24 protein-coding genes and 1 pseudogene (1 of these 25 running past the window's edge) are annotated in these 57,671 nt (G+C 72.3%); 12 read left to right on the top strand and 13 right to left on the bottom strand.

The genetic code is table 11. From position 1 onward, the window contains the following. On the top strand, window positions 1-522 hold the final stretch of the coding sequence (thrS, locus tag G4D86_RS31920; RefSeq protein WP_163997867.1) for a threonine--tRNA ligase. The gene continues 681 nt to the left of window position 1, outside the view; only the last 522 of its 1,203 coding nucleotides appear in the window; the start codon falls outside the window, past its left edge; its stop codon occupies window positions 520-522. 65 nt (window positions 523-587) lie between these two features. Here the strand turns inward: thrS and G4D86_RS31915 are convergent, their stop codons facing one another. Both G4D86_RS31915 and G4D86_RS31910 read right to left on the bottom strand, forming a co-directional pair. After that, window positions 588-2,159 (bottom strand): DUF7151 family protein, encoded by a 1,572-nt coding sequence (locus G4D86_RS31915; protein ID WP_163997866.1) that lies wholly within the window; start codon window positions 2,157-2,159, stop codon window positions 588-590. Between the two features lie 312 nt (window positions 2,160-2,471). Continuing rightward, window positions 2,472-2,888, bottom strand: coding sequence for a CBS domain-containing protein (locus tag G4D86_RS31910; protein ID WP_163997865.1), 417 nt, complete (start codon window positions 2,886-2,888; stop codon window positions 2,472-2,474). Between the two features lie 209 nt (window positions 2,889-3,097). On the opposite strand from G4D86_RS31910, the gene msrB reads away from it, so the two are divergent. Then, on the top strand, window positions 3,098-3,520 hold the full coding sequence (msrB, locus tag G4D86_RS31905; RefSeq protein WP_163997864.1) for a peptide-methionine (R)-S-oxide reductase MsrB: 423 nt from the start codon (window positions 3,098-3,100) through the stop codon (window positions 3,518-3,520). A gap of 84 nt (window positions 3,521-3,604) precedes the next feature. Here the strand turns inward: msrB and purL are convergent, their stop codons facing one another. Further along, window positions 3,605-7,510, bottom strand: coding sequence for a phosphoribosylformylglycinamidine synthase (gene purL, locus G4D86_RS31900; protein ID WP_205519901.1), 3,906 nt, complete (start codon window positions 7,508-7,510; stop codon window positions 3,605-3,607). A gap of 395 nt (window positions 7,511-7,905) precedes the next feature. Continuing rightward, complete coding sequence (locus G4D86_RS53930) at window positions 7,906-8,034, bottom strand: hypothetical protein (protein ID WP_275899167.1); 129 nt, start codon at window positions 8,032-8,034, stop codon at window positions 7,906-7,908. Here G4D86_RS53930 and G4D86_RS31895 point away from each other — a divergent pair. Next, a complete protein-coding gene (locus G4D86_RS31895; RefSeq protein WP_163997863.1) occupies window positions 8,033-8,236 on the top strand; it encodes a hypothetical protein in 204 nt (67 codons plus the stop codon). The two genes, G4D86_RS53930 and G4D86_RS31895, sit on opposite strands and share 2 nt — an antisense overlap. A 30-nt stretch (window positions 8,237-8,266) precedes the next feature. Here the strand turns inward: G4D86_RS31895 and G4D86_RS31890 are convergent, their stop codons facing one another. Continuing rightward, window positions 8,267-10,057, bottom strand: a complete 1,791-nt coding sequence (locus G4D86_RS31890; RefSeq protein ID WP_163997862.1) for a fibronectin type III domain-containing protein — start codon at window positions 10,055-10,057, stop codon at window positions 8,267-8,269. Between the two features lie 441 nt (window positions 10,058-10,498). On the opposite strand from G4D86_RS31890, the gene G4D86_RS31885 reads away from it, so the two are divergent. Both G4D86_RS31885 and G4D86_RS53925 read left to right on the top strand, forming a co-directional pair. Then, window positions 10,499-11,974, top strand: coding sequence for an aminotransferase-like domain-containing protein (locus G4D86_RS31885; RefSeq protein ID WP_240360582.1), 1,476 nt, complete (start codon window positions 10,499-10,501; stop codon window positions 11,972-11,974). After that, window positions 11,971-14,985 (top strand): serine/threonine-protein kinase, encoded by a 3,015-nt coding sequence (locus G4D86_RS53925; protein ID WP_163997861.1) that lies wholly within the window; start codon window positions 11,971-11,973, stop codon window positions 14,983-14,985. The genes G4D86_RS31885 and G4D86_RS53925 overlap by 4 nt, the downstream gene beginning before the upstream one ends. Before the next feature lie 90 nt (window positions 14,986-15,075). Here G4D86_RS53925 and G4D86_RS31875 read toward each other — a convergent pair whose 3' ends face one another. The 6 genes from G4D86_RS31875 to G4D86_RS31850 all read right to left on the bottom strand — a co-directional run bounded on the left by G4D86_RS31875 (window position 15,076) and on the right by G4D86_RS31850 (window position 22,362). Continuing rightward, window positions 15,076-16,296 carry an NAD-dependent epimerase/dehydratase family protein gene (locus tag G4D86_RS31875; RefSeq protein ID WP_163997860.1) on the bottom strand — a complete coding sequence of 407 codons (1,221 nt, stop codon included), beginning with the start codon at window positions 16,294-16,296 and terminating at the stop codon, window positions 15,076-15,078. A gap of 94 nt (window positions 16,297-16,390) precedes the next feature. Beyond that, window positions 16,391-17,689, bottom strand: a complete 1,299-nt coding sequence (locus G4D86_RS31870) for a phospholipase C/P1 nuclease family protein (RefSeq protein WP_240360581.1) — start codon at window positions 17,687-17,689, stop codon at window positions 16,391-16,393. An 86-nt stretch (window positions 17,690-17,775) separates the two neighbouring features. Continuing rightward, on the bottom strand, window positions 17,776-18,615 hold the full coding sequence (locus tag G4D86_RS31865) for a metal-dependent hydrolase (RefSeq protein ID WP_163997859.1): 840 nt from the start codon (window positions 18,613-18,615) through the stop codon (window positions 17,776-17,778). A 35-nt stretch (window positions 18,616-18,650) separates the two neighbouring features. Next, window positions 18,651-20,090: a hypothetical protein gene (locus G4D86_RS31860; RefSeq protein WP_240360580.1), complete on the bottom strand. Its 1,440-nt coding sequence runs from the start codon at window positions 20,088-20,090 to the stop codon at window positions 18,651-18,653. A 177-nt stretch (window positions 20,091-20,267) separates the two neighbouring features. Next, complete coding sequence (locus G4D86_RS31855) at window positions 20,268-21,710, bottom strand: DUF2079 domain-containing protein (protein WP_163997857.1); 1,443 nt, start codon at window positions 21,708-21,710, stop codon at window positions 20,268-20,270. Between the two features lie 79 nt (window positions 21,711-21,789). Then, a complete protein-coding gene (locus G4D86_RS31850) occupies window positions 21,790-22,362 on the bottom strand; it encodes a hypothetical protein (RefSeq protein WP_163997856.1) in 573 nt (190 codons plus the stop codon). A gap of 189 nt (window positions 22,363-22,551) precedes the next feature. Between G4D86_RS31850 and G4D86_RS31845 the strand changes: the two genes are divergently transcribed. Together G4D86_RS31845 and G4D86_RS31840 are read left to right on the top strand one after the other, a co-directional pair. Further along, window positions 22,552-23,112: a DUF2378 family protein gene (locus tag G4D86_RS31845; protein ID WP_163997855.1), complete on the top strand. Its 561-nt coding sequence runs from the start codon at window positions 22,552-22,554 to the stop codon at window positions 23,110-23,112. Window positions 23,113-23,139: 27 nt separating this feature from the next. Beyond that, complete coding sequence (locus G4D86_RS31840) at window positions 23,140-24,234, top strand: hypothetical protein (RefSeq protein ID WP_163997854.1); 1,095 nt, start codon at window positions 23,140-23,142, stop codon at window positions 24,232-24,234. A gap of 15 nt (window positions 24,235-24,249) precedes the next feature. Here the strand turns inward: G4D86_RS31840 and G4D86_RS31835 are convergent, their stop codons facing one another. Together G4D86_RS31835 and G4D86_RS31830 are read right to left on the bottom strand one after the other, a co-directional pair. Further along, a complete protein-coding gene (locus tag G4D86_RS31835) occupies window positions 24,250-25,083 on the bottom strand; it encodes a hypothetical protein (RefSeq protein ID WP_163997853.1) in 834 nt (277 codons plus the stop codon). Window positions 25,084-25,340: 257 nt separating this feature from the next. Then, a complete protein-coding gene (locus G4D86_RS31830) occupies window positions 25,341-25,778 on the bottom strand; it encodes a DUF2383 domain-containing protein (protein WP_163997852.1) in 438 nt (145 codons plus the stop codon). 490 nt (window positions 25,779-26,268) lie between these two features. Between G4D86_RS31830 and G4D86_RS31825 the strand changes: the two genes are divergently transcribed. From G4D86_RS31825 to G4D86_RS31805, 5 genes and pseudogenes are all read left to right on the top strand, one after another. Then, on the top strand, window positions 26,269-31,734 hold the full coding sequence (locus G4D86_RS31825) for a non-ribosomal peptide synthetase (protein ID WP_163997851.1): 5,466 nt from the start codon (window positions 26,269-26,271) through the stop codon (window positions 31,732-31,734). A 56-nt stretch (window positions 31,735-31,790) separates the two neighbouring features. Continuing rightward, window positions 31,791-36,491: a type I polyketide synthase gene (locus G4D86_RS31820; protein WP_163997850.1), complete on the top strand. Its 4,701-nt coding sequence runs from the start codon at window positions 31,791-31,793 to the stop codon at window positions 36,489-36,491. A 43-nt stretch (window positions 36,492-36,534) separates the two neighbouring features. Further along, entirely contained in the window at window positions 36,535-41,187 is a 4,653-nt protein-coding gene (locus tag G4D86_RS31815; protein WP_163997849.1) for a type I polyketide synthase, read from the top strand. Window positions 41,188-41,232: 45 nt separating this feature from the next. Then, a pseudogene (locus G4D86_RS31810) lies at window positions 41,233-46,800 on the top strand (SDR family oxidoreductase); the annotation flags it as partial. Between the two features lie 377 nt (window positions 46,801-47,177). After that, a partial coding sequence (locus G4D86_RS31805) for a non-ribosomal peptide synthetase (RefSeq protein WP_163997847.1) occupies window positions 47,178-57,671 on the top strand: 10,494 nt, incomplete at its 3' end.

The following is a 57,671-nucleotide window of genomic DNA, read 5'->3' as shown; positions in this document are numbered from 1 at the left end:
AAGCTGGAGTTCGTCCTCAAGGACAGGCTCGGCCGCGCGTGGCAGTGCGGGACGATTCAGCTGGACCTGGTGCTGCCCGAGCGCTTCGACCTGCGCTACGTGGACGCCTCGGGTGCGCGAGTCAGGCCGGTGATGCTTCACCGCGCGCTGCTCGGCAGCCTGGAGCGATTCATCGGCGTGCTGCTGGAGCACCACGGCGGCGCGCTGCCGGCGTGGCTCGCCCCGGAGCAGGTGGTGGTGGCCTCCGTGGGTGAGGCGGCCGCGGACTACTCGGAGCGCTTCGCCGCCCGGCTGCGCGAGTCGGGCTGTCGCGCCCGCGCGGACGTCCGGGGTGAGTCGCTGTCGAGGAAGATTGTCGACGCGCGCGGAGCTGGCGCGCCGTGGCTGGTGGTGGTGGGCGCTCGTGAGGTGGAGGCCGGCGGCGTACGCCTGCGCCAGCGCGACGGCTCACAGAAGGACCTGCGCTGGGACGACGCGGTCGCGGAATTGGTGGCCGCGTGCCGTCCGGCGGCGGACGCCTGAGTCGGGAGACGGCCCGCCCCTTCCGCATGGGAGGGGCGGGCTGTCCACGATGGACACCACTCCGCTCAGTAGAATAGCAGCTCCGGCTGGGCCGCCTTGACCGTGACGATGTCTCCCACGTTGCCCGCCTTGGAGGCGTCACCAGCCGCCGTGGACTTCGTGCCTTCTCCGCCATCCCCCGCGCAGGCGCCGCCACCACCGCCGGCCTGCGACAGCGTGGTGGCCGTGCCCGAGACGGCCGACGCGCCCGCGGTGCCACCGCTCACCTGGACGTTGGCGGAATTCATGATGACGGGCGTGTTCGCGCTGAGGAACTGGATGATGCCTCCGCCGCCTCCGCCGCCTCCGCCGTACATCTGCCCCGCCACCGGGCTGGAGCCATTCCAGCCAACAGCCCCGTTGCCGCCATTCGCGTAGAGCTTGCCGGTGGTGTCCACGGTGATGGTGCCGCGGGAGATGAGGCTGAGGACCCCGCCACCACCGCCGCCGCCGCCCGCCACGGGTGTCGGCGAGCCGGCGGGCCGGTTGATGGTGGGAATGCTGTTGTTGATGCCCTGGCGGCCGTTCACGTCGATATAGCCGCGGATGATGATGTTGCCCTTGGCGGCGAGGATGAGCCGCCCGCCACCGTCGCCGCCGAGGATGTCGGAGTTCGTCGTCGAGCGGTAGCCGTTGCCGCCCCCCAGCAGGTCGGCGCGGGAGACCAGGGCCGAGCGCCCCAGGTCCAGCCCCTTTCCCCCCAGGTAGTTGAAGGAGGCGGACATGGCGATGCCCTTCTGCGACGGGTTGAGGGTCTGAATCTGGAAGTCGGGGCTGACGATGATGGCGCCGCTCTGACCGATGATGATGTCGCCCGTGGCGCGAATCATCGTCCCGCTCGACACGATGAGTGTGCCGTCGATGGTCACGTTGTGGAACATCAGGTTGGCGCCAGCGGGCTGGGGGTAGTTCCCGGCCTGGAAGAACCGTGGATTTGCGAAGGAGGAGAGGCTGAAGTCCCCCGCGGAGCCGTCGCCGTAGGCGAACGCGAGCGCCCCGGACTCACCCACGGGCCCCTGCGTGCCCGTGTCGCCCGTGGTGCCCTGCGGGCCCACCGGACCGGTGTCGCCGGTGTCGCCCTTGGGGCCCTGGGGCCCCACCGCCCCCACCGCGCCGGTGTCGCCCTTGGGACCCAGCGGCCCCTGCGGGCCCACCTCGCCCGTGTCACCCCTGGGCCCCTGTGGGCCCACCGGGCCCGTCTCGCCCCTGAGTCCCTGCGCGCCGTTGCAGAGGTACTTCGTGGCCGACGCGTTCACCTCGCCTTCTTCATCCAGATCGCCGTCGCCGTTCCGGTCGATTCCGGTCTCCATCCGGACGCCGCCGAAACCACAGTTGGCGCCCACGGGCTCGGGCGTGGTGACCAGCAGGGCGCTCAGTCCCTGTGGACCTTGCGGTCCTCCCGCGGGGCCCGCGGGCCCCTGGGGACCCTGCGGACCTTGAGGGCCCTGGGCACCTTGCGAGCCCTGCGGGCCTTGAGGACCCACGGAGCCGTCGGAGCCCGTCGAGCCCTTGCAGGCGGCCACGCCCAGAAGCCCTGTCACGAGTGCCACACGCAGCACCTGCGTACGGCCAATCACCACCGAAAGAGGGACGCGCATTTGAACCCCCAACCAGGAAGACGCACGGGTCCGGGAGCAGCCCCGGACCGCGAATGCAGGGGTGCGGGGCCGCGCACACCGGAGAACGGCAGGGGGGCATTCTGGCCCCACTCGCGCGCCGCGCGCCAGCGTTCTCCGGTCCGTCAGGTGGACATGTCGCCCCAGGTGCGCGGTCGGCCCGGGTCCGGAGCCGTCCTGACGCAAGGCACTACACCGGCCGTCCCCATCCCCCTGGCAAGCCCCGTGCGCGCCCGCCGCCCGGTCGGAGCTGCCGCGCCCGCCCGCGTGAAGGCGGGCGGGCGGCGAGGAGCATCAGGCCTGGTGGAGGCGCTCCAGCACCACGCCCGCGTGCAGCACCTCCTCGGGGACGGTGGCCAGGTCATCCAGGCTCAGGATGCCCACCGGCCTCCGCTCCTCGTCCACCACGACGAGGCGGCGCACCATCTTCTCCTCCATCAACTGCTCCGCCACGTCGAGCGTCGCGTCCGCGTCGCAGGTGATGACGATGGACGTCATCACCTCGCGCACGAGCGTGGTGTTCGGGTCCTGGCCGAGCGCGGCGCTGCGCACGGTGATGTCCCGGTCCGTCAGCATGCCCACGAGCTGCCCGCCTTCCACGACAGGGAGGGAGCCGATGTTGCAGGTGCGCATCCTCAGGGCCGCGGCGCGCACGGGCTCGCCCGCCTCGATGGTCTCCAGGTTCTTGGTCATCAACTCGCCAATCCGCATCGGTGGTGCCTCCTCCGCGAGATGTCCGTCGTCCCTACGCTGGGTGCCCCCCGGAGTCCCCGCTGGCCGGCACCCGAGGCATGGACGCGGAGCGGGCCAGTGGACAACACGCCGCTCACCTGGCTGCCCTCCAGGCGCGACGGCGAGGCAGGATGCGCATCTGAGTATTTCCCAGGCCCTTCCCCGGGCCCCGAAAGGAGCATGAAGGCATGGCGGACAAGCTCATCCTCAGCGACGACGAGTGGCGCAAGCGCCTCACCCCGGAGGAGTACGACGTCCTGCGCAGGCACGGGACGGAGCGTCCGGGCTCGGGGTGCTTCCTGGGGACGAAGACGCCTGGCACGTACGTGTGCGCCGGCTGCGGCAACCCGCTGTTCAAGGCGGGCACCAAGTTCGAGTCCGGCACCGGGTGGCCGTCCTTCACCCAGCCGCTGACCGCGGACTCGGTGACGGAGGTGCATGACCGCTCGTACGGCATGGTGCGCACCGAGGTCCGCTGCGCGCGGTGCGACGGCCACCTGGGCCACGTCTTCCCGGACGGCCCGCCGCCCACGGGCCTGCGCTACTGCATGAACTCCGTGGCCATGAAGCACGTGCCGGAAGGCCAGCCACTGGAGCTCGTGAAGGCCTGAGCCGCACGAAACGCGAGCCCGCCTCTTTTGACTTTGACAGGCGGTGCCCTGCTACGACCAGGCAGGGCACCCTGTCGGCGAGGCTCAGCCCAGCCAGGCGCGGGCGTTGCGGAACATGCGCATCCACGGCCCGTCGTCGCCCCACTCGCGCGGACGCCACGAGTGCTGCACGGAGCGGTGCACGCGCTCGGGGTGCGGCATGGTGATGGAGAAGCGTCCGTCGCGCGTGGTCAGCCCGGCGATGCCGTGGGGCGAGCCGTTGGGGTTCGCGGGGTACGTCGCCGTCACCTTGCCGTGGTTGTCCACGTAGCGCGTGGTGACGAAGCCCAGCGCGTTGACGCGCGTGGCCTCCGCGTCGTCGGGGAACTCCGCGCGGCCCTCGCCGTGCGAGGAGACGATGAGCATCCGGCTGCCGACCATGCCCCGGTAGAAGAGGGACGGCGTGTCCGCCACCTCCACCGTCACCAGGCGCGCCTCGAACTGCTCCGAGGCGTTGCGCACGAAGCGGGGGAAGTGCTCGGCGCCCGGAATCATGTCCTTGAGCTGCGCCATCATCTGGCAGCCGTTGCACGCGCCCAGGCCGAAGCTGTCCGGCCGCGCGAAGAACTCGGCGAACGCGTCACGCGCGCGCGGGTTGAACAGGATGGACTTGGCCCACCCGCCGCCCGCGCCCATGACGTCTCCGTAGGAGAAGCCGCCGCAGGCCATGATGCCCTGGAAGTCCTTCAGCGACACCCGCCCGGCGAGGATGTCGCTCATGTGGACGTCCACCGCCGAGAAGCCGGCGCGGGTGAAGGCCGCCGCCATCTCCTGCTGGCTGTTGACGCCCTGCTCGCGCAGCACCGCCACGCGAGGCTTCGCGCCCTTCGCGATGAACGGCGCCGCCACGTCCTGCGCCGGCTCGAAGCTGAGCTTCGGCGAGAGGCCCGGGTCCGCCGGGTCGCACTTCGCGGCGTACTCCTGCTCGGCGCAGACGGGGTTGTCGCGCAGCAGCTGCATCTCGTAGCTGACGCGAGACCACGTCCGGCGCAGGGCCATGGTGCCCTCCGCCATCCGCGCGTCGCCGTGGCGCACCCGCACCTCCAGCGCCGCCGTGGGCCGGCCCACCTCATGGCAGTGCGCCGACAGGCCGTGCTGTCCCAGCACGTCGCGCACGCGCGCCACGTCGCCCGCGCGCACCTGCACCACCGCGCCCAGCTCCTCGTTGAAGAGGGCCGCCACCGCGTCGCCGCCCAGCGCGGACACGTCCACGTCCAGGCCGCAGTGGCCCGCGAAGGCCATCTCGCAAAGCGTGGCCCACAGGCCGCCGTCGGAGCGGTCGTGGTAGGCCAGCAGCCTGCCCTCCGCGTTCAAGGTCTGCACCGCCGCGAAGAAGCCCTTCAGCAGCGCCGCGTCCTCCACGTCCGGGCAGTCGGGGCCCACCTGCCCGTAGACGTGCGCCGCCACCGAGCCGCCCAGCCGCTGCTTGCCGCGCGCCAGGTCCAGGAACAACAGCCGCGTGTCCTCGCCCACGTCCACCAGCTGCGGCGTGAGCGACTGGCGCACGTCCAGCACCGGGGCGAAGGCGGAGATGATGAGCGACACCGGCGCCGTCACCGCCTTGCGCGCGCCGTCCTCCTCCCAGACGGTGCGCATGGACATGGAGTCCTTGCCCACGGGGATGGTGAGCCCCAGGGCCGGGCACAGCTCCATGCCCACAGCCTGCACCGCGGCGAAGAGGTTGGCGTCCTCGCCGGGGCTGCCCGCCGCCGCCATCCAGTTGGCGGAGAGCTTCACGTCGGACAGCTTGCCGATGCGCGCGGCGGCGATGTTGGTAATCGCCTCACCCACGGCCATGCGCGCGGAGGCCGCCGCGTTGATGATGGCGAGCGGCGTGCGCTCGCCCATGGACATGGCCTCGCCCGTGGTGCTCGTCACGGTGGACAGCGTCACGGCGCAGTCCGCGACCGGCACCTGCCACGGGCCCACCATCTGGTCCCGGTTGACGTGGCCGGACACCGTGCGGTCGCCAATGGTGATGAGGAAGGTCTTGTCCGCCACCGTCGGGTGGCCCAGCACGCGCTCGGCCAAATCCCTCAGCGACACGTCCAGCTTCAGCGGCGGCAGGGCCAGCGGGCGGGACGTGACGTCGCGGTGCATGCGCGGCGGCTTGCCGAACAACACGTCCATGGGCAGGTCGATGGGCGTGACGCCGAGCTGCGAGTCCCCGAGCTTCAGCACCTGCTCACCGGTGGCGTCGCCCAGCACGGCGAAGGGAGCGCGCTCGCGCTCGCACAGGGCGGCGAAGCGCGACAGGTCCTCCGGGGCCACGCCGAGCACGTAGCGCTCCTGCGCCTCGTTGCACCAGATTTCGACCGGAGCCATGCCGGGCTCGGCATTGGGCACGTTGCGCAGCTCGAGACGGCCACCGAGGTCGTTGTCGTGGGCCAGCTCCGGCACCGCGTTGGACAGGCCGCCCGCGCCCACGTCGTGGATGGAGCGGATGGGGTTGGTGTCGCCCATCGCCCAGCAGCGGTCGATGACCTCCTGGCAGCGCCGCTCCATCTCCGCGTTGTCACGCTGCACGGAGGCGAAGTCGAGGTCCGCCGCGCTCGCGCCCTGTGCCATGGAGGACGCGGCGCCACCGCCCAGGCCGATGAGCATGGCCGGCCCGCCGAGGACGATGAGCTTGTCCCCGGGCTGGAGGCGGCCCTTCTGCACGTGCGGCGCGCGGATGTTGCCCAGGCCGCCGGCAATCATGATGGGCTTGTGGTAGCCGCGCACCTCCACGCCCTGCGGCGTGGGCACCTGCGCCTCGAAGCTGCGGAAGTAGCCAGCGAGGTTGGGACGGCCGAACTCGTTGTTGAAGGCGGCGCCGCCGAGCGGGCCGTCAATCATGATGTCCAGCGCGGAGACGATGCGGTCCGGCTTGCCGTAGGGCTGCTCCCACGGACGCTCGAAGCCGGGGATGCGCAGGTGGCTGACGGTGAAGCCGGTGAGGCCCGCCTTCGGCTTGGCGCCGCGACCGGTGGCGCCCTCGTCGCGAATCTCTCCGCCCGCGCCGGTGGCGGCGCCCGGGTACGGAGAAATCGCCGTCGGGTGGTTGTGCGTCTCCACCTTGATCATGATGTGGGCCGGCTCGCGCACGGCGCCCCACTCCCCCGTCTCCGGGTGGGGGAAGAAGCGGTCCACCTCGAAGCCCTCGATGACGGCGGCGTTGTCCTTGTACGCGGAGAGCACGCCCGCCTTGTTCTGGGCGTAGGTGTTCTTGATGGCCTGGAAGAGCGAGCGCTCCTGCGGCTTGCCGTCGATGGTCCACGACGCGTTGAAGATCTTGTGCCGGCAGTGCTCGCTGTTGGCCTGCGCGAACATCATCAGCTCGACGTCGGTGGGGTTGCGCTTCAGCTCGGTGAAGCGCTCCACCAAGTAGTCGATTTCGTCGTCAGCCAGCGCGAGGCCCAGCTCCCGGTTGGCATTGGCCAGCGCCGCGCGGCCACCGCCGAGCACGTCCACGGTGGTGAGGGGACGCGGCGTGTGCGCCTCGAAGAGGACGGCGGCGTCTTCCAGGCGGCCCATCACCGCCTGCGTCATCCGGTCATGCAGCACCGGCGACAGGCGCTCCAGCTCCTCGGGCTGCAGTGCGCGCGCGTCGGGCCCGGCGACGTAGAACGCGATACCGCGCTCCATGCGGTGGACCTTGTCGCCCAGGCCGCAGTTGTGCGCGATATCGGTGGCCTTGGAGGACCAGGGAGAGATGGTGCCCGGGCGGGGCACCACCAGCAGCAGGCTGCCCTTGCGCTCTCCGGCGGCCACGCGGGGGCCGTACTCGAGGAGGCGGCCGAGGGTGGCCTGCCCTGCCTCGGAGAAGGCGGCCGAGGCGTCGATGAAGTGCACGAACTCCGCGTAGACGGACGACACGGAGGGCACCTGCTCGCGGCACCGGGCAAGGAGCTTGGCGAGCCGGAATTCAGAGAGGGCCGGAGCCCCACGCAGGATGTGCATGCTGGACATGGGAATGGGAGTGGCTCTGGGTAACAGCCGGGGCGTCCTTATCACCGCGCGTCGGGGCGGTGAGGGAAGAGTTGCCCCCGGGTTGCCCGCTGCACGGACGGACAGGCGTCACGGTGGGAGCCGCCCGCACGTCAGAGCCTGCGAAGCGCTCGCGATAGCCGGGGAAACACCGCGCGCTCAGTACCCGCCCGGGCCAGGCCCGGCTGCCCGGGCTGGGGCCGCGTGGCGAGGACGCGCACCCGGCCAGTGGGCCGCGGTCCCCGACGGCGGCGGTGGTAAAGAACACTGGTGTCGACACCACCGCGGAGCTAATCCCGTCGCATGACTCGTCACGCTTGGCTGGGATTGACGCTCTTGACCGCCTGCGCTCCGAACGACATCGCGCGGACGTCCTGTCAAAGCGTGATGATGGCCACGCACGACCCGTGGGAGTGCACGCTCAGCGGTGAGCGAATCGGACGCGCGTCGTCAATCGCGTTCGACACGGAGTCGAGGAACCACGTCGCCCAGGTGAAGTTCACCATGAAAGTCACCAAGGGGACGCTGCGGGTCAGTTACCGCGATCTCGACGGCAACAAGCAGCTCACCGTGACTCCGGCGTCGCCGGCATCGATCGAGATGCAGACGCGCCTCCACCGCGAGAGCCGCTCGTTCACGCTGTATTTCGAGCCCCTCGGCGGGCACGTCGAGGGACTGACGGGGACGGTCGACTACTCCACGCCGTGAGGAAGAGCCGGCGCCGGGGGGGCCATCCCCCTACCGGTAGTCCACGTGCAGGGCCGGGGCGTAGTCGATGGAGCCGCCCGTCTGCTCGAGGCTGCAGTAGCTCGTGACCTGGTTCTGGTTGTCCCAGGTCTGCCCGCCCCAGGTCGGCACGCGATCCGTGATCGGGGACTGCCCCACGTAGAGGCCGTTCGAGGCCCAGGTCCCGCTCGCCCAGTTCTTCACGAGGGTCGTCACGTCCCAGGCCTGCGCGCCGCCGGCCGTCGGCGCCGGCAGCCACCACGAGCCTGCCGTGTAGACCTGAGGCAGCGTGTTGAAGGTCACCGTGGACGGGTTCCAGGGCCCGGCGAGCGCCCGGACCAGGTAGCGCGCGTCGGACACAGGGTGTGGGGCGAGGGCGCAGGGGTACATCACGAGCGCCGCCACGAGCACGTTCCTCCCCGAGAGCGCCGCCGTGTCGAACCGGAGCGCCGAGCCACCACAGTTGTGGAAGAGGGCCTGCCCGCCCGGGCCGATGGTCCAGGTGAAGAAGCAGCCCACCTCATTCGGTCCGGAGGGGAGGGTCACGTTCTGGTTGGCGTACAGCGCGGTGCTCTCCATCACGGTGGCGTCACCGGTCGTGCGCAGCACTGCGCGGGTCGCGGTGATGAACGAGACCACGTTGGAGGGCGCGGAGCTCGTCGTCCCCTTCACCGCGCGCACGCGCATCCAATAGGCCGTCGCGGGCGTGAGGCCGCTCACGCTCGTCATGGTCACGTTGGCGCCGAGGCGGAAGGCCTCGGTGAAGGGCCCCGCCGCCGCGGTGGCGTACTCCACGGAGTACCCCGTCTCGTCCTGGGCCACGTCGATCCAGGCGAGGCTCACGCTCGTCGCGGAGGTGACCGTCGCGGCAAGCCCGGTGGGCGCGGCGATGACGACAGGCGACGCCGTCGTCGCCGAGACTGGCGCCGTGTAGCCCGAGGGCGACCACGGCGGCCCGGAGGGCGAGGGGGCGTTGAGGGGGAGCGTGCGGAACCGGTAGTGGTAGGGGGTGCCCGGCGCGAGGCCCGTGTCATCCCACGTGCCGTTGGGCGGCCCGCCGAAGACGAAGTTGCCGAAGCGGGCCACCTCGGCCCAGGGGCCGGTGGCGGACGGCGCGCGCTCGATTGCGACGCCGCCGCAGATGTTCCAGGTCCAGCCGAGCCGGAGCGAGGTCTGCGACAGCGCGGAAGCCGACGTGCCCTCCATGGCCGGGCACAACGTGGCGACGACGATGGGGCCGATGTAGACTGCGACCTGCACCCAGGCGGAGGCGCCCGCGGCACTCACGGCCCGCACGCGGTAGTTGTTGCTGCCGAAGACCGGGCTCTCGTGCACCCAGCCGGTCGAGCCCGCGGGGAGCGTGACTGTCGAGCCCCAGGAGACGAACTCGGTGGAGTGCTGCACCTCGTAGGCGGTCTCGTCGGTCGCGGCGTCGGTCCAGGAGAGCCGCGCCACGCTGGCGGAGGCAACCACCTCCTGCACGCCGGTGAGGCCGGTCGGCGCGTTGGGCGGCGCCGCCGCGGCCGTGCTCACACTCACGACGGAGGTGAACGCCGACGCGCCGGCGCCATTCACCGCGCGCACCCGGTAGAAGTAGGTGCTCCCGGTGGCGAGGCCCATATCGCCGTAGCCCAGGGCCGAGGCAGGTGGGCTCGCGATGAGCGCGAAGGGCCCGCCGCTTGCGACGGAACGCTCGACCTCGAAGCCGGTGAAGGTTCCGGACGGCGGCACCCAGGTGAGCTCCACCCCCTGGGAGCTCGTGGCCCGCGCGACGAGGTTCGTGGGCGCGGATGGCGCTGCCACACCGCCGTCGTCTCCTCCCCCGCCGTCTGCTCCGCCGCCGTCTGCTCCGCCGCCGTCTCCTCCGCCGCCATCTCCTCCACCCCCATCGCCGCCGCCTGCTCCACCACCGTCTCCTCCGTCCCTGGCGGCTCCTTGGCCGCCGTCTGCTTCTTCATCGCCGGCCCCGTCGGTGGGCCCGCCGCCGCACGCGGCAAGCGCCACGAGCGCGACCAGGAGGAGTGCAGGGTAGGTGCGGGGCGAGGCGCGAGGCATGGAGACTCCGGTTGAGAGGAACATCGAGGCCGACTATTCCCCTGGCCCGCGGCACGGGGGGAGGTGCACTGGCGACAAGTCGGCTGGGCCACCCCTGAGTGGGGGTAGGAGGCTGGCTCACCCTCACTTCGAGCGAAGCGGCCGCCCGCGACGTATCCTGTGGCCACGCCGCCAGCGACCGGAGCAGCCGTGCCCCCCGGCATCCCCACCATCACCCTCGACCCGCGCTCCAACCGCCCGGTCTACCTGCAGATTGCGCATGCGCTCATGTCCGAGATTCACCGCGGCCGGTTCCGGCCCGGCGACGCGCTCCCGGGCTACCGCACGCTCGCGCAGGGGCTGGGCGTGTCCCGCAACACGGTGATGGCCGCCTACCGCGAGCTCGCCGACGAGGGATGGCTGGTGGCGGCGCCGGGCGAGGGGAGCACCGTCGCACCCACGCCGCCGCGGCGCCTTCCGGGCGCCTCCGAGCCCCCGCCCGGGCCCGCGGCGGAGCTCACGGGCGCCGGCATGGGCTTCGACCTCCGCCGGCCCCCCGACCCCGCGGTGCCCGACGCCGCCCGCAATCTGCTCCGCGTCGCCACCGGCAACCCCGACCCGCGCCTCCTGCCTGGCGCCGCGCTCGCGCGGGCCTACCGCCGCGCGCTCACCGTGAACCCGCGCGGCACGCTCGCGGTGGACGACCCGCAGGGCCACCCCACCCTGCGCGAGGCGCTCGCGCGCACGCTGCGCACGGCCCGCGGCGTCGCCGCCGCGCCCGAGCGCCTGGTGGTCACCCGCGGCGGGCAGCTGCCGCTGGCCCTCGTTGCCCACGCCCTGCTCGGGCCAGGCGACGCGGTGGCGGTCGAGGCGCTCGGCGCCCGGGACGCGTGGGAGGCGTGCGCCCGCGCCGGCGCGCGCTGCCTGCCGGTGCCGGTGGATGCTCAGGGGCTCGACGTGGACACCCTCGAGCGGCTCCTCACGACGGAGCGGCTGCGCGCGGTGCTCATCACCCCGGTGCGCCAGTACCCCTCGGTGGTCGCGCTCTCGCCGGAGCGCCGGGCGCGGCTGCTCGCCCTCGCGGCGCGCCACCGGTTCGCCGTGCTGGAGTCCGAGCACGACGCCGAGTTCCAGTTCGAAGGAGCGCTGCCCCTGCCGCTCGCCGCGGAGGACCGCGCGGGCGTGGTGGTGCTGGTGGGCTCCCTCTCGAAAATCTTCAGCCCCGGGCTCCGCCTCGGCTTCGTCCACGCGCCCGCGCCGCTCGTGGCACAGCTGCGCTCCGCCCGCGACGCCCTCGACCGCCACGGTGACCCCGCGCTCGAGCGGGCGATGGCGGAGCTGCTCGAGGACGGCGAGATTGAGCGCCACCTCAACCGCATGCACCCCATCTACCGCCACCGCCGCGACGTGCTCGCGAACGCGCTCTTGGAGCACCTCGGTGCCGCGCTCACCTTCGACCCGCCCACGGGCGGCCTCGCCCTGTGGGCCCGCACGCGAGAGGGGCTGGACGTGGACGCCTGGGCGCGGCGCGGCCTCGAGCGCGGGGTCTCCTTCCAGGCCGGCCGGCAGTTCGCCTTCGACGGCGGCGCCGTCCCGGGGCTGCGCATCGGGTTCTCCAACTACGGCGACGCAGAGCTGGTCGAAGTCGCACGGCGGATGGGCGAGGCCCTCCCGGAGGGGCGATGACGGTGGAGCTGCAGCCGCTGGACGGGCGCGTCGTGCTCAAGGGGCTGCTCGGGGAGGGCGGGATGGGCCACGTCCACCGCGCCTTCGACTCCACGCTCGAGCGCGCGGTGGCGGTGAAGTTCCTGCGCGGCGACGACCCGCGCGAGACCGAGCGGCTCGTCCTCGAGGCGCGGCTGCAGGCGCGAGTGGAGCATGAGAACGTGGTCCGCGTGCACGCGGTCGGCTCGCTGGAGGGCCGCGCGTGCCTCGTGCTCCAGCTCGTCGAGGGGAAGACGCTCGCGGACCTCGCCGCGGGCCTCCCGCTCGCCACCCGGGTCGAGCTGGTGCGCCAGGCGGCCCTCGGGCTCGACGCCGCCCACCGACAGGGGCTCGTGCACCGCGACGTGAAGCCCGACAACGTGATGGTGGAGGAGGGGCCGGGCGTGCCGCTGGCGAGGCTCGGTGACTTCGGCCTCGCCCGCGGCGAGGAGGGCGGGCTCTCCCACTCCGGCTTCCCGGCGGGCACGCTCGAGTACATGGCCCCCGAGCAGCTCGCCAGCGCGGGCCCGGTGGACTTCCGCGCCGACGTCTATGCGCTCGGCGCCACCCTCTACGCGGTGCTCGCCGGGCACCCGCCGTTCCACGGGCTCGCCGAGGCGACGGGGCGCTCCGAGCCAGCGAGCCTGCTGCGCCGCATCCTCGCCGATGAGCCGCCGGCCCTCGGCGCAGCGGTCCCCCGCGAGCTGGCGCTCGTGGCCGCGTGCGCGATGGAGAGGGAACCGGCCGCGCGCTACCCCTCGGCGCTCGCGTTCGCCGAGGACCTCGGCCGCTTCCAGCGCAACGAGCCGGTGCTGGCTCGGCCGCCGACGCTCGCCTACCGCGCCACGAAGTGGGCGCGGCGCAACCCGGTGGCGGCGCGCGCCGCCGCCGTGGCGGCGGCGGCGGTGGTGCTCGGCGTGGCCTGGGCCGCGTTCGCCGAGCGGCGGGCGGGCCTGGACGCGCTCGAGGCCGCGCGGCTGGGCGCCGAGGCGCAGCGAATGGAGAGCGCGATGCGCATCGCGCACCTGTCGCCCGCGCACGACCTCTCGCCGGTGTACGCGGCCATCCGCTCCACCGTGGACGAGCTGCGGCGCGCGGACGGCAGCGCCGGAGCGGCCGCGCGGGCCTTCGCCATCGGGCGCGGCCTCCAGCTCCTCCATGACGCCGACCCGGCCCGCGAGGCGCTCGAGCGGGCGTGGACGCTCGGGTTCCATCACCCCGAGGCGGCGCTCGCGCTCGGCCTGCTGGACGGCGAGCGCTACGCGCGCGAGCGCGCGCAGCTCCCGCGCATCGACGACCCGAAGCGGAAGGAAGGCCGGATCGCCGCGCTCCGGGCGCGCTTCCGCGAGCCCGCCGTGGCGCGCCTGCGGCTCGTCCCCACCGCGACCGACGCCGACCGAAACCTCCTCGAGGCCCGCATCGCGTTCGTGGAGGAGCGTCATGCCGACGCCGCCGCGCTCGCCCGGAGGGCGCGCGAGGCCGGGGCCGACCCGCTCGAGGCGAGCACACTCGAGGGCGAGGCCTGGCTGCGCCGCTCCCTCGAGGTCTACGAGACGCGCGACCTTGACGGGACGCTCACGCCCCTCGCCGAGGCCCTCCCGGCGCTCCGGCGCGCGGCCGAGATAGGACGCAGCGCCCCCCGACCCCGCCTCCTGCTCGCCCAGGCGCTCATGCACGAGGGCGTGGTCCGCCAGCAGCGCGAGCCGGTCCGCGCCGACCGCTTCGAACCGGCGCTCGCCGTCCTCGCCGAGGGGCTCGCCCTGGACCCGAAGGACCCGGACCTGCTGGTCGTGCGCTCCGAGATTTTCGCGGAGAAGGGGCGGATCGCACGCATGCTCGGCACCGACCCGGGCCCGGGCCTCCTCGCCGCGGTCACCTCCGCCGACGCCGCGACGCGGGCCGCGCCGGCGAACCGCTCCGCATGGGAGCGGCTCGCCTGGGCTTGCCTCAATTACGCTCGCGAGCTGCGCGATGCCCATTACGAGGTGGGCTGGGCCTGGGAGAAGGGCATCGCGGCGGCGACGCGCGCGGGCGGGCTCTCTCCCGAGTCGAGCACACCGCCCTCGCTGCTCTCGCAGATGTACGCGGACCGCGCCGAGACCACCGGCATCCGCGGCGGCGACGCGACCGAGGACACCGAGGCGGCGCTCGTCGCGGCGCGCCGGGTGGCGGAGATTGGAGACCGCCCCATCGTGTCGCGCATCATGCTCGCCCAGGCCATACGCCAGGACGCCACCCGGCGCTGGTCGGCCGGCGAGGCGGCCGACGCGCGCTTTGAGGAGGCGACCCGCATCATCGGCGAGGCCTTCTCGAGGGGCGAGGCCCAGTCGGCGCTCGCCGGCTTCGGCGTGCAGATTGCGGTCCTCTGGGCCGAGGCCGTGCTCCTCGAGGGACGGGGGCCAGACGCCGCGCTGGCCGCGGTGGCTCCCTGGGCCGCGACGCTGCGGACGCGCCTCGACACCGACATCATCGCCGCCGCCCAGCTCGCCGAGCTCGAGGTGCTCGAGGTACAGGCCGCGGTGCTGGCGGGACGGGACCCCGGGCCAGAGCTCGCCCGGGCCTGGCCGCTGCTCGAGAAGGTGGTGAAGGCCGGGGTCTACCCGGCGATGCGGGGCCGGATGGCGGAGGTCGAGCTGCACCGCGCGGCGTGGCTGGCCAGCCGCGGCCTCGACCCCCTCCCGGCCCTCACCGCCGCCGACCGGTACGCGCAGCTCATGAAGGCGGAGGATGCGAGCAGCCCCGACGGCTGGCGCCTCGAGACGGAGGTCGTGCTCGCACGGCCCTCGCCGCTGGCGGCCGACCTCGCCCGGGCGCGCGCCGCCATCGACAAGTCCCTGACCTTCATGCCGGAGGACCCGCGCCTCCTCGCCCTCCGCGGCCACGTGCTCGCCGCGTCGGGGGACCTCGCGGGCGCACGCGCCACACTCGAGCAGGCCCGGACGCGGAACGGCCGTCTGGCGTGGGTCAAGTCACTGCAGGCCAGGTTGCATTAGCGCGTCTCGGGGGGGTGGCCCCGCGCGCCCGGCCGCCAGGCAGGGGCCCCGATGACAGAGGCCCGGCCGCCCGTCGCGACGAAACCTCCCCTACCCGCCCTTGCCGGAAGCGGCCGGCGGCGTGGCGGGCGTGGCGGGCGCCGCAGGCGTGGCGGGCGCCGCCTTCCCGTCCTTCGCCTTCGCCCACAGCGCGAGCAGCTCCGTCTCGCGCTCCGGAGGCAGGCCCGCGCGCATCTTGGCTCGGCGCTCCTCGGGGAGGCCCTTGAAGTACGCGAGCGTGTCGCGGACGGTGACGTCCACCGGGCGGAACTTGAGCCCCGTCTTCACGGCCTTCGCGTTGCTGCGCAGGTGCGTGCCCGCGGAGTTGCCCACAGGCGGCATGTAGATGGGGAGGCGCATGTCGCCCGTCTCGCCCTGCTTCTCCAGCCAGTCCGCGGGAATCCACGTCAACTTCGTGTCCTTGCCGGACACCTGGCGGCACGTGTCGAGCATGGCGCCCATCGTCCACGCCTGGCCCGGGCCCACGGCGTTGAAGACGCCATTGGTGTTGCCCTCGATGAGCAGCACCAGCCACTCGGCGAGGTCCCTCACGTCGATGATTTGCAGCGGGTCATTCGGCGTGCCCGGCGCGAGCATCTCCCCGCCCTTGTCGAAGCGCACCGGCCAGTACGTGAAGCGGTCCGAGCGGTCCTCGGGGCCGACGATGTAGCCCGGACGGACGTTGGCGACGCGGCCCGGCAGCGCGGCCTCGGCGGCCTCCTCGCACAGCCGCTTGAGGGCGCCGTAGAACTCGTACTCCTTGCCCATCGTCTCCAGCGTGGGGTCGGCCATCGTCGCGGTGGGGCCGCTCTCGTCCTCGTGCGGCGTCTTGTCGCTGGCGTACGCGGAGACGCTGGAGATGAAGAGGTACTGCTTCACGTTGGGCGCGAGCAGCTCCGCGGAGGCCTTGACGATGCGCGGGTAGTAACCGGACGTGTCCACCACCGCGTCCCACTTGCGGCCCTTGAGCGCCTTGAGCCCCTCGTCCTTGTTGGGGTCTCTGTCCCCGCGCAGCTTCTCCACGTTGGGGAAGAGCTCCGGGCGCGTCTTGCCGCGGTTGAACAGCGTCAGCGTGTGCCCGCGCGCCTGCGCCGCCTGCACCACGGCGGGGCCCAGGAAGCCGGTGCCCCCGAGGATGAGGATCTTCTTCTTCGGCCCCTTCTTCGGGGCGGCGCCCTTGTTGCCAGACGCGGCGAGGGCTTCGGGACCGAGCGCGAGCAGCGACGCGCCCGCGAGGGAGTACTGCAGGAACTTCCTGCGAGAAGAGGTCATGTGTGGCGGCTCCAGGGGGACTTGGAAGCGCTCGGGGGGAGCAGGCGAGGAACCATACGCCGGAAATTCCATTCCCGGTGCCGTGCACGTTCCCCTACCTGTCCCCCAGTGCCATCCCGAAGCCCACCGTCCACGTGACGCCATGCGCCCAGGCCGCGCCGGGTGGACGCAGGCCCTGGTAGAGCACCTCGGTGCTGGCGACGAAGGGGCCGCCGAGGGACACATGGGCCCGCAGCCCCACCGGCACGCCCAGGCGCGAGCCACCCTCCCAGGACATCAGCCCCACGCCCACGGTGGCCCGCAGGTCCACCCCGAGCGAGTACCCCGGCCGCCACGCCCACAGCGGAGGCGACTGCACCGCCAGCGCCCAGCCACCGGAGGGGTGCGGCCGCGCTCCCCCCTCCAGCCCATGCATCCAGTCCACCGACAGGGTCAGCGCATGGGGCAGCGGGAGCGAGGCGCGAAGCCCCGCGACGGGCGCCGTGCCGCGAGAGTCCCGGGAGACGCCCCCGAGCGCCTGCAGCGACAGCTCGGGCGAGGGCCGGAAGCCGAGCAGCGACAGGCCCGGCGCGTCCGGGGCGGACACCTCCTCGAACCGCGCCGCCGCCCACTCGAGGAAGGCCCGCGCGTACGCCACCGCGGAGGCGGCCCGCGCGTCCACGAAGGCCTCGGTGCTGGCGGTGTCCACCTGACGCACGCGGCCCCGCCAGCGGACCTCCGTGCGGCCGAAGGCATTGCCCACCGGGCCATAGACGCCGAACGTCCCCGGGCGCAGCGGGTCCGGCTCGGACCAGAAGGCGCTCCACGGAATCACCGTGCCATCGCGCGCCGTCAGCGACTGCGAGCGCACGGCCTCCAGCGTCTCACGCGCGAGGGCCACCTGCGCCTCGACGCCGGAGAGCGGAGTCACCTCGCGGGGAACCATCCGCGACAGCGCGGCGCCGAGGCCATGGTCCTCGAACCCGTCCCCGAGCCCGTGCATCACCGGCACCACGTGCGGCGGAGACGCCATGTCCTCGATGTGGTGCGCCAGGTGTCCCGCCCTGTCCCACGCGCGAGCCAGGTCCCCATGGCGCGCGGCCTCCAGCGCCTCGTCCCACAGGGCCTTCACGCGCGCATCCGAGCCCTCGCGCAGCGCCGAGTACAGGTGCCCGTCCGGCCGGTAGAAGTGGTGCCAGCCCGTCCACTTCACGTGGAGGTTGAGGTCCTCCGCGGTGGCCCCGTGCAGCACCGCGCTCCGGTGCTCCGCGAGCCCCGCGCCGCTGCCCTTCGCGACGGCCGCGTCGAGCGCGGCCCCGGTGAGCACGCGGTGGTCCTCCACGGAGAAGGCCTCCGCGCGCGGCGAGAGGCTCACAGCCAGGAGCAGCACGGAGGCAAGGAGGGCCCGAGTCACACAGCGCATCGTAGAGCACCCGAACCCCCGCCAGCGTCCCGGCGTTCCCCTGGTGCCTGCTCGCACGCCGTCCCTGCCGCCGGGCCCTACGCCGCCTCCGCCCCGGGTTCGTCGAAGCGCGCCAGGTACGCCCGCGCCAGGTGCAGGTTGTCGTGCTGCAGCGGGTGGAAGGACGGGCGCAGGTACTGCTTCAGCCCCTTCCACAGCACGCGCACGAGCACCGGGTCCTTCTTGTGGCCCCGCCACAGCTCGCGCAGCACGCCGCCCCAGCCCAGCCCGGGCTCCTGCCGCAGCAGCGTCACCGAGGCGGCGAGCCACAGGCCGAACAGCGACAGCGTGCCCATGAACAGCCCCGCCACGCGCAGCGCGTAGCCCGGGGCCACCTTCCGCAGCACGTCGAAGGCCACGGACTTGTGCTCGATTTCCTCCGCCGCATGCCACTCGATGAGCTGCTGCATCGCCGGGTGGCCGTCCGCGAACACGCCCAGCGTCAGCGTCTGCTCGCTCATGACGGCGGTGTAGTGCTCCAGCGCGGCCGTCATCGCCAGGCGCAGCGGGGGCGGAAAGTACGGGTCGATGAAGCCCCAGACGACGCGCTGGTACGCCGCCATGTAGCCGGAGAGCTTGTAGCCCTGTGACTCCAGCAACTCGATGTACGCCTGATGCTCGCGGGCGTGTTTGCCCTCCTGGGTGAAGAACGCCTTCACCTGGGCACGCAGCTCCGGCGCGTCCCCCAGGCGGTCCAGGTAGTGGTTGACGCTGCGGACGAAGAAGCGCTCGCCCTGGGGAAAGAGCATGTTGAGCCCGTTCCACAGGTGCGTGGAGCCCAGGCCATTGTGGTGCCACTGGCGGGGGAAGCTCGCGTCGAAGGTGAACTTGAGGTGCGTGCGCGGGCGGATGCGTCCGGGGTCGTACGGGGGGACCATGGAGGACTCGAGCATCGGAAGACCAGGAGGAGGATTCAAGGGAGGGCCGGGGCCGCGGGTCGTGCCCGACGGGCCGCCTCCGGAGCGAGCGCGGCCCGGAACGCGGTGAGCCGCTCACGTGAGTTGAAGGGGCCGCTGCCCGCGAGCGTGGTGAAGAAGCGCTTGCGCACGCCCGAGGGCGTCGCGCACAGCACCTCCGTCACGCAGAGGGCCACGCCGCCCCCCACCGCGGGGAGCGGTCGCATGGTGTTGAAGTACAGCGGTGGGTGCCGCGCCAGCGCCGCCTCGTCGTCCACCACGAGCGTCAGCTTGGACACGAGCGCATTGCCACACATCGCGGTGGCGACCTGCCGCAGCGCGGGGGTGTACGCGAAGCCATGCGTGGTGAGCGACGGCATCCACCACGGCAGCGACGGCGAGTAGAGCGTGGAGAAGACGTCCTCCAGCACGCCCCCCTCGTGCCGCGTCCGAGCCAGCATCGAGGCCACCTGCTCCGGCGTCACCGGGCCCTCGCGCGTGCGCGCCGGCACCACGGCGATGCGGATGCGCCGCCACTCCCGCTCCACGGAGGCCGGCGCGTCCGGCAGCACGGGCACCAGCAGCGTGGGGTTGTCACCACGCAGCAGCTCCGCTCCGGCGTGCCCCAGCGCCTCCAGGGTGGCGCAGCAGAGGTTGCGGAAGTCGAGCCGCTCCGGCAGCTCCACGCGCAGCAGCGGCGTGGGCTCGTCGGGGCCGGTGAGCCAGTCTCCCGGCTCCGTGCCCTGCCCCCGCCGGGGCAGCGCCGACGCGATGGCGAGGGACACGTCGGTCATCGACGTGCCGTCCATGACGAGGTGGTCGAAGCTCAGCTCCAGCGAGCCCGTCGTCCCGTCCACCCGCGCCCCCAGCCACGCGCCCGAGGCCAGCAGGTGGGACGTCCAGGCACTGCCACCTCGCGAGGCCCGGTCCACCAACACCTGAGGTCGCAGGCCCTCACGCCGCGCCTCCGCCAGCGTGCACACCGGGGCCCGTGCCAGCCGCGCGGCCACGGCCTCCGGCGTCAGCTCCGCGTCGTCCAGGGGCAGCCGCACCACCTGGAAGCCACCGCTTTCATGGGTGACGACGGCGGTGAGCGTGCCCGGGTCGGACACGGGCTGGCGCGCGTCGAAGCCCTCTCGGCCGAGCTCCGCCACCCAGACGTGCGTGGGCTGGTTGTGCCCCCGACCCCGGCTGTCCCGGTGCCAGCGCGCCACCCGGGCCAGCAGCGCCGCGGCCCAGGCGCCTCCGGTGGTGTCCACACCCAGCGGCTGCAGCGTCACCATGATGCGGCGCGAGCGCGGCTCCGTGGAGAGGAACCGCTCCCACGTCGTCAGCGCCGGCACCACGTCGGACTCGCGCCGTGCGGGGAAGAGACGCTGGAAGCCGTCGCACAGGCGCACCAGGGCGGACAGCGCCTCGCGGGCTACCGGGTGGAAGTGCGGGAACTTGTACGCCATGGCCGCGTGCACTCGCGCGGTGACGTCCTCGTCACGAGGCACAGCCAGGAGGGGGTGAAGGCCGGAACCGTCCATGTCGCACGTCCGTGAGGGTCAGCGGGGGATGACCCAATGCATCGGTTCCGTACTCTACTGGACATGAGACCTGTCCGGTCGCGTCAATTCATGATTTCTCTGTCAGGGCATGTCGGTGAAGCGGCCCCGTGCGAGGAAGACGTGGCCGTCGTCGATGACGATTTCGGCCCCTTCCGTGGCGCGCCACCGGGCGACGAGCGCCGCGATGTGCTCGGGAGTGACGGGCTGGATGTTGCCCAGTGGGGGCACCTCCACCAGCACCCAGTCGTAGACGGGCCTGCCCTCCGGCTGGGGGCTGCCCACGGCGTACACCTCGTCGCGCGAGGCCAGCGGCGTGACGAGGCTGCCTCCCAGTAGCGCCCTGCCCTCACGGTGGGTGGAGAGGAACTCCACCGCGCGCTCCACACTGGCCAGCCGGGCCTCGTTGCCCGGGCACATGGGCGGGTACGTAGAGGGAGACGCCAGCGTCCGGGTCAGCTGCTTGAGGTTGGACTCGTTGGTGGTGATGAGCAGCACGCCCGTCAGCACCAGCACCCACGCGGGCGGGCGGCGTCGCGCGAGCAGCATCGGCACCATCGCCACCACCAGCGCGGCGATGACGGGCGCGCCGTACTGGTGGCGCCACGCCATGCCCAGGAAACGGATGCCGAGCATGGGCAGCAGCACCAGCAACCACTTCCAGTCGGGCTTCAGTCGCTCGCGCCAGGCCCAGATGCCGAAGGGGAGGAACAGCAGCAGCAGCGTGCCCACGCGCGAGAGCTGGCGCGGCGCGAAGCGCTCGGCGAGGAACGGACCGAACCCTTCCTGCAGGCCGCGCTTGAGCCGCGCGCCGTAGTCCACGACGGGGCCAAAGCGGGGCCGCACGCCGATGACGAAGGCGAGCCACGCCACCGCCAGCAGCGCGATGCCCACCGCCAGTCGCCGGTCCCCGCGCAGCCACAGCGCCACCGCGAGCATGATGCCCACGTAGGGGAACTCCTCCTTGCATGCGAACAGCAGCACCAGCGACGCCACCAGCAGCGCGTTCTTCCGGAAGTGGAAGGCGAGGCCCAGCAGGATGAACGGCAGCATGGACCACGTGGTGGGGTGGACGGGGAACATCACTGCGTCCACTGTGCTGGGGCTCAAGAGCAGCAGCATGCACAGCAGGGCCGTGGACACGCGGTCCAACCGGCCGCGCACGTGGAGCCACAACAGCGGCGCCGTGGAGAGCAACACGAGCAGGGCTTCCGCTACGAGGGCGGCCCACATGGGCGACATCACCTCGACCAGCGGCCGGGCCAGCCACAACACCGGGTCGAAGTGGTCGTTGAAGATGCGAATCTGCCGCGCGCTGAGCCACGGGTTCGGGTCGTCGAACGACAGCCGTGCCAGGGCCTGGGTGTAGATGCCCAGGTCGTAGTGGGAGAAGCAGCCGTGCACGGACTGGAGCCAGATGGGCGCCACGACGAGCACGCCCCACACGATGAAGGGAAGGGCCAGCCCGAGCGCACCGAGGACGCGACGTGCGCGCCCGGCTCCGGGTTCAGCTTCTGTCGGGGTCATGATTCCACGTTCGACGGGTGAGACGAGCAGGGCCGCTCCTACCACGCGCGGGGGCCCTGCGCAGCACCGTGGACGTGCGTCAGCCCGTCGCGCGTCGCGCGGCCAGTGCGCCCTGGACGCCCAGGCCCAGCAACTTGGAGTAGCGGGACAGGCGCGCCTGGAAGCGGCGCTCGCTGCGGCCCCAGTACAGGAGCACGGAGCGCGAGGCGTCCTCGGCGTGGCACAGGTGGATGCCGAACTCGTCCTTGGTGCCAATCCAGTCCGGGTGGTGACGGCGCTCGACGCGCAGGACGGTGTAGCGCTCCAGGGGCTCGTTCCACGTCTTGTCGCGAAGGGCCCCGCCGCCGGACTGGCGGACCTGTGAGGACGTCACCTCGACCTCCAGCCGCGTGAGGATGCAGCTCAGGGTGCCTGCCACACTGAACAGCCCGCCGAGGAAGAACACGATGGAGAACCACCAGTTCTCCAGGAGGGCGGTGAAGGACAGCCCCCGGTCCAACACGTACGCCGCCGGAATCACGCAGAACCAGGTGCCGATGAGGACCGCGTAGACGACGTCCCCGAGCAGTGGCCGCCAGATGAAACGCAGTGGCAGGTGGCCGCCCATGTCGACGCTCGGAGGGGCCTGGGTGTTCACCTCGAAGAATCGCATGGGGCGGCGCCTCCTCGGACTTCGGGGGGTGAAGGGTCGGCCTCTCTCTAAAGGGGAGCATGCGCGCGGGGGCCATGTCCAGTCGGGGCAATCCGCTACACGCCGCGTGAGTCCACCCTCCAACCACCTGACAGGACACGTGCGCGGGACTGGCCTCCGAAGGTGGGCTCTGGGAAGAATGCGCGTCCCATGAGCAACGAGCGCGTCATCTTCGGCAACACGGTGGACAGCCTCTACCGCAGGACGCTCGACGCGGACCTCGCGCCGGAGCTGAGGGCACGGCTCAAGGCGCTGGGCATGGACCTGGACGCGCCGCTGCTCGCGGCCTACCCCCACCCCGTCTGGGTGCGCTGCCTCGACGAGGTGGGCCGCACCCTCCACCCGGACCTGCCGCTCGACGAGGCCCGGCGGCGGCTCGCCCGGCGCATGATTGAAGGCTACGCCCAGACGCTCATGGGCGCCGCCGTGCTCGCCATGGCGCGGGTGCTCGGGCCCATGCGGTCGCTGTCGCGGATGACGCACAACTTCCGCAGCGGCAACAACTTCACCGAGACGCGCCTCACCGTCGTGGGCCCCGCCAGCGCCGACCTCTGGTTCAACGAGCCCGAAGTCACCGAGGGCTTCGTCGAGGGCGTCCTCGAGGAGGGCCTCCACCGCATCGGCGTGCAGGGCCTCACCCTCGCCAGGGACAGGCACGGCCCCGAGTCCTGCACCTACCGCGTCCAGTGGGATGACTCCTCCGCGCGCTGACCCTCCCCTCCCGGAAAAGCCCTCGCCATGCCCCGCCTCCTCGACACCCTCCCCGTGCTCTACCGGGACCTCCTCCCCGCCTTCTTCCACCAGGACGTCCCCGACGAGACGAAGGCCACCTGCTCCAACTGCGCCATGTGCAAGGAGAACGCGCCGGGCGCCGTCGACGCCGTGGACGGGGTGAGCCGCTTCTTCCGGCCCGACACCAAGTGCTGCACCTACTCGCCGCGCCTGCCCAACTACCTCGTGGGCGCGCTGCTCTCCGACGAGCGACCCGAACTGGCGGAAGGCCGGCGCCGCATGGAGGAGAAGCTGGCCAGCCGCATCGGCGTGACACCGCAGTGGGTTCGGCCGCCGGCGAAGTTCCACTTCCTCTACAAGAACGGGCACCAGTTCTTCGGCCGGGCCGCGTCGCTGCGCTGCCCCTACTTCGCCGTGGACACCGGCGGCTGCACCATCTGGCCCTACCGCGAGGCCGTCTGCTCCACCTTCTTCTGCAAGTACGTGGCAGGCGCCGACGGCCGCAAGTTCTACATGTCCATGAAGACGTACCTCACGCTGGCGGAAATCCAGCTCTCGCGCTGGGCGGCCCTCGAGCTGCTTCCGGACTACGTCCTCTCAGGGCAGGACCGCGCGGAGACGCAGGCCGTCCCGCTGAGCGTGGAGGACCTGGACGACACCGCGCCGCCCGCGAAGGCCTACGCGGAGCTGTGGAAGGGGTACGTCGGACTCGAGGCGGACTACTACCGCGAATGCTACCGCCTGGTGCGCGAGCTGCCCGCGGACGGGCTGGAGAGGCTGCTCGGCCTGGACGGCACGATTGAGCTGAAGACGCTGGAGAAGCTCCACGACACCGCCGTGTCGCCGAAGCTGCCGCGCACCCTCAAGTTCAACGCCGACGCCACCGTGCAGTGGATGCAGGACGGCAGCGTCGCCCTGGGCGCGTACAGCGACTTCGACGCCCTGGCCCTGCCCGGCGAGGCGTACGGCCTGCTGGTGGAGTTCACCGGCCGCGAGCCCGTGGACGCCGTGCGCCACCACCTGCGCGAGCACAAGCAGGCGGACCTCTCCGAGGACGTGCTGCTGGAGCTGTACCGCCACCGCATCCTCGTGGAGGCGTGAGAGCGGAGCTCGCGACTACGGCTGCCCGGACAGCGCGCCCAGCTCGCGCAGCAGCCGGACGGCCGCGTGCGTCTGGCGCCAGGGGAAGACGGTGCCGGCGAGGTGCTCGGCCAGCCACGCGCAGAAGCCCGGGTCGCCCGCGCCCAGCCACGCGGCCCACTCGGACAGCTCGGCCTCGGTGGACTCCCAGGCGCGGCGGTAGGCGCTGGCCGCGGCCATGACCTCCGACACCGCGTGGGTGAAGGCGTCCAGCACGGCCCGCAGCTCCAGCGGCGCGCCCGGCTCGCTGCCGCGCGACTCGCGCAGCCGGCCCACGTGGACCAGCAGGCCCTGCTCCAGCGCGGCGGCGGTGCCCAGCCGGGCCTGCGCGCCGCGCAGCAACAACTGGAGGTCCTCGCCAATCTCGCGCAGCAGCTCCTCGTTGGAGCGGGCCACGGGACGGCTCAGCCGCGTGCAGACGGCCTGCCACAGGTTGCTGTAGCCCAAAAGCTCCGCCACGCTCCGGCGCACGTGCGGCGGGACGCGGTCGAGGAAGTCGAGCGCGCACGTGCGGGCCGCATTCACCAGGGGCCCCGCGTCGGAGCCGCCCTTCGTCAGCTGCAGCAACCGCCACGCCCACTGGAGTGACTGCTCGGTGGAGCGGAACAGCGCCTCACAGCCCACGCCCAGCGCACCCGCGTGGCTCGTGTCCACGAACGGAGAGGCGACCACGGCGGGGGTGGGGGCGGCGGGCGGCAGCTCGGCCCGGGGTGCCTCACCGGGAGTCGCGGTCTCGGTGCCGCGGTCGTCCGTGCGCCGGTCCGGCCCGGAGCCCGAATCGCGTCCCGACGAACCGCTGTCCAGCCACATGCCGCGCCTCCCGAAGCTCAAATGGCGGACTCCTGGTATCGCATGCCGCACCCACAACCTCCAGACCCCCTCCCCGCACGGACACGTCCGGACGGGAGGGGCCCCGGGCCGGGGACGGCGGGGTACGGGCTCCTGACGCCCAAGCGGCCCGGCGGATTCAACGCAGCCCGGGCCCCGGAAGCCAGGGAAGCGACGGCGCCCCCCGGTGCGGGTGGCACCGGAGGGCCACGGACCCGACGCGTCAGGTCGTCCCCGCCTCAGTGCAGGGTCCGCTTCAGCCGGCTGAGCCGCTCGTGGGTCCGCTTCTGCGCGGGCAGCAATTCCATCCGCACGAAGCGCCGGGCCTCGCCGTGCACCTGGTCCAGCCCCCCCTGGTAGTCGTTGAGGCCGTGATCCTCGCCCTCCTCCAGCGCCTGGATTGCCGCCTTCTCCCCGAGCAGATCCGCGCCTCCCTGGACGAGCTTCGCGAAGCCGCCCCACACGCCCGAGCCCTCCGAGGGCTCACCGCCCATCTTCCGGATGCGGTCCTTCAGTTCCTCCACCCGGTGCTCGTGGTCGTGCTGGCAGTCCTCCAGCGCGCCGCGAAGCCGGTCGTCCGACACGTGCCCCAGTGCCTGGCGGTACGTCTCCACCGCGGAGATTTCCCCTCGAAGGAAGGTATTGAGCGTGTCGACATCCTTGCCGATGTTCGCCATGGACGGCCTCCTGCTTGAGCGTGGTAACCGCGCGAAGGTGGTGCCGGCCCCGGCGGGCGGCGAGGCCCGCTCCCTCGTACGCCCAACCCCCTGGGGCGGGTGGCGCGCACGGCCGGCTGCCCTATTTGCAAGAATGCGCTCGGACTGTGAATATGCCGCGCACGCGACGTCACGCGCGACCCACTCCCCGGCCATGATTCGACAGCCAGAACCACACCCCAGCGCGGCCCGGTGCCGTGCGTCCCGTCTTCCACTCCGCGTCGCAGCCCCATCTCGGAGGCCGCGTACCCGCGCTGGGACGGAGTGCTGTCAGGGGTGACATGCAGGCTTCACCCGTCGTCACTCCCCTTGAGCCTGTTTCATCTGTTCTAAACGCCCTGTCTCAATTATCGGGCCCTCACGGGAAGGCCCATCACCTGGGCTTCTCGAACAGCCCGTGTCTCCCTGGGAAACACGGCGCTGCTACCGCGATACATTTCTAGGAGGCGTCGTGCCCACCGGTCTCCCTTCGGACCTGGATTCCCGCTGTGACACGCTCGTGGAGCTGCTCCGTTTCCGCGCCGAGCGGCAGCCGGACCAGCGTGGCTTCACCTTCCTCGTCGACGGCGACGAGGAGGAAGCGCACCTCACGTACGCGGAGCTGGACCGGAAGGCGCGCGCCATCGCCGCGGCCTTGCAGGCGCGGGGCGCGCAGGGCCAGCGGGCCCTGCTGCTGTACCCGCCGGGGCTGGACTACATCGCCGGCTTCTTCGGCTGCCTCTACGCGGGCGTCATCGCCGTCCCCATCTACCCGCCGGACCCGATGCGCCTGGGCCGCACCCTGCCCCGCCTGCTGGCCATCAGCCAGGACGCGCAGGCCACCGTCGCCCTCACCACCGACTTCATCCTCGGCATGGGGGAGATGCTCTTCGAGCAGGCGCCGGAGCTGCGCGAGCTACACTGGCTGGCCACGGACACGCTGGACGAGTCCACCGGCGAGGCGTGGAAGCACCCGGGGGCGACGGCCAGCACCACCGTCTTCCTCCAGTACACCTCGGGCTCCACGTCGTCGCCCAAGGGCGTGGTGCTCAGCCACGCCAACCTGATGCACAACCTGGGGCTGATCCACGGGTGCTTCGGGCACTCGAAGAGCAGCCAGGGCGTCATCTGGCTGCCGCCGTACCACGACATGGGCCTCATCGGCGGCATCCTCCAGCCGCTCTACGGTGGCTTCCCGGTGGTGTTGATGTCGCCGGTGGACTTCCTCAAGCGCCCGCTGCGCTGGCTGAAGGCGGTGTCGCGCTACGGGGCCACCACCAGCGGCGGGCCCAACTTCGCCTACGACCTGTGCATCCGGAAGGTGACGCCGGAGGAGCGCGCCGCGCTCGACTTGAGCAAGTGGGACCTGGCCTTCAACGGCGCCGAGCCGCTCCAGCCGGAGACGCTGCGCCGCTTCGCGGAAGTGTTCGGCCCGTGCGGCTTTAAGATGGAGGCCTTCTACCCCTGCTACGGCCTGGCGGAGGGCACCCTCATCGCCTCGGGTGGCCTCAAGCCGGAGGCGCCGGTGCTGCGCACCGTGGACGCCGCCGCGCTGAAGAGCCACCGCGTCCAGCCGTCCCAGCCGGAGCTCCCGGGCGCGCAGACGCTGGTGGGCTCGGGGCGCAACCTGGACGGACAGAAGCTCCTCATCGCCCACCCGGAGACGGGGGCGCCGCTCGCGCCGGGGCAGGTGGGTGAGGTCTGGGTGTCCGGCCCCAGCGTGGCGCAGGGCTACTGGAACCGCCCGGAGCAGACGGCGGCGGCCTTCGGCGCGAAGGCGCCCGGGGATGACGCGCGCTACCTGCGCACGGGCGACCTGGGCTTCCTGGACGGCGGCGAGCTGTATGTCACCGGCCGCCTGAAGGACCTCATCATCATCCGCGGCCGCAACCACTACCCGCACGACATCGAGCGCACGGTGGAGCCGGTGCACCCCGCGCTGCGGCCGGGCTGTGGCGCCACCTTCTCCGTCGACAAGGACGGCGAGGAGCGGCTCGTGGTGGTCCAGGAAGTGGACCGCCGCGCCGTGGAGTCGGGCAGCGTGGACCTGGAGGCCGTCTCCACCTCCATCCGCCAGGCCGTCGCGGAAGCACACGAGCTGCAAGTCTACGCAGTGGTGCTCATCCAGGGCGGCAGCCTGCCCAAGACGTCCAGCGGCAAGATTCAGCGCTTCGCCACCCGCGCGGACTTCCTCGCCGGCGGTCTGGAGGTGCTGCACCAGAGCGTGCTCGACACGCCGGCCGCGGCGCCTGTCGCGCCGGCCCGCACGGAGCAGGCCGCGCCCGCCCACGAGGCCCCGGCCGCCGCTCCCGCGCGTGAGCCCAGCTTCATCCAGAAGGCGCTGACGGCCGTGACGGACCCCGGGGCGCGCCGCGCGCTCCTGTCGGTGTTCCTCCAGGAGCAGGCCGCCGCGGTGCTGCGCCTGCCCGCGTCACAGGTGGATGCGAAGAGCCCTCTCCACGTGTACGGCGTGGACTCGCTGATGGCCATCGACTTCAAGAGCGCGCTCGACGCGGGCCTCGGCATCGACGTCCCGCTGGGCGGCATCCTCCAGGGCGACTCGCTGGAGAAGCTGGCGGACACCGTGCTGGCGCTGCTCGCCGCGCCGAAGACGCAGGCCTCGGGCCCGGCCGTCGCGGCGCACGAGAGCACCGGTGACGCCCCACTGTCCGGCGGCCAGCAGGCGCTGTGGTTCCTGCACCAGCTCGCGCCCGGCAGCGCCGCGTACCACGTGCCCGTCGCGGTGCGCGTGAAGGCCGCGCTGGACGTGGACTCCCTGCGCCGCGCCTTCGACACGCTCGTCGCCCGCCACCCCGCGCTGCGCACCACCTTCGCCATGACGGCGTCCGGCCCGGTGCAGCGCATCCACGCCGAGCTGCCGCTGGACTTCGAGACGGTGGACGCCAAGGGCTGGGACGACGCCGCCCTGCGCGAGCGCCTCTCCGCCGAGGCCCGCCGCCCGTTCGACCTGGAGGCCGGTCCGCTGTTGCGCGTGCGCCTGTACTCGCGCGCGGCGGATGACCACGCACTGCTGCTGGCGATGCACCACATCGTCACCGACTTCGGCTCGCTGGCCGTCATCGCGGAGGAGCTGGAGACGCTCTACCCCGCCCTGCGCGCCGGGAAGAACCTGGCGCTGCCGAAGCCCTCGCGCACCTACGCGGACTTCGCGCGCTGGCAGGCGGAGCTATTGGCCAGTCCTCGCGGCGCGGCGCTGGAGCGCTACTGGCGCGAGCAGCTCGCCGGCCCGCCGCCGGTGCTGGACCTCCCCACGGACCACCCGCGTCCGCCCGTGCAGACGTACGCCGGCCGCGTCCACACCGAGCGCCTGGACACGCAGCTCACCGCGTCCCTCAAGGCGCTGGCGCGCGAGCAGGGCGCCACGCTGAACATGCTGTTGCAGGCGGCCTTCCAGGTGCTGCTGCACCGCTACACCGGGCAGGACGACTTCACGGTGGGCGTGGTGAGCGCTGGCCGTCACCGTTCGGAGCTCGCCACCGTGGCGGGCTACTTCGTCAACCCGCTGGTGGTGCGCACGCGGCCGTCCGCCGCGCTGCCCTTCACGGACTACCTCGCGTCCACGCGGCGCACGGTGCTGGAGGCGCTGGAGCACCAGGACCAGCCCTTCAACGTGCTGGTGGACAAGCTCCAGCCGGTGAGGGACCACAGCCGCTCGCCGCTCTTCCAGGTCATGTTCGTGTACCAGCGCGCCGCGCGCCTGGACGAGCGTGGGCTGACGGCCTTCGCCCTCGACCTGCCGGGCGCGCGCGCCGAGCTGGCCGGGCTGCCGCTGGAGTCGCTGCCGCTGGACCACGGCGGCGCGCAGTTCGACCTCACGCTCACCATGGGTGAAGCCGCCAACGCGCTGGTCGCGTCCTTCGAGTACAACACCGACCTCTTCGAGGCGGGCACCATCGCTCGCATGGCCGGCCACCTGCGCACGCTGCTCGCCGGCCTCGTGGCCGACCCGCGCCGCGCCCTGGCGGACCTGCCGCTGATGCCGGAGGCGGAAGCGCAGCAGCTCCTGAAGATGCAGGCTGGCCCGCGCGTGTCGCTGGACGGCTCGCTGCTCCCCGCCCTCTTCGCCTCGCAGGCGGCGCGCACGCCAGATGCGGCGGCGGTGATGTTCCGCGAGCAGCAGCTCAGCTACCGCGAACTGCGCCAGCGTGCGGGCTTCCTCTCCGCGTGGCTGCGCGAGCAGGGCGTGGGCCCGGGCTCCATCGTGGGCCTGTGCCTGGAGCGCTCGGTGGAGATGGTGGCCGCGGTGCTGGGCGTGCTCTCCACGGGCGCGGCCTACGTGCCCATCGACCCGGCGTACCCGGTGGAGCGGCTGGCCTTCATCCTCTCCGACGCGGGCACCCCGCTGCTGCTCACCCAGTCCACGCTGCACGGCCAGCTCGCGTCGCACGCGGGCAGCGGCGCGGTGCGGGTGGTGAGCCTGGACACCGAGCTGGACTGGAGCGCGGCGGCGTCCGCCACCGTGCCGGAGCCGGTACCTGTCCGGGCGGAGGACCTGGCGTGCCTCGTGTACACGTCCGGCTCCACGGGCCAGCCCAAGGGCGTGATGCTGGAGCACGGCGGGCTCGCCAACCTCGTGCGCTCCTTCGTGGAGTCCTACGCGCCGGGTGAGAAGGACCGGATGCTGCCGCTCACCTCGGTGGCGTCGGCCAGCTTCGTGGGCGAGGTGCTGCCTCCGCTGTGCACGGGCGCGGCGCTGGTGCTGCCCACCGAGGAGGAGGTGCTGGACGCGGAGCTGCTGCTGGGCCTCATCGCCCGGCACCACATCAGCATCGTCAGCACGGTGCCCGCGGTCATCGCCGGCCTCAACGCGCGCAAGGACACGCTGCCGCCGGTGCGGCTGGTGCTCAGCGGCGGCGAGGCGCTGGTCGCGCGCGATGTGGAAGCGCTGCTGGACACCACCACGGTGGTCAACGGCTACGGCCTCACCGAGACGACGGTCTGCACCACGTACCACCACCTGCGCCCGGAGGACCTCGAGAGCCGCGCGTGGATGCCCATCGGCAAGCCCATCATCAACACGGACGTGTACGTGCTGGACGCTCAGCGCCGACCCGTGCCGGTGGGCTGCGCGGGCGAGCTGTACGTGGGTGGCCTGGGCGTGGCGCGCGGCTACTGGCGCCGCCCGGAGCTGACGGCGGAGCGCTTCGTCGCCAACCCCTTCCGTCCCGGTGAGCGCATGTACCGCACCGGCGACGTGGCCCGGTGGCTGCCCGACGGCGTGCTGGAGTACCTGCACCGCGCCGACGACCAGGTGAAGATTCGCGGCTTCCGCATCGAGCTGGGCGAGGTGGAGGCCGCCGTGCGCCGCCACCCCGCCGTGCGCGATGCCTTCGTCACGGCGCGCGAGGACTCCCCGGGAGACCGGCGCCTCGTGGCCTACGTGGTGCTCACCGAGCCCGCGCCCACCAGCAGCGACCTGCACGGCTTCCTCTCGGAGTCGCTGCCGCCGTACATGGTGCCGTCCGCGTTCATGGTGCTGCCCGCGCTGCCGCTGACGCCCAACGGCAAGGTGGACACGCGCGCCCTGCCGGTGCCGGAGGGCGAGCGTCCCGCGCTGGCCGCCGCCTACGCCCCGCCGGAGAGCGAGCTGGAGCGGCGCATCGCCACCATCTGGGCGCAGGTGCTCAAGGTGAGTGACGTGGGCCTCCACGACAACTTCTTCGAGCTGGGTGGCAACTCCATGCTCATCGCCCAGGCGCACCGCCGCCTGCGCGAGGAGCTGGGCGCGAACCTGGCGCTGGTGGACCTCTTCAAGCTCACCACCGTCAACGCGCTGGCCCGGCACCTCGGCAACGCGGAAGGCGGCGCCGAGGACGCGAAGGAGCAGGCCCAGTCCATCAAGGACGAGGCCGAGCGGCGCAGGGCCGCCATGGGCCGCCGGCAGCAGGCCGCGCGCGGACGTGGGCCCCGTAAGTAAGAATTCAGGCACTGACTTCCACGCCGCGTGACGCGGCCAGCAGGGACGACGACTTCATGAGCACCGAGATTGAGACAGAGGGCGGGGGCTTGGAGGGCATTGCCGTCATCGGCATGGGGGCCCGGCTTCCAGGCGCGAAGACGGTGGCGGACTTCTGGAAGAACCTCTGTGGCGGCGTGGAAGGCATCTCCTTCTTCACGGAGGAGGAGCTCATCGCGGAGGGCATCGACCCGGCCATCGTGCGGGCGCCCAACTACGTGAAGGCGGGCGGCGTGCTCGGCGACGCGGAGATGTTCGACGCGGCCTTCTTCGGGCTCAACCCGCGCGAGGCCGCGCTGATGGACCCGCAGCACCGCGTCTTCCTGGAGTGCGCGTGGGAGGCCATGGAAGGCGCGGGCTACAGCCCGGAGCGCCAGCCCGGCCGCGTGGGCGTGTTCGGCGGCATGAGCATGAACACGTACCTGCTCAACAACATCTACGCGCACCTGGCCCACGTCGCGTCGCTGGAGAGCCTCCAGGCGTCCATCGGCAACGACAAGGACAGCCTCACCACCGAGGTGGCGTACCGGCTCAACCTCAAGGGCCCGGCCGTCACGGTGCAGTCGTCCTCGTCCACGTCCCTCACCTGCATCCACTTCGCCTGCCAGAGCCTGCTGGCGTACGAGTGTGACGCGGCGCTGGCCGGCGGCGTCTCCATCCACTTCCCGGAGAAGGCGGGCTACCTCTACTACGAGGGCGGCACCACGGCGCCGGACGGGCACTGCCACACCTTCGACGCCAAGGCCCAGGGCTTCGTCGCGGGCCACGGCTCGGCCGTCCTCATGCTCAAGCGTCTGGACGACGCGGTGCGCGACGGCGACACCATCTACGCGGTGGTGAAGGGCTCGGCCTGCAACAACGACGGCTCCCACAAGGTCAGCTACATGGCCCCCAGCGTGGACGGCCATGCGGAGGCGATTGCCCTCGCGCAGGCGGTGGCGGGCGTGACGCCGGACACCATCAGCTACGTGGAGGCGCACGGCACCGCCACGCAGGTGGGTGACCCGATTGAAGTCGCGGCGCTGACGCAGGCCTTCCGCCAGGGCACGGACGCGAAGCAGTTCTGCGCGCTGGGCTCGGCGAAGACGAACGTCGGCCACCTGGACTCGGCGGCGGGCGCGGTGGGCTTCATGAAGGTGGCGCTGTCGCTGTACCACAAGAAGCTGGTGCCCCACCTCAACTACGACACGCCCAACCCGGCCATCGACTTCGCCAACAGCCCCTTCTTCGTGAACACGCAGCTGCGTGACTGGCCGGAGGGTGCCACGCCACGCCGCGCGGGCGTCAGCTCGCTGGGCATGGGCGGCACCAACGCCCACGCCATCTTGGAAGAGGCCCCGCCGCTGCCGGCCACCGACGCGCCCCGCCGCCCCGCGCAACTGCTGCTGCTGTCGGCCCGCACGGACACCGCGCTGGAGACCGCCACGGACCGGCTGGTGTCACATCTGAAGGCCAACCCCGACGTGTCCCTGGCGGACGTGGCCTTCACGCTTCAGGTGGGCCGCAAGCGCTTCGGCAAGCGCCGCGCGCTGGTGTGCCGCACGGTGGCGGACGCGGTGGAGGCGCTGGGCTCCAGAGACCCGCAGCGCGTGCTCTCCGGCGTGCAGGACTCCGCGGGCCGGCCGGTGATGTTCCTCTTCTCCGGTCAGGGCGCGCAGTACGTGGACATGGGCCGGCAGCTCTACGAGACGGAGGCCGGCTTCCGCGCGGACGTGGACGCGTGCGCGGAGAAGCTCAAGCCGCACCTCGGCCTGGACTTGCGCACGGTGCTCTACCCGCCCGCCGCGCAGAAGGAGGCCGCGACCGAGCGCCTGAAGCAGACGGCGCTCACGCAGCCCGCGCTCTTCGTCATCGAGTACGCGCTGGCGCGCCGGTGGATGGCGTGGGGCGTGAAGCCGCGCGCCATGCTGGGCCACAGCATCGGTGAGTACGTGGCCGCCTGCCTCGCGGGCGTCTTCTCGCTGGACGACGCGCTTTCGCTGGTGGCCGCGCGCGGCCGGCTGATGCAGGGCATGCCGGCGGGCACCATGCTGGCCGTTTCCCTGCCGGAGTCCGAGGTGACGGCGCTGCTGCCCGCGACGCTGTCGGTGGCGGCGGTGAACAGCCCCGGCACGTGCGTGGTGGCGGGGCCGGTGGACGCGGTGGAGTCCTTCGCGGCGCAGCTCGCGTCCCGGAGCGTGGCCACTTCGCGGCTGCACACCTCGCACGCGTTCCACTCGTCCATGATGGACCCCATCCTGGACGCCTTCCGCGACGCCGTGCGCAAGGTGAAGCGCAACGCGCCCACGGTGCCCTACCTGTCCAACGTGACGGGCAAGTGGATCACCACCGAGGAGGCGACGAGCCCGGACTACTGGGCGAAGCACCTGCGCGGCGCGGTGCGCTTCGCGGACGGCGTGGGCGAGCTGCTGAAGGACGCGGACGCCATCCTCCTCGAGGTGGGCCCCGGCAACACGCTGGCCACGCTGTCGCGCCAGCACCCGGCGAAGGGCGCGAAGCACGCCTTCGTCACTTCGCTGCGCCACCCGAAGGAGAACCACTCCGACGCGGAGTTCCTCCTCAACGCCCTGGGCCGGCTGTGGCTGGCGGGCGTGGACGCGGACTGGGACGCGTTCCTCGACGGCGAGCGCCGCCGCCGCATCCCCCTGCCCACCGCACCCTTCGAGCGCCAGAAGTTCTGGGTGGAGCCGAAGAAGATCTCCCACACCGCTACGGCCCACGTGGACGAGACGGCGGGCGCGGACCAGAAGCAGGACGTGTCGCGCTGGTTCTACCTGCCCACGTGGAAGCGCACGCTGCCGCTCGCCTCCGGTGAGTGGGCGAAGACGAAGGCCTGCTGGTGGCTCTTCACCCCGGGCCCGGACGGCCTGGGCGGACAGGTGGCGAAGCGGCTGGCCGACGTGGGCCAGGACGTCATCACCCTCACCCCGGGCCCGCGCACCGCGCAGGTGGCCGCGCGCCAGTGGACGGTGGACCCGAAGGACGCCGCGGGCTACGCGTCGCTGCTGGAGGCCCTCACCGCCGACGGCTTCGCGCCGGACCGCATCCTCCACCTGTGGAGCGCGGAGCCGGAGCAGTCCTCCGGCGAGACGGCGCTCGACACGGCGCTGGAGCGGGGCTTCTCCAGCCTGCTCTTCCTCGCGCAGGCGCTGGGGAAGCAGGGCGGCGCGAAGCCGGTGTCGGTGGTGGCCGTCACGCACCGCATGCAGGCGCTCGCGGACGAGCAGCCCCGACCGGAGTGGGCCACGGTGCTCGGTCCCTGCCGCGTGATTCCTCAGGAGTACCCGCACCTGTCCTGTCGCTCGGTGGACGTCGTCCTCCCGCTGGCGGGGAGCTGGCAGGAGGCCGCGCTGGCGGACGTGCTCCTAGCCGAGTGCGCCGCTGCGTCCCGCGCGGAGGCCGCCGTCGCCTACCGTGGCGGTCAGCGCCACGTGCAGGCCTTCGAGTCCGTGCCCCAGGCCGCCTCGAAGCCGGAGTCCCTGCCGCTGCGCGAGGGCGGCGTGTACCTGCTGCTCGGCGGCTTCGGCACGCTGGGCACCGCGCACGCGAAGGCCATTGCTCGCAAGGTGAAGGCGAAGCTGGTGCTGGCCAGCCGCACCGCGCTGCCAGAGCGCTCCGGCTGGGACGCGTGGCTCACGTCGCACGGTGAGGCGGACGCGGTCAGCCACCGCATCCAGAAGGTGCGGGCGCTGGAGGCGCAGGGCGCCGAGGTGCACGTGGTGGCCGCGGACGTGGCCGACCGGGCGCAGCTCAAGGCGGCCGTGGACGCGACGGTGTCGCGCTTCGGCGCGCTGAATGGCGTGGTGTACGCGGCGGGCGACGTGGACCCGGCGCTCTTCCGAGCCATTCCGGACACGCGCCCGGAGGACGTGCGCAACCACTTCCGCAGCCGCATCCAGGGCCTGTACGCGCTGGAGGAGGCGCTGGCGGGCCGGACGCTGGACTTCTGCCACCTGGCCTCGTCGCTGGCGGCGGTGCTGGGCGGCCTGGGGCTGGCCTCGTATACGGCGGCCACGGGCTTCATGGACGCCTTCGCCGCGAAGCACACGCAGCAGTCCCCGGTGCCCTGGACGAGCGTGGGCTGGGACGCGTGGCGCTTCGAGGAGGGCTCGGCCTCGCCGCTGGCCACGGCCACCCCGTTCGGCGCGCTGGCCATCTCCGCGGACGAGGGCGCGCTGGCCTTCGAGCACCTGCTCTCGCTGGGCCCGGTGGGCCACGTGGCGGTGTCTACCAGCTCCCTGTCCGCCCGCGCCGCACGCTGGACGCGGCCGGAGCAGAAGGAAGAGAAGACCCAGGGCGCGCTGGTGCAGCAGGACGCCGGGGCCGAGGACCGCACCCCGCGCCCCTCGCTGCAGAACCCGTACGTGGCGCCCCGCGACGAGCTGGAGGAGTCGATTGCGCGCCTGTGGGAGTCCACGCTGGGCATCTCCCAGGTGGGCGTCCACGACAGCTTCTTCGAGCTGGGCGGCAACTCGCTGGTGGGCGTGAAGCTCATCGCCCGCGTGCGCGAGCAGTTCAAGGTCTCCATCCCCGCCGTCAGCCTCTACGAGGGCCCGACGGTGCACGCGCTGGCGAAGCTCATCAAGGCGGCCACCCTGCCGCCCGATGTGGCCACGGCCGAGGAAGACGAGTCCAGCATGGACCGGGGTGCGCGCCGCCGCGCCCGCCGCGCCCGCCGGGGTGAGTCCTCCGAGGACGCGCCCGAAGACGAGAGCTGAGCCGTAGACACCGACGGACCCCACACCCGAAGAGTCAGTGCCCATGCCCAACGACATCGCCGCCGACGAGCAGGACATCGCCATCATCGGCATGACCGGGCGCTTCCCTGGAGCGCCCGACCTCGACGCCTTCTGGCGCAACCTGCGCGAGGGCGTGGAGTCCATCCACCCCGTGCAGGACGCGGAGCTGGAAGCGCTGGGCGTGGACGCGGTCCTGCGCAAGGACGCCTCGTGGGTGAAGGCGTCCGCGGCGCTGGAGGGCATGGAGCTCTTCGACGCGGGCTTCTTCGGCTACACGCCCCGCGAGGCGGAGCTGATGGACCCGCAGCACCGCGTCTTCCTGGAGAGCTGCTGGGAGGCGCTGGAGCGCGCGGGCTACGCGCCCGAGGGCTTCAAGGGCGCCATCGGTGTCTTCGGCGGCGCGCCGACGAACACGTACCTGCTGCACAACCTGGTGCCCAACGCGGACCAGCTCAGCATGCTGGACCAGGTGCAGATTGACGTCGCCAACGGCGGCGACTTCCTGGGCACCCGCGTCGCGTACAAGCTCAACCTGCGCGGACCCAGCTACTCCATCTCCAGTGCGTGCTCCACGTCGCTGGTGGCCACGCACGTCGCCGTCCAGAGCCTCCTCAACGAGGAGTGTGACATCGCCCTGGCTGGCGGCGTGTCCGTGCACGTGAAGCACCCGGAGGGCTACCGCTACCTGCCCGGCGGCATCGTCTCGCCGGACGGACACTGCCGCGCCTTCGACGCGAAGGCGGACGGCACGGTGTTCGGCAGCGGCGCGGGCGTGGTGGTGCTCAAGCGCCTGAAGGACGCGCTGGAGGACGGCGACTTCATCCACGCCGTCATCAAGGGCTCCGCCATCAACAACGACGGCTCGGCGAAGGTGGGCTACACCGCGCCGAGCGTCGAGGGCCAGGCCGCCGTCATCGCCGAGGCCCTGGGTGCCGCGGGCATCGAGCCGGAGAGCATCGGCTACGTGGAGGCGCACGGTACGGGAACGAAGATGGGTGACCCCATCGAGGTGCGCGCGCTCACCAAGGCGTTCCGTCCGCGCAAGGCCAGCGCCGCGGCCCCGGCGGCCACCACCACCGCGCGCAAGATTCCCATCGGCTCGGTGAAGACGAACATCGGCCACCTGGCGAACGCGGCCGGTGTGTCCAGCCTCATCAAGGCCGTGCTGTCGCTGCAGCACCGCGAGCTGGTGCCCAGCCTCCACTTCGAGCAGCCCAGCCCGGAGATTGATTTCGACGGCAGCCCCTTCTACGTCAACGCGAAGCTGGAGCCCTGGCCGGCGCACCCGAAGCACCCGCGCCGCGCGGGCGTCAGCTCCTTCGGCGTGGGCGGCACCAACGCGCACATCGTCCTCCAGGAAGCCCCTGCCCTGCCCCCTTCCGGCCCGGCCCGGAAGGCGCAGATGCTGACGCTGTCGGCCCGCTCCGCCACCGCGCTGGATGCCGCCACGCTGCGGCTGACGAAGCACCTGAAGGCGCATCCCGAGCAGTCGCTCGCGGACGTGGCGTACACGCTCCAGGTGGGGCGCCAGCCCATGTCGCACCGCCGCGTGCTGGTGTGCACGGACCGGGACGACGCGCTCGCCGCGCTCGAAGCCGAGGGCACGCCGCGCTGCCTGACGGACGCGCCCCAGGTGCAGGACCGGCCGGTGGCCTTCCTCTTCCCGGGCCAGGGCTCGCAGTACGTGGGCATGGCGCGCGGGCTGTACGACGCCGAGCCCGTCTTCCGTGAGCACCTGGACGCCTGCGCCACGCACCTGCTCCCGCACCTGGGGTTGGATTTGCGCACGGTGCTGTACCCCGACGCCGCGGGCGCGGAGGAGGCGGCGAAGAAGCTGGGCCAGACGGCCCTCACCCAGCCGGCCCTCTTCGCGGTGGAGTACGCACTGGCGCGGCTGTGGATGTCCTGGGGCGTGAAGCCGCAGGCCATGCTGGGGCACAGCGTGGGCGAGTACGTCGCCGCATGCCTCGCGGGCGTCTTCGAATTGAAGGACGCGCTGGCGCTGGTGGCGAAGCGCGGGCAGCTCATGCAGTCACTGCCCGCCGGCTCCATGCTGAGCGTGCAGCTTTCCGAGGACGCGCTGCGGCCGTACCTGACGCCGGAGCTGTCGCTGGCCGCCGTCAACGGGCCGCGCCTCACGGTGGTGGCGGGGCCGACGGAGGCGATTGCGGCGCTCCAGGCGAAGCTGGAGGCCCAGGCCGTGGGCGTAGCGAAGCTGCACACGTCGCACGCGTTCCACTCGGCGATGATGGACCCCATCCTCCCGGCCTTCATGGACGCGGTGCGCGCGGTGAAGCGCAACGCGCCGAAGCTCCCGTTCCTGTCCAACGTGACGGGCACGTGGATTGACGCCGCGCAGGCCACGGACCCGGCGTACTGGGCGCAGCACCTTCGCCAGGCGGTGCGCTTCGACGCGGGCCTGCGTGCGCTCGCACAGAAGCCGCAGCTCGCGTTGCTGGAGGTGGGCCCGGGCACGACACTCGCCTCGCTCGCGCGGCAGCAGCCCGGCGCCGAGACGCGCGTGGCCGTTTCCTGCACGCGGCACCCGCGCGAGACGACCGCCGACGACGTGACGGTGCTCGTGACGGCGCTGGGGAAGCTGTGGCTCAACGGCGTCCACCCGGACTGGGCGGGCTTCACGAAGAAGGAGCAGCGGCGCCGGCTGCCGCTGCCCTCCTATCCCTTCGAGCGGCAGCGCTACTGGATTGATGCCCGCCCTGGCACCGGCCTGGGCGTGGCGCGTTCCGCGGCGGTCGCCAACACCGTTTCGCCGGAGAAGCACAGCAATCCGGCGGACTGGTTCTACGTGCCCTCGTGGAAGCGCGCGCCGCTGCCGCGCACGGCCGTGGCCACCGGGCCCGCGGCCGGCGTGCGGAGCTGGCTGGTGTTCGCGGACACCGTGGGCGTGGCGGACGCGCTCACTACGAAGCTGGTGGCGGCGGGACATGCCGTGGCGCGCGTCGTCGCCGGCACGGGCTTCAGCCAGTTGAATGACGGCAGCTTCACGGTGGACCCGAAGCGGCGCGAGGACTACGCCGCGCTGCTGGACGCGCTCCAGCAGCAGGGCCATGCCGTCGGTGGGGTCATGCACCTGTGGGGCGTGACGGCGGGCAACGTGCTGCGCGAGCTGGCGCTGGACACGGGCCTGCACAGCCTCCTGTCGCTCGCGCAGGCGCTGGGCGCGAAGGGACAGACGGAGCCGCAGCCCTGGTTCGTGGCGACCAGCGGGGCCGCGAAGGTGGAGCGCGCGGACGCACTGGTGCCCGAGTTGGCGGCGCTGCTCGGCCCCTGCCGCGTGATTCCGCAGGAGTACCCGCACCTCACCTGCCGGCTGGTGGACGTGGCCCCGGCGGGCCGGACCGAGGAAGCCGCCGTCCTGGCGGACCACCTGCTGTCGGAGCTCTTCAAGGGCGCCGCGGAGCCGGTGGTTGCCTGGCGCGGGCGCCAGCGCTGGGTACAGACCTTCGAGCCGGTACGGCTGGAGCAGGACGCCGCGTCCAGCCAGCCGCTGCGCGTGCAGGGCGTGTACCTCGTCACCGACGGCCTGGAAGGCCCGGGCCACGTGCTGGCCTCCGACCTGGCGAAGACGCTCCAGGCACGCCTCGCGCTGGTGGAGGGCCCGGACTTCCCGGCCCAGGACCAGTGGGCGCAGTGGCTGGCCACCCACGAGCCGACGGACGCCACGCGCCGCAAGGTGGAGGCCGCGCAGGCGCTGCAAGCGGCAGGAGCCGAGGTGCTGGTGCTCGGCGTGGATGCGACGGACGCGGCCCAACTCCAGGGCGCGGTGACCCGCACGATGGAGCGCTTCGGCCGCCTCGACGGCGTCATCCACGCCGCGAGCGGACTGCGGGGCGCCATGCTGGGGGCCATCCAGGACCTCGGTCCCGAGCAGCGCGCCGCGCACTTCGAGCCCGGCGTGAATGGCCTGCGGGCCCTGGCCGCCGCGCTCCCCGCGGAGGGCCTCGACTTCGTGCTGCTGATGTCCTCGCTGTCCTCGGTGCTGGGCGGCCTGGGCCAGGTGGCACACGCGGCCTCCAGCGCGTACCTGGATGCGTTCGCGGAGGTGCGCTCCGACGCGGGCACCGTGCCCTGGCACAGCGTGGGCTGGGACGCGTGGAAGCTGGACGACACCGCCGCGCTGGGGGCGCTCGCGAAGTTCGCGCTGAGCCCCGCCGAGGGCGTGGACGCCACGCGCCGCATCCTCTCGGGCGCCTCGGGCGGTCCCATCGCCGTGTGCACGGCGGACCTCGCGTCGCGGCGGCGGCAGTCGGCGCGCACCGCTTCGCAGGCCCAGGCGGGCACCGCGACGGGGGGCCGCAAGAGCCACCCGCGCCCCGCGCTGTCCACGGCCTACGTGGCGCCGCGCAATGACCTGGAGCGCACGCTCGCCACGGTGCTGCAGGGGGTGCTGGGCATCGACCCGCTGGGCATCGACGACAACTTCTTCGAGCTGGGCGCGGACTCACTCCTCGCCGTCCAGGCCTCCGCACAGCTCAGGCAGGCCCTCCAGGTGGAGGTGCCGGCCGCCACCCTGTACCAGCGCCCCACGGCGCGCTCGCTCGCGGAGTTGCTGGGCGAAGGCGACGCTGCGACCCGCGAGCGTGCGGACAAGCTGGCGAAGCGCAAGGAAGAACTGAGCCGCCGCAACCAGTGGCTCCACCGCAAGCAGCGGTAGCAGCGCGAACGCGCGCACCGCCCCACACCCCTACGAGAAAGCACCATGGCTGACATCAACGAGACCGACGAGTCCTCCTACGAGGGACTGGCCATTGCCGTCATCGGCATGGCCGGACGCTTCCCCGGCGCGAAGGACGTGGAGCAGTTCTGGAAGAACCTGTGCGCGGGCGTGGAGTCCATCGTCCCCCTCACCGACGACGAACTGCGCGCCGCGGGCGTGCCCGCCGACGAGCTGGGCTCCGGCCGCTACGTGAAGGCGGCGCCGGTGCTGGACGGCGTGGAGAACTTCGACGCGGGCCTCTTCGGCTACACGCCGCTGGAGGCGCGCGTCATGGACCCGCAGCAGCGCCTGCTGCTGGAGTGCGCGTGGGAGGCCCTGGAGCACGCAGGCTATGACCCGGACAAGCACCCGGGCGAGCGCGTCTCCGTCTTCGCCGGCACCCGCACCAGCACGTACCTCTTCCACGTGCTGGCCAACCGCGCCTCGCTCCAGCCGCAGGACCGGCTGCTGGTGGAGCTGGGCAACGACATGTCGTCGCTGGCCACGCGCGTCTCGTACAAGCTCAACCTCACCGGCCCCAGCACCATGGTGCAGACGGCGTGCTCCACGTCGCTCGTCGCCATCCACCTGGCCTGCCAGAGCCTGCTGATGGGCGAGTGCCGCATGGCCCTGGCCGCGGCCACCGCCGTCAACGTGCCGCACCGCGCGGGCTACACCTACGAGCCGGGCAGCATGCTGTCCCCGGACGGGCACGTGCGCCCCTTCGACGCGAAGGCGGAAGGCACCGTCTTCGGCAGCGGCGCGGGCGTGGTGGTGCTCAAGCGCCTGCAGGACGCGCTTGCCGACGGCGACAACGTCCTGGCCGTCGTGCGCGGCTCGGCGGTGAACAACGACGGCTCGCACAAGGCGTCCTTCACCGCGCCCAGCGTGGAGGGCCAGACGGAGGTGCTGCTGGAGTCGCTGGCGTGCGCCGGGCTGGACGCGGACGCCATCAGCTACCTGGAGGCTCACGGCACCGGCACGTCGCTGGGAGACCCGATTGAAATCCTCGCGCTCAACAACGCGTGGCGCGCCAGCACGGACAAGAAGGGCTTCTGCAAGCTGGGCACGGCGAAGGGCAACGTCGGCCACCTGGACGTGGCCGCGGGCATGGCGGGCTTCATCAAGACGGTGATGCAGCTCCAGCACCGCAAGCTGCCGCCCATGCTGAACTTCACGGCGCCCAACCCGCAAATCGACTTCGGCAACAGCCCCTTCACCGTCAACACGAAGCTGACGGACTGGACGGGCTCGGGCCCGCTGCGCGCGGGTGTCAGCTCGTTCGGCTTCGGCGGCACCAACGCCCACGTCATCCTCGAGGAGGCGCCGAAGGCCGAGGCGTCCGGCCCGTCCCGCCCCGCGCAGCTGCTGCTGGTGTCGGCCCGGAGCGAGGCCGCGCTGGACACGGCCACCGACAACCTGGCGGCGTGGCTGAAGGAGCACCCGGGCGCGTCGCTGGCGGACGTGGCCTTCACGCTCCAGATGGGCCGCAAGGACTTCGACCACCGCCGCGTGCTGGTGGCTCGCACCGCGCAGGACGCCGCGGAGGCGCTGGCCTCCCGCGCGCCCACGCGCGTCCTCACGGGCCTGCGTGAGGTGGGCGACCGGCCGGTGGTCTTCATGTTCCCCGGCCAGGGCGCGCAGCACGTGAACATGGCGCGCGAGCTGTATGACAGCGAGCCCGCCTTCCGCGCCGAGGTGGACACCTGCGCGGAGAAGCTCAAGCCGCACCTGGGCCTGGACCTGCGCACCGTCCTCTACCCCGCCCCCGCCGGCGAGGCCGAGGCGACGAAGAAGCTGGAGGGCACCGCGCTCACCCAGCCGGCCCTGTTCGTCATCGAGTACGCGCTGGCGAAGCTGTGGATGGCCTGGGGCGTGAAGCCGCGCGCCATGGTGGGCCACAGCATCGGCGAGTACGTGGCCGCCTGCCTCGCGGGCGTCTTCTCGCTGGACGACGCGCTGGCGCTGGTGGCCACGCGCGGCCGGTTGATGCAGTCGCTGCCCGCGGGCTCCATGCTCGCCGTGCCGCTGCCGGAGGCGGACGTCACGCCGCTGCTGGAGGGGAAGCTGGACCTCGCGGCCGTCAACGGCCCGGCGATGTGCGTGGTGGCCGGCCCCACCGAGGCGGTGGACGCGCTGGAGGCGAAGCTCTCCGCGCGCGGCATCCAGGCGCGTCGGCTGCACACGTCGCATGCCTTCCACTCCGCGATGATGGACTCCATCCTCGCGCCCTTCACGGACGCGGTCCGCCGCGTGCGCCTCCAGGCGCCGAAGCTGCCGTACGTGTCCAACGTGACGGGCACGTGGATTGACGCCGCGCAGGCCACGGACCCGGCGTACTGGGCCCGCCACCTGCGCTCGCCGGTGCGCTTCGCCCAGGGGCTGCGGGAGCTGCTGAAGGACGCCTCCGACGTGCTGCTGGAGGTGGGCCCCGGGCAGACGCTGGGCAGCCTCGCCAAGGCGCAGCCGGAGGCCGCCGGACGCACGGTGCTCTCGTCGTCCCGCCACCCGCAGAAGCCCGAGTCCGACGCCGCGAAGCTGATGGGCGTGCTCGGCGAGCTGTGGCTGGCCGGCGTGCCGGCGGACTGGAAGGGCCTCTACACCGCCCAGAAGCGCCACCGCGTGCCGCTGCCGGGCTACCCCTTCGAGCGCGAGCGCTACTGGGTGGACCCTGTGGAGGGCGCCGCCGCACAGGCGCAGACGCGCGCGCCCACGGGCAAGCATGCGGACGTGGCGGACTGGTTCCACGTCCCCGCGTGGAAGCCCGCGGCCCCGCCCGCGCTGGACGCCGAGGCGCTGGCGAAGTCGCGCTGCTGGGTGCTGCTGGAGGACGGGCTCGGCGTGGGCGAGGCGCTGGCGCGCCGGCTGAAGGCCGCAGGCCGTGACGTCGTCACCGTGAAGGCGGGCAAGGCGTACGCCCGCGAGGACGCGAGTCACTTCACCGCCGCGCCGGACAGCAAGACGGACCTGCAGGCGGTGTTCGCAGACCTGGAGAAGCAGGGCCTGCCCGTCGACGTCGTCGTCCACCTGTGGAGCCTCACGCCCCCGGACCTGACGGGCTCGGGCCCGGAGCTGTTCCGCAAGGTGCAGGACGGCGGCTACTACAGCCTGCTCGCGCTGGGCCAGGCGCTCGCGAAGGGCACCCGGCCGGTGCGCGTGGAGGTCATCTCCAACCGGCTCCATGACTTGGAGGGCGAGCACCAGGCGCTGGCGGAGAAGTCCCCGCTGCTCACCGCCTGCAAGGTGATTCCGCAGGAGCTCCAGCACGTCACCGCCCGCTGCGTGGAGGTGGAGCTGCCGGTGCCGTCGAGCCCCCGCGCGGAGCGGCTGGCCGGAATGCTGGTGGCGGAGTTCAGCGCCCGTGGCTCGGAGCTGCTGGTGGTGCTGCGCGGCACCCGCCGCTACGTCCAGGCCTACACCCCGGTGCGGCTGGAGGCGAAGGGCACGCCGATGGCCCCGATGCGTGAGGGCGGCGTGTACCTCATCACCGGCGGCATGGGCGCGGTGGGCCTGATGCTGGCGGACCACCTGGCGGAGACCTTCAAGGCGAAGCTGGCGCTGCTCGGCCGTACGCCAATGCCGGAGCGGAGCACGTGGGACGCGTGGCTCGCCGGCCATGCCGAGGACGACACGACGAGCCGCCGCATCCGCCGCGTGAAGGAGCTGGAGGCGAAGGGCGCCGAGGTGATGGTGCTCGACGCCGACGTGGCGGACGCCGCGAAGCTCAAGGCGGCGGTGGCCAAGGCGGAGGCCCGCTTCGGCGCGCTGAACGGCGTGCTGCACACGGCGGGCGTCACCCGGGGCGACTCGCCCTACATGGCGCTGACGGACGTGCACCGCGACGCGGCCGAGACGCAGTTCGGCCCCAAGGTGTACGGCACCTACGCGCTGGAAGAGGCGCTGCGCGGGCACGCGGTGGACTTCGTGCTGCTCTTCTCGTCCAGCTCGTCGGTGCTGGGCGGTCTCGCGCACTTCACCTACGCGGCGGGCAACCAGTTCCTGGACGCCTTCGCGGAGAGCCGGCGCGGCCTGGAGTCACCGCGCTGGGTGAGCGCGTCGTGGGACCCGTGGCCCGAGGAGACGAAGCACACCTCGCTGCGCACGGCGATGGACCAGTACACCATGTCGATTCCGGAGGGCACCCAGGCGCTGCGCCGCGTGGTGCAGGCCGGGCTCGACGGCCAGGTGGTGGTCATCACCGGCGACCTGCAGCAGCGCGTGCGCCTGTGGGTCGACCGCGAGGCGAAGGCGCCGGGCGCGCCGCAGAAGAAGGCCGCCAACCGCGTGCGCCGGGGCAAGACGGCCTTCGTGGCGCCGGGCAGTGACCTGGAGAAGGCCGTGGCCGCGCTGTGGAGCGAGCTGCTCGGCGTGGCCGAGGTGGGCCTGCACGACGACTTCTTCGACCTGGGCGGGCACTCGCTGCTGGCCACGCAGCTGCGCAACCAGCTCCAGGCCACCTTCAAGGTGGAGCCGCCGCTGCGCAGCCTCTTCGAAAACCCCACCGTGGCCGGCCTCTCCGGCCTCATCGCGAAGGAACTGGCGGCGCGCGAGGCCGTGCCGTCGAAGCCCCTGGCCGAGGCCCTGCGCACCGCCTTCCCCACCGAGCGCCCGTCGCTCCTGGAGGACTGGCTGCGCCGCAAGGTGGCGAAGGTGACCAACCGCGCAGTGAAGGACCTGCCCGCCAACGGCAGCCTCGCGGGGCTGGACCTGGACGCCATCGGCTCCGAGCTGGAGTTCGACCTGAAGAAGGAGCTCAAGTTCCAGCTCTACCCGCATGAGCTGCGCGAGCACGCCACGCTCCCTGAGCTGTCGCGCTACCTGCTGCTGGAGATGGAGCGCCAGTCGGACCCGGGGCGCTTCGTCACGGATTTGCCGCTGTCCGCCTTCTCGCTGCGTCCCTACCGCCGGCAGGCGTCCGGCCCGAAGGTGCGGGCGGCGAAGAAGAACCCGAGCATGGTCTTCGTGCACTCCACGCCGCGCGCGGGCTCCACGCTCTTCCGCGTCATGCTCGCCGGGCACCCGCGCCTGTTCTGCCCGCCCGAGCTGAACCTCCTCTTCTTCGAGACGATGAAGGAGTGGAAGCAGAACGTGGGCTTCGGCCACGAGATGGAGTGGACCGAGCGCGGCCTGCTGTGGGCCTTCATGGAAATGATGAAGGTGGACTCCACAGCGGGCCAGGCGCACCTCGACAAGCTGGTGGCGGACGACGTCTCCGCGCAGGCCGTCTACGGACGCTTGCAGGAGCTGGCCGGCCCGCGCCTGCTGGTGGACAAGACGCCGCCGTACGCCATGGACCCGGAGACGCTGCAGCGGGGCGAGGAGCTGTTCGACAAGCCGAAGTACCTCTTCCTCCTGCGCCACCCGCTGCCCGTCATGGAGTCGCTGGTGCGCATGCGCTTCGACCGGCTCTTCGGCCCCAGCCTCTTCGGCTCGGCGGACGTGGACCCCTACGCCGTCGCGGAGACGGTGTGGGCGATGCCCAACCAGAACCTGCTCGACTTCTACGCGCGCATCGGCTCCGAGCGCGTGCACTGGGTCCGCTACGAGGAGCTGGTGAGCGACCCGGAGCGGGTGATGAAGGGCGTCAGCGACTTCCTCGAGCTGCCCTACGACGCGGGCATGGTGCAGCCGTACGACGGCAAGCGCGAGCGCATGCTCGGCGGCCTCGGCGACCCGAACATCCTCCAGCACACCCGCATCGAGGGTGAGCGCAGCGACTCCTGGAAGCGCATCCAGTGGCCCCGCGCGCTGGACGCGTCCACGCGCGCGCTGGCCACCCGCCTGGGCTACGAGCTGCCCGAGGCCGCTCCCCTGCCGAAGAAGGCCCCCGCCGCTGGTGGCGAGGCCCGCGCCGAGAAGCTGCTGGAGAACCTGGACAACCTCTCCGACGAGCAGGTCGCCGCGCTGCTGGCGGAGATGGAGGGCGACACGGACAAGGTTGCCTGACCATGGCGCTCACGCCTGAGCAGAAGCGCGCGCGGCTCGCCGAGATGCTGCGCGAGCGCTCACGTGCCCGCCGTGCACCGGTGTCGTTCGCGCAGGAGGGCTTCTGGCTCCAGGAGCGGCTCAACGCCGGGGGGACGGTCTTCAACATCCCCACGGCCGTGCGCCTCTCAGGCACGTTGGACGCGGACGTCCTGCGCCGGGCGCTCGACGAGGTGGCGCGCCGGCACGAGGCGCTGCGGACCACCTTCGTCGAGCAGGACGGACAGCCTCACCAGCTCATCTCCCCCACCGCGGAGACCGCCCTCCCGGTGGTGGAGCTGGGGGAGGTGCCCGAGGACGCCGTGTGGCGCGCGCTGCACGACGAGGCGCGCCGCCCCTTCGACGTGGAGAAGGGGCCGCTGCTGCGGGCGGTGCTCTACCGGATGAGCGCCACCGAGCATCTGCTGCTGCTCAACGTGCACCACCTCGTCTCGGACGCGTGGTCCCTGGGAGTGCTGGTGCGGGAGCTGGGCGCGCTCTACCCGGCGCTCGCCGAGGGGCGTGCGTCTCCCCTGCCTCCGCTGCCCATGCAGTACGCGGATTACGCGGCGTGGCAGCGCGGCTGGCTCCAGGGAGAGGTGCTGGAATCGCGGCTCGCCTGGTGGCGCGACCGGCTGGACGCGGATGCGGTGCTGGAGCTGCCCACGGACCGGCCCCGGACCCCGGAGGCCTCCACGCGTGGCGCGCGGCAGACGGTGGTGCTGCCCCTGGCGTTGCTCGACTCGCTCCGGACGCTGGCCCGCAGCGAGGGCTGCACCCTCTTCTCGCTCCTGCTGGCCGCGTACGGCGTGCTGCTGTCCCGCTACAGCGGGCAGCCGGACGTCGTCGTGGGCACGCCGGTGGCCGGGCGCTCCCGCGCGGAGCTCGAGGGGCTGGTCGGGCTGTTCGTCAACGCCCTGCCCCTGCCGCTGGACCTGTCCGGGGACCCGTCCTTCCTCGCGCTGCTCGGCCGCGTACACGAGGGTGTCCTCGGGGCCATGGCCCACCAGGACGTGCCCTTCGAGACGCTGGTGGAAGCGCTCCGGCCCGAGCGGCGGCCGGGCATCACGCCCCTGTTCCAGGTATCGCTCACCCTCCAGAACGCGCCCCTGCCTCCGCTGGAGCTGCCGGGGTTGCGCATGGAGGCGCAGCCTGTCGACAGCGGCGCCAGCCAGCAGGATGTGTCCCTGCTGCTCACCGAACTGGAGCAGGGACTGCGCGTCGCGGTGGTGTACCGCACCGACCTCTTCGAGTCCGAGCGCATCTCCCGCATGCTGGGGCACCTGCGCACGCTGCTGGAGGGCATCGTCGCCGCCCCCGGCAAGCGCCTGAGCGAGCTGCCGCTGCTGTCCGCCGAGGAGCAGCGGCAGGTGCTCGTGGACTGGAGCGGCCGGGCCGAGCCCTTCCCCGATGGCGCCTGCATCCACGAGTTGTTCGAGGCGCAGGCACGGCACACGCCGGATGCGGAGGCGGTGCGCTTCGAAGCCACGGTGCTCACGTACGCGCAGCTCGACGCTCGCGCCAACGCGCTCGCGCACCTGCTGCGTGCCTATGGTGTGAGCGCGGAGACTCGCGTGGCGCTGTGCCTGCCGCGCTCGCCCGAGTGGGTGGTGGCGGTGCTCGCCGTGCTCAAGGCCGGTGGGGCCTTCGTCCCCATGGACCCCGCCTATCCCTCGGAACGGCTGGAGTTCATGCTGGAGGATTGCGGCGCGCCGCTGCTGCTGACGCACTCTTCGCTCGACCTCCAGACGCCTCCTGGCGTGCTGGGGTTGGCCATGGACGCGCTGCAGACGCGTCTGGCCGGCCAGCCGACGACTCCGCTTGCATCGCGGACCCCGGCCGATGGGCTCGCATACGTCATCTACACCTCCGGCAGCACCGGCCAGCCCAAGGGCGTCATGGTGCCCCACCGGGGCGTGCCCAACCTCGCGCGAAGCCAGGTGCAGCCACAGGGGCTGGGGCCCGGCACGCGCGTGCTCCAGTTCGCCTCGCCCGGCTTCGACGCCTTCGTCTGGGAAGCCATTCCCACGCTGCTCTCCGGCGCCACGTTGTGCCTGGCCTCTGACGAGGCACTGCAGCCCGGCCCCGCCCTGGCCCGACTGCTCCAGCAGCACGATGTCCACGTCCTCGCCCTGACGCCCTCCGCCCTCACCGCCCTGCCAGCCGAGGGACTGGACTCGCTGCGCATCGTCGTCTCCGCGGGCGAGGCCTGCTCCCCCGAGTTGGTACGCAAGTGGGCCCCCGGCCGTCACTTCATCAACGCCTACGGCCCCACCGAAGCCACCGTCTGCGCCTCCATGGCCACGTGCGCGCCCGACGGCCAGCAGCCCTCCATCGGCGAGCCCCTGCCCAACGTGCGCGTCTTCGTCCTCGACGCCCACCTCCAGCCCGTCCCCGTCGGCGTGCCCGGCGAGCTCTTCATCGGCGGCGTCGGCGTGGCACGCGGCTACCTGCACCGCCCCTCTCTCACCGCCGAGCGCTTCGTCCCTGACGCCTTCAGCGGCACTCCCGGCTCCCGCCTCTACCGCACCGGAGACCGCGTGCGCTGGAGCACCGACGGCCAGCTGGAGTACCTCGGCCGCACCGACTTCCAGGTGAAGCTGCGCGGCTTCCGCATCGAGCTGGGCGAAGTCGAAGCCCTCCTGCGCTCCCATCCGGACGTCTCCGACGCCGTGGCCCTGGTGCGGGACGACAGCCCCACAGGCCCCAGGCTCGTCGCCTACGTCGTGCCCTCGGCCACCGCCTCCGCGCCGGACTCGCAGGTGCTGCGCGACTTCGTCTCCACGCGCCTTCCGGAGCACATGGTGCCCTCGGCGCTGGTGCCACTGCCGTCGCTGCCGCTGACAGCCAACGGCAAGGTGGACCGGAAGGCCCTGCCCGCTCCAGACATGAGCGCCACCGGCGCGGCCTCCGCCGCATACGCGCCTCCGAGCACGCCCACCGAGGAGCTGCTCGCGGACATCTGGACCCAGGTGCTGGGGGTCTCGCGTGTGAGCAGGGGCGACAACTTCTTCGAGCTGGGCGGCCACTCGCTGCTGGCCACCCAGGTCGCCTCCCGCATCCGCGCCGTCTTCGGCACGGAGCTTCCCGTGCGGGAGCTCTTCGCGGCGCCCACTCTGGGCGCGCTGGCCCGGCAGGTGGACGTAGCTCGCGGGGCCACGGGAGGGAGCACGCTTCCGCCGCTCGCCCCCGTGCCGCGCACGGGCGAGCTGCCGCTGTCCTTCGCGCAGCAGCGGCTGTGGTTCATCGACCAGCTCGAACCCGGCAACTCGACGTACAACATGCCCGCCGCCCTCCGCCTGGAGGGCACCCTGGACGCCGGTGCACTGGAAGCCGCGCTGGCCGAGGTGGTGCGCCGCCACGAAGCCCTGCGCACCACCTTCGTCTCGCGCGAGGGCCAGCCCGCACAGCACATCCAGCCGGACCCGACGTTCCACCTCCCCCAGGTGGACCTGACGTCATGCTCCGACTCCGGAGAGGAGGCCCGTCGCCTCGCGCGTGAAGAAGCCCTGCGCCCCTTCGACCTCGCCGCGGGCCCCCTGCTGCGCGCCATGCTGCTGCGCCTCGGCGACACCGAGCACGTGCTGCTGCTCACGCTGCACCACATCGTCTTCGACGGCTGGTCCCTGGGCGTGCTGGTGCGCGAAGTCGCGGCGCTCTACGCCGCCTTCATGCGGGGCCAGCCTTCGCCGCTCGCGCCCCTCCCGGTCCAGTACGCGGACTACTCCGTCTGGCAGCGCGGCTGGCTCGAAGGCGAGGTGTTGGACGGGCAGCTCTCGTGGTGGAGGCAGCGGCTGGACGGCGTGCCGCACTCGCTGGAGCTGCCCACCGACAGGCCCCGTCCCGCCGTGCCGTCCTCGCGTGGCGCCTTCGTGCCCGTGCGAATCCCCACGGACCTCTCCGAGCAACTCGAGGCCCTCTCGCGGCGGCAGGGCGCGACGCCGTTCATGACGCTGCTGGCCGCCTTCCAGGTCCTGCTGCACCGCCACTCCGGACAGGACGACCTCGTCGTCGGCTCGCCCATCGCCGGCAGGAATGACGCGGGGACCGAAGGGCTCATCGGCTTCTTCGTCAACAACCTGGCCCTGCGCGCTCGCATCGACCCGCGCGCTTCGTTCCTCGCGCTGCTGGAGCAGGTGCGGGAGACCACGCTCGCCGCCTACGAGCACCAGGACGTGCCCTTCGCGAAGCTCGTCGAGGAGCTCCGCCCGCAGCGAAGCCTCAACCAGGCGCCGCTGTACCAGACCAGCTTCAGCCTGCTGAACACGCCCATGCCCGCGCTGGAGCTTCCCGGACTGCGGCTGCTCCCGCTCCTTCCGGACACCGTGCCGGCGAGGTTCGACCTGAACCTCGCGCTGGAGGAGACGACGGAGGGCTTCAGCGGCAGCCTCCACTACGCCACCGACCTGTTCGACGCCTCCACCATCCAGCGCATGGCGGGGCATCTCCGGACCCTGCTCTCGGCCATCTGCCAGGACGCCACCCGGCCGGTGGCGATGCTGCCGCTGCTGTCCGCCGAGGAGCAGCGGCAGGTGCTCGTGGACTGGAGTGGCCGGGACGAGCCCTTCCCGGACGGCGCCTGCATCCACGAGTTGTTCGAGGCGCAGGCACGGCACACGCCTGATGCGGAGGCGGTGCGCTTCGAAGCCACGGTGCTCACGTACGCGCAGCTCGACACTCGCGCCAACGCGCTGGCCCACGTGCTGCGTGCCCATGGCGTGCGCGCGGAAACGCGTGTCGCCTTGTGCCTTCCGCGCTCGCCCGAGTGGGTGGTGGCGGTGCTCGCCGTGCTCAAGGCCGGTGGCGCCTTCGTCCCCATGGACCCCGCCTATCCCTCGGGACGGCTGGCCTTCATGCTGAAGGACTGCGCCGCGCCGCTGCTGCTGACGCACTCTTCGCTCGATGTGCCAGCGCCGCACGGGGTGCTGGTGCTGGAGGTGGATGCACTCACGCAGCAGCTCTCCGGTCAGCCCTCCACGCCGCCTGCGCCGCTGGCCAGCGTGGAGGGGCTCGCGTACGTCATCTACACCTCCGGCAGCACCGGCCAGCCCAAGGGAGTCATGGTGCCCCACCGGGGCGTGCCCAACCTCGCGCGAAGCCAGGTGCAGCCACAGGGGCTGGGGCCCGGCACGCGCGTGCTCCAGTTCGCCTCGCCCGGCTTCGACGCCTTCGTCTGGGAGGCCATTCCCACGCTGCTCTCCGGCGCCACCCTCTGCCTTGCTTCCGATGAAGCACTGCAGCCCGGCCCCGCGCTGGCGCGACTGCTGAAACAGCAGGACGTCCACGTCCTCTCCCTGACGCCCTCCGCCCTCTCCGCCCTGCCAGCGGAAGGACTGGACTCGCTGCGCACCGTCGTCTCCGGCGGTGAGGCCTGCTCCCCCGAGCTGGTGGCCAGGTGGGCCCCCGGCCGAACCTTCCTCAACGTCTACGGCCCCACCGAAGCCACCGTCTGCGCCACCTTCGCTCCCTGCGTCGCGGATGGCTCCACTCCACCTCTCGGACGCCCGCTTCCCAACGTGCGCGTCTTCGTCCTCGACGCCCACCTCCAGCCCGTCCCCGTCGGCGTGCCCGGCGAGCTCTTCATCGGCGGCGTCGGCGTGGCGCGCGGCTACCTGCACCGGCCCTCTCTCACCGCCGAGCGCTTCGTCCCTGACGCCTTCAGCGGCACTCCCGGCTCCCGCCTCTACCGCACCGGAGACCGCGTGCGCTGGAGCACCAACGGCCAGCTGGAGTACCTCGGCCGCACCGACTTCCAGGTGAAGCTGCGCGGCTTCCGCATCGAGCTGGGCGAAGTCGAAGCCGTCCTGCGCTCCCATCCGGACGTCTCCGACGCCGTCGCCCTGGTGCGGGACGACGGCCCCACAGGCCCCAGGCTCGTCGCCTACGTCGTGCCCTCGGCCACCGCCTCCGCGCCGGACTCGCAGGTGCTGCGCACCTTCCTCGCCCAGCAGCTTCCCGAGCACATGGTGCCCTCGGCACTCATGGCGCTCCCGGCCCTGCCCGTCAGTCCCAACGGCAAGATGGACAGGGCAGCGCTCCCCTCACCCGACTCCGCCACGGTGACGGTGAAGCACGTCGCGCCGCGCACGCCCACCGAGGTGTTGCTCGCGGATATCTGGGCCCAGGTGCTCGGCGTCTCGCGAGTTGGGGTCGATGACAACTTCTTCGAGCTCGGCGGCCACTCGCTGCTGGCCACCCAGGTCGTTTCCCGCATCCGCGCCGTCTTCGGTACCGATTTCGCCGTGCGCGAGCTCTTCTCCGCCCCGACGCTGGGCGAGCTGGCCCGACAGGTGGACGCGGCCCGGAGCGAGACGCAAGGCCTGACGCTTCCACCGCTCGCCCCCGTGCCGCGCACGGGCGAGCTGCCGCTGTCCTTCGCACAGCAGCGGCTGTGGTTCATCGATCAGCTCGAGCCGGGCATGGCGACGTACAACATGCCCACCGCCCTGCGGCTGGACGGCGCCCTGGCCCCAGAGGCCCTCGAAGCCGCGCTGCTGGAAGTGGTGCGCCGCCACGAGGCCCTGCGCACCACCTTCGTGTCCCGCGAAGGCCAGCCCGTGCAGTGCATCCACCCCGAGGGCACCTTCCACCTGTCCCAGGTGGACCTGACGCCGCTACCCGAATCTCAGCGCGAGGACGAGGCCCGGCGTCTCGCGCGTGAAGAGGCCCTGCGCCCCTTCGACCTGGCCACCGGCCCGCTGCTTCGCGCCGTCCTGCTGCGCCTCGGCGAAGACACGCACGTGCTGCTGCTCACGCTCCACCACATCGTCTCCGACGGCTGGTCCATGGGCGTGCTGGTGCGCGAAGTCGCCGCCCTCTACGAAGCCTTCTCCCAGCACCGGCCCTCTCCCCTTCCTCCCCTGCCCGTCCAGTACGCCGACTTCTCCGGCTGGCAGCGCCAGTGGCTGCAAGGCCCCGTCCTCGACGAGCACCTCGCCTGGTGGCGCCAGCACCTCGCTGACGTCCCCCATGCCCTGGAGCTGCCCACCGACAAGCCCCGCCCCGCAGTCCAGTCCTCTCGCGGTGCTTCCGTCCCCGTCCTTCTTCCTCCGCCCCTCGCAGACGCCCTCGACGCTCTCTGCCGCCAGCACGCCGTCACCCCCTTCATGGCCCTGCTGGCCTCCTACTCCCTCCTGCTCCACCGCTACTCCGGACAGTCCGAGCTGCTCGTCGCCTCTCCTCTCGCCGGCCGCGACTCCCCGGAGCTCGAAGGCCTCATCGGCTTCTTCGTCCGCACCCTCCCCCTCCGCTCCCGCCTCTCTCCTTCCGACTCCTTCCTCGCACTGCTCTCCCAGCTGCGCGACTCCACCCTCGACGCCTTCGCTCATCAGTCCCTCCCCTTCGAGCGCATCGTCGACTCCCTCCACCTCCAGCGGGACCTCAGCCGCCCTCCCCTCGTCCAGGTCCTCTTCGCTCTCCAGAACGCGCCGCTCCCTCCGCTCTCCCTCCCCGGCCTCTCCCTCCGGCCGCTGGAGGGCCCGGGCAGCGAGGTCATCAAGCTGGAGCTGGAGCTGTACCTGTGGCGGACGCCCGGGGGCTACGCAGGGCAGCTCGCCTACAACGTGGACCTCTTCGAGCGCTCCACGGCCGAGCGCCTCGCCGCGCACTTCCGTCAGTTGATGGAAGCGCTGGTGGCCCGGCCCGAGGCGTCCCTCGCGTCGGCCTCCATCCTCACCGGGCCCGAGCGCCAGCGGATGCTCGTGGACTGGAACGCGACGGCCACCGACTACCCTCGCGACGTCACCCTTCCCGAGGGCTTCGCCCGGGCCGCGGCCCGCTACCCCGACGCCATCGCCGTGCAGCTCGGCGGGGCGCGCCTCACGTACCGGCAGCTCGATGAGCGCTCCAGCCAGCTCGCGCACCACCTGCGCGCCCTGGGCGTGTCCACCGATGACCGGGTGGCGCTCGGGCTGGAGCGCTCGCTGGAGCTCATCGTCTGCATCGTCGCGGTCGCCAAGGCGGGCGGCGCCTACGTCCCGCTGGACGTCAACTCTCCCGCCGCGCGGCTGGCCAACATGGTGGAGGACGCACGTCCTCGCGTCTTCATCACCCGGCGCGCGCTCGTGTCCCGGCTGCCCACCGAGGGCCTCTCCACCGTGGTGCTGGAGGACATGCCCCTGGACGGCCTGCCCACCACCGCGCCGCCCTCGACGGCCACGCCCGGCAGCCTCGCGTACATCATCTTCACCTCGGGTAGCACCGGCCGCCCCAAGGGCGTCGCCATCGAGCACCGGACCGTGCAGCGCACCGTCTTCGGCGTCGACTACCTCGACTACGGCCCCGAGGAGACCATCCTGCAGACGGCCCCCGTCTCCTTCGACGTCTCGGTCGCGGAGGTCTGGGGAGCGCTGCTGCACGGGGCCCGGCTCGTCCTGATGCCACCCCACACGCCGTCGCTCGAAGAGCTGGCGACGCTGGTGCGCCGCGAGCGCATCTCCACGCTCTGGCTCGCCTCCGGCCTCTTCAGCCAGATGGTGGAGTTCGAGTTCGAGTCGCTGCGCACGGTGAAGCAGATCATCTCGGGCGGTGACGTGGTGAGCGCGCTTCACGCGCGGCAGGTGCTGGAGCAACTGCCGGGCTCGCTCACCAACGGCTACGGCCCCACCGAGACCACCGTCTACGCCGTCTGCTACCGCATGACGGAGCCCTCGCAGGTCAGCACCACGGTCCCCATCGGCAGGCCCATCGGCAACACGCGCGTGTACGCGCTGGACGAGGGAGGGCAGCCGGTGCCCGTGGGGGTCGTGGGAGGGCTGTTCATCGGCGGAGAGTGCGTGGGCCGCGGCTACGTGGAGCAGCCCGCCCTCACCGCCGAGCGCTTCGTCCCGGACCCGTTCTCCACCGTGCCCGGCGCGCGCCTCTACCGCACGGGAGACCGCGTGCGCTGGCGCGAGGATGGAATCCTCGAGTACCTCGGCCGCGCCGACAGCCAGGTGAAGGTTCGCGGCTTCCGAATCGAGCTGGGAGAGGTCGAAGCCGCCCTGCTCTCCCACCCGCGAGTGCGCGAGGCCGTGGCCCTGGTGCGCGAGGACCTCCCCGGGGACAAGCGCCTTGCGGGCTACGTCGTGCCGGCGCCCGCGGAGGCGCAAGGCGAGCTGCAGCCGTCCGAGCTGCGCGCCTACCTCCAGCAGCGCCTGCCCGAGTACATGGTGCCCTCGGCACTCGTGGTGCTCCCGGCCCTGCCGCTGACGGCGAATGGCAAGGTGGACCGGAGGGCGCTCCCCGCGCCGGGCGCGCCGTCCTCTGGCGCCAGCGGCGCGGCGCCACGCACGCCCACGGAGACACTGCTCGCGGACATCTGGGCCCGGTTGCTGGGCGTGCCGCGCGTCGGCGCCGACGACAACTTCTTCGACCTGGGAGGCCATTCGCTGCTGGCCACCCAGGTCGTCTCCCGCATCCGCTCCGCCCTGGGCGCCGAGCTCTCCCTTCGGGAGTTCTTCGCCACGCCGACGCTGGGCGCGCTGGCCCGGCAGGTGGACGCGGCCCGGCAGCCCGCCCCCGGCTTCGCGCGGCCGCCGCTGGTGCCGGTGCCGCGCACGGGCGAGCTGCCGCTGTCCCTCGCGCAGCAGCGGCTGTGGTTCATCGACCAGCTCGAGCCCGGCAGCCCGCTCTACAACATCCCCATCTCCCTGCGCCTGGAAGGAGCGCTGGAGGCGGACGTCCTGGAGGCCGCGCTGAAGGAAGTGGTGCGCCGCCACGAGGCCCTGCGCACCACCTTCGTCTCCCGCGAAGGTCAGCCCGTGCAGTGCATCCACGCGGACGGCGGCTTCGGCCTCACGCGAGAGTCGCTGGAGGAACTGTCAGAGCCACGCCGTGCGGAAGAAGTGCGGCGCATCGCAAGCGAGGAGGCCCTGCGCTCCTTCGACCTGGCCACCGGCCCGCTGCTTCGCGCCGTCCTGCTGCGCCTCGGCGAAGACACGCACGTGCTGCTGCTCACCCTCCACCACATCGTCTCCGACGGCTGGTCCATGGGCGTACTGGTGCGCGAAGTCGCCGCCCTCTACGAAGCCTTCTCCCAGCACCGGCCCTCTCCCCTTCCTCCCCTGCCCGTCCAGTACGCCGACTTCTCCGGCTGGCAGCGCCAGTGGCTGCAAGGCCCCGTCCTCGACGAGCACCTCGCCTGGTGGCGCCAGCACCTCGCTGACGTCCCCCATGCCCTGGAGCTGCCCACCGACAAGCCCCGCCCCGCAGTCCAGTCCTCTCGCGGTGCTTCCGTCCCCGTCCTTCTTCCTCCGCCCCTCGCAGACGCCCTCGACGCTCTCTGCCGCCAGCACGCCGTCACCCCCTTCATGGCCCTGCTGGCCTCCTACTCCCTCCTGCTCCACCGCTACTCCGGACAGTCCGAGCTGCTCGTCGCCTCTCCTCTCGCCGGCCGCGACTCCCCGGAGCTCGAAGGCCTCATCGGCTTCTTCGTCCGCACCCTCCCCCTCCGCTCCCGCCTCTCTCCTTCCGACTCCTTCCTCGCACTGCTCTCCCAG

The sequence above is a fragment of the Pyxidicoccus caerfyrddinensis genome (genome assembly GCF_010894405.1).
Taxonomy (GTDB): Bacteria; Myxococcota; Myxococcia; order Myxococcales; family Myxococcaceae; genus Myxococcus; species Myxococcus caerfyrddinensis.
This window is presented reverse-complemented; position numbering and strand designations above follow the sequence as displayed.

What these genes read in the sequence shown, in the direction of transcription:
- purL (WP_205519901.1), bottom strand. Translation starts at nt 7,510, where the DNA reads ATGTCCAGCATGCACATCCTGCGTGGGGCTCCGGCCCTCTCTGAATTC.
- G4D86_RS31860 (WP_240360580.1), bottom strand. Translation starts at nt 20,090, where the DNA reads ATGGCGTACAAGTTCCCGCACTTCCACCCGGTAGCCCGCGAGGCGCTG.
- G4D86_RS31830 (WP_163997852.1), bottom strand. Translation starts at nt 25,778, where the DNA reads ATGGCGAACATCGGCAAGGATGTCGACACGCTCAATACCTTCCTTCGA.
- G4D86_RS31820 (WP_163997850.1), top strand. Translation starts at nt 31,791, where the DNA reads ATGAGCACCGAGATTGAGACAGAGGGCGGGGGCTTGGAGGGCATTGCC.
- msrB (WP_163997864.1), top strand. Translation starts at nt 3,098, where the DNA reads ATGGCGGACAAGCTCATCCTCAGCGACGACGAGTGGCGCAAGCGCCTC.
- G4D86_RS31910 (WP_163997865.1), bottom strand. Translation starts at nt 2,888, where the DNA reads ATGCGGATTGGCGAGTTGATGACCAAGAACCTGGAGACCATCGAGGCG.
- G4D86_RS31850 (WP_163997856.1), bottom strand. Translation starts at nt 22,362, where the DNA reads ATGCGATTCTTCGAGGTGAACACCCAGGCCCCTCCGAGCGTCGACATG.
- G4D86_RS31895 (WP_163997863.1), top strand. Translation starts at nt 8,033, where the DNA reads ATGAAAGTCACCAAGGGGACGCTGCGGGTCAGTTACCGCGATCTCGAC.
- G4D86_RS31845 (WP_163997855.1), top strand. Translation starts at nt 22,552, where the DNA reads ATGAGCAACGAGCGCGTCATCTTCGGCAACACGGTGGACAGCCTCTAC.
- G4D86_RS31815 (WP_163997849.1), top strand. Translation starts at nt 36,535, where the DNA reads ATGCCCAACGACATCGCCGCCGACGAGCAGGACATCGCCATCATCGGC.
- G4D86_RS31840 (WP_163997854.1), top strand. Translation starts at nt 23,140, where the DNA reads ATGCCCCGCCTCCTCGACACCCTCCCCGTGCTCTACCGGGACCTCCTC.
- G4D86_RS31865 (WP_163997859.1), bottom strand. Translation starts at nt 18,615, where the DNA reads ATGGTCCCCCCGTACGACCCCGGACGCATCCGCCCGCGCACGCACCTC.
- G4D86_RS31855 (WP_163997857.1), bottom strand. Translation starts at nt 21,710, where the DNA reads ATGACCCCGACAGAAGCTGAACCCGGAGCCGGGCGCGCACGTCGCGTC.
- G4D86_RS53925 (WP_163997861.1), top strand. Translation starts at nt 11,971, where the DNA reads ATGACGGTGGAGCTGCAGCCGCTGGACGGGCGCGTCGTGCTCAAGGGG.
- G4D86_RS31875 (WP_163997860.1), bottom strand. Translation starts at nt 16,296, where the DNA reads ATGACCTCTTCTCGCAGGAAGTTCCTGCAGTACTCCCTCGCGGGCGCG.
- G4D86_RS53930 (WP_275899167.1), bottom strand. Translation starts at nt 8,034, where the DNA reads ATGGTGAACTTCACCTGGGCGACGTGGTTCCTCGACTCCGTGTCGAAC.
- G4D86_RS31915 (WP_163997866.1), bottom strand. Translation starts at nt 2,159, where the DNA reads ATGCGCGTCCCTCTTTCGGTGGTGATTGGCCGTACGCAGGTGCTGCGT.
- G4D86_RS31835 (WP_163997853.1), bottom strand. Translation starts at nt 25,083, where the DNA reads ATGTGGCTGGACAGCGGTTCGTCGGGACGCGATTCGGGCTCCGGGCCG.